This is a genomic window from Marinobacter sp. AC-23 (assembly GCF_001858325.1).
Lineage (GTDB): Bacteria > Pseudomonadota > Gammaproteobacteria > Pseudomonadales > Oleiphilaceae > Marinobacter.
In genome coordinates this window covers 115,343-166,941 of sequence record NZ_MBPP01000006.1, presented here as the reverse complement: position 1 = coordinate 166,941, position 51,599 = coordinate 115,343, and the positions used below count along the sequence as shown (strand labels likewise).

The 51,599-nt window shown below is 53.9% G+C and carries 45 protein-coding genes, 3 tRNA genes and 7 pseudogenes (1 of these 55 cut by a window edge); 11 read left to right on the top strand and 44 right to left on the bottom strand.

Going from position 1 to position 51,599, the window contains the following annotated elements:
• Positions 1-175: 175 nt before the first annotated feature.
• The 10 genes from acnD to BCA33_RS04265 form a co-directional block, all read right to left on the bottom strand.
• Positions 176-2,788, bottom strand: coding sequence for a Fe/S-dependent 2-methylisocitrate dehydratase AcnD (acnD, locus tag BCA33_RS04305; protein ID WP_071263673.1), 2,613 nt, complete (start codon positions 2,786-2,788; stop codon positions 176-178).
• 80 nt (positions 2,789-2,868) lie between these two features.
• Positions 2,869-3,999, bottom strand: a complete 1,131-nt coding sequence (prpC, locus tag BCA33_RS04300) for a 2-methylcitrate synthase (RefSeq protein ID WP_071263671.1) — start codon at positions 3,997-3,999, stop codon at positions 2,869-2,871.
• Positions 4,000-4,085: 86 nt separating this feature from the next.
• Positions 4,086-4,976 carry a methylisocitrate lyase gene (gene prpB / locus BCA33_RS04295; RefSeq protein ID WP_071263669.1) on the bottom strand — a complete coding sequence of 297 codons (891 nt, stop codon included), beginning with the start codon at positions 4,974-4,976 and terminating at the stop codon, positions 4,086-4,088.
• Positions 4,977-4,992: 16 nt separating this feature from the next.
• Entirely contained in the window at positions 4,993-5,673 is a 681-nt protein-coding gene (locus BCA33_RS04290) for a GntR family transcriptional regulator (RefSeq protein ID WP_071263667.1), read from the bottom strand.
• Positions 5,674-5,792: 119 nt separating this feature from the next.
• On the bottom strand, positions 5,793-7,379 hold the full coding sequence (locus tag BCA33_RS04285; RefSeq protein ID WP_083394627.1) for a glucan biosynthesis protein: 1,587 nt from the start codon (positions 7,377-7,379) through the stop codon (positions 5,793-5,795).
• A gap of 69 nt (positions 7,380-7,448) precedes the next feature.
• Entirely contained in the window at positions 7,449-8,297 is an 849-nt protein-coding gene (locus tag BCA33_RS21305) for a hypothetical protein (protein WP_254774173.1), read from the bottom strand.
• Positions 8,242-9,552: a glucans biosynthesis glucosyltransferase MdoH gene (gene mdoH, locus BCA33_RS21300; RefSeq protein WP_254774172.1), complete on the bottom strand. Its 1,311-nt coding sequence runs from the start codon at positions 9,550-9,552 to the stop codon at positions 8,242-8,244. The genes BCA33_RS21305 and mdoH overlap by 56 nt, the downstream gene beginning before the upstream one ends.
• Positions 9,545-9,859: a hypothetical protein gene (locus BCA33_RS20170; RefSeq protein WP_071263666.1), complete on the bottom strand. Its 315-nt coding sequence runs from the start codon at positions 9,857-9,859 to the stop codon at positions 9,545-9,547. Before BCA33_RS20170 ends, mdoH begins: the two co-directional genes overlap by 8 nt.
• 48 nt (positions 9,860-9,907) lie before the next feature.
• A complete protein-coding gene (locus tag BCA33_RS04270) occupies positions 9,908-11,461 on the bottom strand; it encodes a glucan biosynthesis protein G (RefSeq protein WP_254774171.1) in 1,554 nt (517 codons plus the stop codon).
• A gap of 87 nt (positions 11,462-11,548) precedes the next feature.
• A complete protein-coding gene (locus BCA33_RS04265; RefSeq protein WP_071263664.1) occupies positions 11,549-12,703 on the bottom strand; it encodes a ShlB/FhaC/HecB family hemolysin secretion/activation protein in 1,155 nt (384 codons plus the stop codon).
• A 344-nt stretch (positions 12,704-13,047) separates the two neighbouring features.
• Between BCA33_RS04265 and galU the strand changes: the two genes are divergently transcribed.
• The 7 genes from galU to BCA33_RS04235 all read left to right on the top strand — a co-directional run bounded on the left by galU (position 13,048) and on the right by BCA33_RS04235 (position 17,801).
• Complete coding sequence (gene galU, locus BCA33_RS04260) at positions 13,048-13,887, top strand: UTP--glucose-1-phosphate uridylyltransferase GalU (RefSeq protein ID WP_071263662.1); 840 nt, start codon at positions 13,048-13,050, stop codon at positions 13,885-13,887.
• Positions 13,888-13,974: 87 nt separating this feature from the next.
• Positions 13,975-14,763, top strand: a complete 789-nt coding sequence (locus tag BCA33_RS04255) for a hypothetical protein (RefSeq protein WP_071263660.1) — start codon at positions 13,975-13,977, stop codon at positions 14,761-14,763.
• A 37-nt stretch (positions 14,764-14,800) separates the two neighbouring features.
• On the top strand, positions 14,801-15,640 hold the full coding sequence (locus tag BCA33_RS04250) for a hypothetical protein (RefSeq protein ID WP_254774170.1): 840 nt from the start codon (positions 14,801-14,803) through the stop codon (positions 15,638-15,640).
• Positions 15,641-15,656: 16 nt separating this feature from the next.
• A complete protein-coding gene (locus BCA33_RS21295; protein ID WP_254774169.1) occupies positions 15,657-15,887 on the top strand; it encodes a hypothetical protein in 231 nt (76 codons plus the stop codon).
• A gap of 148 nt (positions 15,888-16,035) precedes the next feature.
• Entirely contained in the window at positions 16,036-16,965 is a 930-nt protein-coding gene (locus BCA33_RS04245; RefSeq protein ID WP_071263659.1) for a DMT family transporter, read from the top strand.
• 74 nt (positions 16,966-17,039) lie between these two features.
• Positions 17,040-17,116: transfer RNA gene (locus BCA33_RS04240), tRNA-Val, on the top strand.
• Between the two features lie 220 nt (positions 17,117-17,336).
• On the top strand, positions 17,337-17,801 hold the full coding sequence (locus BCA33_RS04235) for a cytochrome c (protein ID WP_071263658.1): 465 nt from the start codon (positions 17,337-17,339) through the stop codon (positions 17,799-17,801).
• A 27-nt stretch (positions 17,802-17,828) separates the two neighbouring features.
• Here BCA33_RS04235 and BCA33_RS04230 read toward each other — a convergent pair whose 3' ends face one another.
• Entirely contained in the window at positions 17,829-18,512 is a 684-nt protein-coding gene (locus BCA33_RS04230; RefSeq protein WP_071263656.1) for a cytochrome b/b6 domain-containing protein, read from the bottom strand.
• A 121-nt stretch (positions 18,513-18,633) separates the two neighbouring features.
• Here BCA33_RS04230 and BCA33_RS04225 point away from each other — a divergent pair, with 121 nt between their 5' ends.
• Entirely contained in the window at positions 18,634-19,029 is a 396-nt protein-coding gene (locus tag BCA33_RS04225; protein ID WP_071263655.1) for a glutaredoxin domain-containing protein, read from the top strand.
• A gap of 122 nt (positions 19,030-19,151) precedes the next feature.
• Here the strand turns inward: BCA33_RS04225 and BCA33_RS04220 are convergent, their stop codons facing one another.
• The 7 genes and pseudogenes from BCA33_RS04220 to BCA33_RS04190 all read right to left on the bottom strand — a co-directional run bounded on the left by BCA33_RS04220 (position 19,152) and on the right by BCA33_RS04190 (position 25,167).
• Positions 19,152-20,159 carry an NAD-dependent epimerase gene (locus tag BCA33_RS04220; protein ID WP_071263654.1) on the bottom strand — a complete coding sequence of 336 codons (1,008 nt, stop codon included), beginning with the start codon at positions 20,157-20,159 and terminating at the stop codon, positions 19,152-19,154.
• Between the two features lie 27 nt (positions 20,160-20,186).
• Entirely contained in the window at positions 20,187-20,921 is a 735-nt protein-coding gene (locus BCA33_RS04215; protein ID WP_071263652.1) for a TIGR04219 family outer membrane beta-barrel protein, read from the bottom strand.
• A gap of 45 nt (positions 20,922-20,966) precedes the next feature.
• The gene (gene purC, locus BCA33_RS04210) at positions 20,967-21,680 is read right to left on the bottom strand and encodes a phosphoribosylaminoimidazolesuccinocarboxamide synthase (RefSeq protein WP_071263649.1); all 714 of its coding nucleotides are present in this window, start codon (positions 21,678-21,680) and stop codon (positions 20,967-20,969) included.
• A 46-nt stretch (positions 21,681-21,726) separates the two neighbouring features.
• Positions 21,727-22,854: an outer membrane protein assembly factor BamC gene (gene bamC / locus BCA33_RS04205; protein WP_071263643.1), complete on the bottom strand. Its 1,128-nt coding sequence runs from the start codon at positions 22,852-22,854 to the stop codon at positions 21,727-21,729.
• 47 nt (positions 22,855-22,901) lie between these two features.
• The gene (gene dapA / locus BCA33_RS04200; protein ID WP_071263640.1) at positions 22,902-23,780 is read right to left on the bottom strand and encodes a 4-hydroxy-tetrahydrodipicolinate synthase; all 879 of its coding nucleotides are present in this window, start codon (positions 23,778-23,780) and stop codon (positions 22,902-22,904) included.
• 65 nt (positions 23,781-23,845) lie between these two features.
• Positions 23,846-24,924, bottom strand: a pseudogene (locus BCA33_RS04195) (AI-2E family transporter).
• 15 nt (positions 24,925-24,939) lie between these two features.
• Positions 24,940-25,167, bottom strand: coding sequence for a sulfurtransferase TusA family protein (locus BCA33_RS04190; protein ID WP_071263637.1), 228 nt, complete (start codon positions 25,165-25,167; stop codon positions 24,940-24,942).
• Positions 25,168-25,388: 221 nt separating this feature from the next.
• Here BCA33_RS04190 and BCA33_RS04185 point away from each other — a divergent pair.
• Positions 25,389-26,812 (top strand): annotated as a pseudogene (locus BCA33_RS04185) (M48 family metalloprotease).
• A 2-nt stretch (positions 26,813-26,814) separates the two neighbouring features.
• On the opposite strand, the gene nadA reads toward BCA33_RS04185, so the two are convergent.
• The 15 genes and pseudogenes from nadA to aspS all read right to left on the bottom strand — a co-directional run bounded on the left by nadA (position 26,815) and on the right by aspS (position 38,053).
• On the bottom strand, positions 26,815-27,876 hold the full coding sequence (gene nadA / locus BCA33_RS04180; RefSeq protein ID WP_071263633.1) for a quinolinate synthase NadA: 1,062 nt from the start codon (positions 27,874-27,876) through the stop codon (positions 26,815-26,817).
• 227 nt (positions 27,877-28,103) lie between these two features.
• Positions 28,104-28,179: transfer RNA gene (locus BCA33_RS04175), tRNA-Lys, on the bottom strand.
• Positions 28,180-28,251: 72 nt separating this feature from the next.
• Positions 28,252-28,327: transfer RNA gene (locus BCA33_RS04170), tRNA-Lys, on the bottom strand.
• Positions 28,328-28,411: 84 nt separating this feature from the next.
• Positions 28,412-29,182: a tol-pal system protein YbgF gene (gene ybgF / locus BCA33_RS04165; protein WP_071263630.1), complete on the bottom strand. Its 771-nt coding sequence runs from the start codon at positions 29,180-29,182 to the stop codon at positions 28,412-28,414.
• A gap of 27 nt (positions 29,183-29,209) precedes the next feature.
• A pseudogene (gene pal / locus BCA33_RS04160) lies at positions 29,210-29,778 on the bottom strand (peptidoglycan-associated lipoprotein Pal).
• A gap of 67 nt (positions 29,779-29,845) precedes the next feature.
• Positions 29,846-31,126 (bottom strand): Tol-Pal system beta propeller repeat protein TolB, encoded by a 1,281-nt coding sequence (tolB, locus tag BCA33_RS04155; RefSeq protein ID WP_254774176.1) that lies wholly within the window; start codon positions 31,124-31,126, stop codon positions 29,846-29,848.
• Between the two features lie 49 nt (positions 31,127-31,175).
• Entirely contained in the window at positions 31,176-31,958 is a 783-nt protein-coding gene (gene tolA, locus BCA33_RS04150) for a cell envelope integrity protein TolA (RefSeq protein ID WP_368087214.1), read from the bottom strand.
• A 56-nt stretch (positions 31,959-32,014) separates the two neighbouring features.
• Positions 32,015-32,227, bottom strand: coding sequence for a hypothetical protein (locus BCA33_RS22670; protein ID WP_368087213.1), 213 nt, complete (start codon positions 32,225-32,227; stop codon positions 32,015-32,017).
• Between the two features lie 22 nt (positions 32,228-32,249).
• Positions 32,250-32,696, bottom strand: coding sequence for a protein TolR (tolR, locus tag BCA33_RS04145; protein ID WP_071263625.1), 447 nt, complete (start codon positions 32,694-32,696; stop codon positions 32,250-32,252).
• Positions 32,697-32,730: 34 nt separating this feature from the next.
• Positions 32,731-33,420 carry a protein TolQ gene (tolQ, locus tag BCA33_RS04140; RefSeq protein ID WP_071263624.1) on the bottom strand — a complete coding sequence of 230 codons (690 nt, stop codon included), beginning with the start codon at positions 33,418-33,420 and terminating at the stop codon, positions 32,731-32,733.
• A 3-nt stretch (positions 33,421-33,423) separates the two neighbouring features.
• Positions 33,424-33,903: a tol-pal system-associated acyl-CoA thioesterase gene (gene ybgC, locus BCA33_RS04135; RefSeq protein WP_071263623.1), complete on the bottom strand. Its 480-nt coding sequence runs from the start codon at positions 33,901-33,903 to the stop codon at positions 33,424-33,426.
• Positions 33,878-34,909 (bottom strand): Holliday junction branch migration DNA helicase RuvB, encoded by a 1,032-nt coding sequence (ruvB, locus tag BCA33_RS04130; protein WP_071263622.1) that lies wholly within the window; start codon positions 34,907-34,909, stop codon positions 33,878-33,880. Before ruvB ends, ybgC begins: the two co-directional genes overlap by 26 nt.
• Positions 34,910-35,048: 139 nt before the next feature.
• Positions 35,049-35,677, bottom strand: a pseudogene (ruvA, locus tag BCA33_RS04125) (Holliday junction branch migration protein RuvA).
• A 30-nt stretch (positions 35,678-35,707) separates the two neighbouring features.
• Positions 35,708-36,235, bottom strand: coding sequence for a crossover junction endodeoxyribonuclease RuvC (ruvC, locus tag BCA33_RS04120; RefSeq protein WP_071263621.1), 528 nt, complete (start codon positions 36,233-36,235; stop codon positions 35,708-35,710).
• Positions 36,236-36,247: 12 nt separating this feature from the next.
• Positions 36,248-38,053, bottom strand: coding sequence for an aspartate--tRNA ligase (gene aspS / locus BCA33_RS04115; RefSeq protein WP_071263620.1), 1,806 nt, complete (start codon positions 38,051-38,053; stop codon positions 36,248-36,250).
• 206 nt (positions 38,054-38,259) lie between these two features.
• Here aspS and fabR point away from each other — a divergent pair, with 206 nt between their 5' ends.
• Positions 38,260-38,883 (top strand): HTH-type transcriptional repressor FabR, encoded by a 624-nt coding sequence (fabR, locus tag BCA33_RS04110; protein ID WP_071263696.1) that lies wholly within the window; start codon positions 38,260-38,262, stop codon positions 38,881-38,883.
• Positions 38,884-38,897: 14 nt separating this feature from the next.
• Here fabR and BCA33_RS04105 read toward each other — a convergent pair whose 3' ends face one another.
• The 11 genes and pseudogenes from BCA33_RS04105 to guaB form a co-directional block, all read right to left on the bottom strand.
• On the bottom strand, positions 38,898-39,338 hold the full coding sequence (locus BCA33_RS04105) for an HIT domain-containing protein (protein ID WP_071263619.1): 441 nt from the start codon (positions 39,336-39,338) through the stop codon (positions 38,898-38,900).
• Between the two features lie 21 nt (positions 39,339-39,359).
• Positions 39,360-40,699 (bottom strand): annotated as a pseudogene (locus BCA33_RS04100) (UDP-glucose/GDP-mannose dehydrogenase family protein).
• 34 nt (positions 40,700-40,733) lie between these two features.
• Complete coding sequence (galE, locus tag BCA33_RS04095; protein ID WP_071263617.1) at positions 40,734-41,732, bottom strand: UDP-glucose 4-epimerase GalE; 999 nt, start codon at positions 41,730-41,732, stop codon at positions 40,734-40,736.
• A 6-nt stretch (positions 41,733-41,738) separates the two neighbouring features.
• Positions 41,739-42,242 (bottom strand): tRNA adenosine(34) deaminase TadA, encoded by a 504-nt coding sequence (gene tadA, locus BCA33_RS04090; protein WP_071263695.1) that lies wholly within the window; start codon positions 42,240-42,242, stop codon positions 41,739-41,741.
• 174 nt (positions 42,243-42,416) lie between these two features.
• Entirely contained in the window at positions 42,417-42,980 is a 564-nt protein-coding gene (locus BCA33_RS04085) for a hypothetical protein (RefSeq protein WP_139172892.1), read from the bottom strand.
• 37 nt (positions 42,981-43,017) lie between these two features.
• A complete protein-coding gene (locus BCA33_RS04080; RefSeq protein WP_217632606.1) occupies positions 43,018-44,106 on the bottom strand; it encodes a nucleotidyl transferase AbiEii/AbiGii toxin family protein in 1,089 nt (362 codons plus the stop codon).
• Complete coding sequence (locus BCA33_RS04075; protein ID WP_217632605.1) at positions 44,103-44,735, bottom strand: DUF6088 family protein; 633 nt, start codon at positions 44,733-44,735, stop codon at positions 44,103-44,105. Before BCA33_RS04075 ends, BCA33_RS04080 begins: the two co-directional genes overlap by 4 nt.
• A gap of 195 nt (positions 44,736-44,930) precedes the next feature.
• Positions 44,931-45,286, bottom strand: a pseudogene (locus BCA33_RS22665) (TetR/AcrR family transcriptional regulator); the annotation flags it as partial.
• A gap of 98 nt (positions 45,287-45,384) precedes the next feature.
• Positions 45,385-46,953 carry a phospholipase D family protein gene (locus BCA33_RS04060; RefSeq protein ID WP_071263610.1) on the bottom strand — a complete coding sequence of 523 codons (1,569 nt, stop codon included), beginning with the start codon at positions 46,951-46,953 and terminating at the stop codon, positions 45,385-45,387.
• Positions 46,913-48,490 (bottom strand): glutamine-hydrolyzing GMP synthase, encoded by a 1,578-nt coding sequence (gene guaA, locus BCA33_RS04055; protein ID WP_071263608.1) that lies wholly within the window; start codon positions 48,488-48,490, stop codon positions 46,913-46,915. The genes BCA33_RS04060 and guaA overlap by 41 nt, the downstream gene beginning before the upstream one ends.
• Before the next feature lie 61 nt (positions 48,491-48,551).
• A complete protein-coding gene (gene guaB / locus BCA33_RS04050) occupies positions 48,552-50,015 on the bottom strand; it encodes an IMP dehydrogenase (RefSeq protein ID WP_071263606.1) in 1,464 nt (487 codons plus the stop codon).
• Positions 50,016-50,248: 233 nt separating this feature from the next.
• Here guaB and xseA point away from each other — a divergent pair.
• Positions 50,249-51,599: pseudogene (gene xseA / locus BCA33_RS04045) on the top strand (exodeoxyribonuclease VII large subunit); it runs 25 nt beyond the window's last position.

Here is a 51,599-nt window from a genome sequence, read left to right as displayed (position 1 = left end):
CCCCTGCCCCTCTCCCGCGAGGGGAGAGGGGAGCTAAAGGATGACACTGGTGCAACCCCTCACCCGTTGGAGTTGGGCGGGGTAGCACTATGTATCCCTCTCTCCCTGCAGGGTAGCACTATGTATCCCCTCTCCCCCTGCGGGAGAGGGCTAGGGAGAGGGGCAGTCCTTTTCCCTAAACAGCACCTTCCGACTGAAGAAAGTCCTCAGCAAACCGCTGCAGCACGCCGCCAGCGGAGTAGATAGACAACTCCTCTGCAGTATCCAACCGGCAAATAACCGGCACTCGCTCAGAGCTTCCACTTTTACGATGCATGACCAATGTCAGCTTGGCGCCGGGCGCAGCCGTACCTTCCACATCAAAGGTTTCAGTGCCGTCGATTTTCAGGGTTTTCCGCGTGGCGCCTTCTTCAAATTGCAGCGGCATAACACCCATACCTACCAGGTTGGTGCGGTGAATGCGCTCAAAGCCTTCAGCTGCAATGGCTTCAACACCCGCCAGCGCGACGCCTTTTGCCGCCCAGTCACGGGACGAGCCCTGACCGTAATCAGCGCCGGCAATAATGATCAACGGCTGCTTGCGCTCCATATAGGTTTCGATGGCTTCCCACATGCGGGTAACCTTGCCCTCTGGCTCAATACGGGCCAGGGAACCTTGCTTCACTTTGCCGTTCTCATCCAACACCATTTCATTGAACAGCTTGGGGTTGGCAAAGGTAGCACGCTGAGCGGTCAGGTGATCGCCACGGTGGGTTGCATAGGAGTTGAAATCCACCTCTGGCACGCCCATTTTGTGCAGGTATTCACCGGCGGCGCTGTCCATCATGATGGCGTTGGATGGCGACAGGTGATCAGTGGTGATGTTGTCTGGCAGCACCGCCAGCGGGCGCATCCCTTTGAGCTGTTTCTCGCCAACCATGCCACCTTCCCAGTATGGCGGGCGGCGGATATAGGTGCTCATTTCGCGCCAGTCATACAACGGGTTGGTGTTGGCCTGGGCATCGCGAGTGATGTCGAACATCGGAATGTAGACGCTGCGGAACTGTTCCGGCTTCACCGATTTTTTCACGATGGCATCGATTTCTGCGTCATCCGGCCAGATGTCTTTCAGGGTGACCAGGTTACCGTCTTTGTCGGAGCCCAACGCATCTTTTTCGATATCGAAGCGGATGGTTCCAGCAATTGCGTAAGCGACTACCAAAGGCGGTGAGGCAAGGAATGCCTGTTTGGCGTATGGATGAATCCGGCCATCGAAGTTACGGTTACCGGAAAGCACCGCCGTTGCGTATAAATCACGCTCAACAACTTCTTTCTCGATGACGGGATCCAGCGCACCGCTCATGCCGTTACATGTGGTGCATGCGAAGCCCACCACACCAAAGCCTAGATCTTCCAACTCGGGCAGCAGCTCGGCGTCTTCCAGGTACATTTGCACGGTTTTTGAACCCGGTGCCAGAGACGACTTCACCCAGGGCTTGCGGGTGAGGCCCAGTTTGTTGGCGTTCCGTGCAATCAGGCCTGCAGCCACCATGTTGCGGGGGTTGCTGGTGTTGGTACAGCTGGTGATGGCGGCGATGATAACCGCGCCGTCTGGCATTTTGCCTTCTTCCTGAACCCATTCACCCGCTATACCACGCTCAGTCAACTCAGATGTTGGCAGGTGTGCGTGGGGGTTAGACGGGCCCGCAAGTGTGCGGTGAACTGAGGACAAGTCGAACTTCAGAACACGCTCGTATTCGGCAGTTTTGAGATCCTCTGCCCACAGGCCGGTGTGCTTGGCGAAGGTCTCTACCAGTGCCACCTGCTCGTCTTCACGGCCGGTAAGCTTTAAATAGTCGATGGTTTGGCCATCAATGTAGAACATGGCTGCGGTAGCGCCGTATTCCGGTGTCATATTAGAGATAGTGGCACGGTCGCCTACGGTCAGGCTGTCTGCGCCTTCGCCGTAGAACTCCAGGTAGGCACCCACTACACGCTCTTTACGCAAAAACTCAGTCAGGGCAAGCACCATATCTGTGCTGGTAATGCCTGGCTGCAGCTTGCCGGTGAGTTCCACACCTACGATATCAGGCAGGCGCATCATGGAGGCACGGCCAAGCATCACGCTCTCGGCCTCCAGGCCGCCGACACCTACTGAAATAACGCCCAGAGCATCCACCATGGGCGTGTGGCTGTCTGTGCCTACACAGGTGTCCGGGAAAGCAACGCGCTTGCCTTCACCATCGGCACGGGCCTGCACCACCGGAGACATTTTCTCCAGGTTGATCTGGTGCATGATGCCGTTGCCTGGCGGGATAACGTCCACGTTCTTGAACGCGGTTTTGGTCCAATTGATGAAGTGGAAGCGGTCGTCGTTGCGGCGGTCTTCAATGGCGCGGTTTTTCTCGAATGCCTCTTTATCAAAGCCTGCGTGCTCAACGGCCAGGGAGTGATCCACGATTAATTGCGTGGGAACCACCGGGTTTACTTTGGCGGGGTCACCGCCCTTCTCGGCAATGGCGTCACGCAGGCCAGCAAGATCTACCAAAGCGGTTTGGCCCAGAATGTCGTGGCACACCACACGAGCCGGGTACCAAGGGAAATCGAGATCCCGTTTGCGCTCTATGAGCTGTTTCAGGGAATCTGTCAGCGCCTCCGGGGCGCAGCGGCGAACAAGCTGCTCAGCCAATATTCTGGAGGTGTACGGAAGTTTGTCGTAAGCGCCGGCCTGGATGTCTTCCACGGCCTGGCGGGTATCGAAATAGTCCAGATCGGTGCCGGGTAGGGGTTTGCGATAGTTGGTGTTCATCAGGGGTACTCTTATTCAGTTTCCCCTCTCCTTGCGGGAGAGGGTTAGGGAGAGGGGGCAAAAGCAGGCTCTGAAATCGATTATGCCCGCTTATCAATCGGCAGCCACTCAGCAGCCTCAGGGCCGGTGTAATCCGCACTCGGGCGAATAATCCGGTTGTTGGCACGCTGCTCTTTCACGTGGGCTGTCCAGCCCGATACCCGAGACATCACAAAAATCGGCGTGAACAGTTCAGTGGGAATGCCCATGAAGTGATACGTGGAGGCATGGAAGAAGTCTGCGTTACAGAATAGCTTTTTCTCGCGCCACATGACTTCTTCACAGCGTACAGATACTGGGTACAGAACCGTGTCGCCCGCTTCTTTGGATAGCTTTTCAGACCATTTCTTGATGATCACGTTGCGGGGATCAGACTCGGTATAGACCGCATGGCCAAAGCCCATGATCTTTTCCTTGCGAGCCAGCATGCCCATCAAGCCTTCTTCTGCTTCATCCGCACTCTTGAACTTCTGAATCAGCTCCATAGCGGCTTCGTTGGCGCCACCGTGCAGTGGGCCGCGCAGGGTGCCGATGGCACCGGTCACGCAGCTGTGAATATCAGACAAGGTAGACGCACACACGCGCGCAGTGAAGGTGGAGGCGTTGAACTCATGCTCAGCGTACAGAATCAGGGATACGTTCATCACCCGTTCGTGCAATTCACTGGGCTTTTTGCCGTGGAGCAGTTCGAGAAAGTGGCCACCAATAGAGTCCACATCGCTGTCGGTTTCAATACGCACGCCTTCGTGGGCGAAGCGATACCAGTATGTGATGATGGACGGGAACAGAGCCAGCATGCGATCAATTTTATCGTCCTGCTGGCTGAAGTCCTGCTCGGTTTCCAGGTTACCCAGCATGGAGGCGCCGGTTCGCATGACGTCCATGGGGTGGGCGTTTTTCGGAATTTGCTCAAGAACTGTCTTCAGGGCCGCGGGCAACCCTCGCAGGCTCTGGAGCTTTTTCTTGTAGGCGTCGAGTTCCTGCCGGTTTGGCAGCTTGCCGCGCAGCAACAGGTACGCCACCTCTTCAAATTGGGCGTTGTCTGCCAGATCGCTTACGTCGTAACCGCGATAAGCCAGGCCGGTTCCGGTTTTACCAACGGTGCACAGTGCGGTTTCACCAGCTACTTGGCCGCGCAGACCTGCGCCACCTGATTTTTTTGCTTCAGCCATGGGAGCTCTCCCTCTCTATTTAATGATTGACCGGGTTTGGTTAGAAAAACCCGGTGGTCAAAACAATGTGTTATCAGGCTCAATAATCAGCCTTTAGACTGCTGGAACAACTGATCCAGCTTCTGCTCGAAGTCGTGGTAGTTGAGATAATCGTAGAGTTCCATACGGGTCTGCATCAGATCAACCACGTCTTTCTGGTCGCCCTTCTCCAGAATATTCTGGTAAACGGTAACGGCCGCTTTGTTCATGGCGCGGAAGGCGCTCAGCGGGTACAGCACCATGGCAGCTCCGGCGTCACCTAGCTCTTTGCGATTATAAAGCGGCGTCGCGCCAAATTCGGTGATGTTGGCCAGAATGGGCACGTCGCCAAGCGCTTTAGAAAACGCCTCATAGTGTTCCAGCTCGGTAACCGCTTCTGCAAAAATACCATCGGCACCGGCTTCGATGCAGGCTTTGGCGCGATCGATAGCCGCCTCCAGCCCTTCTTTCTGAAACGAATCTGTACGGGCCATAATGAAGAAGTCTTTGTCTACCCGTGCGTCTACCGCTGCTTTAATGCGATCGACCATCTCCTCTTTGGACACAATTTCCTTGTTCGGGCGATGTCCGCAACGCTTTTGGGCAACTTGATCTTCAATGTGGACAGCGGCCGCACCAGCGCGTTCCATTTCACGAATAGTGCGAGCAATGTTAAACGCCCCACCCCAGCCGGTATCTATATCCACAAGCAACGGCAAGTCGGTTGCTGCAGTGATGCGGCGCACGTCTTCAACCACATCGTTCATGCTGGTCATACCCAGATCCGGCAGGCCATAAGAAGCGTTCGCCACGCCACCACCGGAGAGGTAGATAGCCTGGTGCCCTACTTTCTCTGCCATCATGGCGGCGTAGGCGTTGACCGTTCCTACAATTTGCAGGGGCTTGTTGTCTTTCAGGGCCTTGCGGAAGCGCGCGCCCGGGGAGAGCTTGTTCGTCATGCTAATTCCTCTCTTGTCAGATAGTTAAAACGCCTTCCTGAATTTTCTTCTCGATGTTTTTACGAGCGGCGTTGATATGTCTTTTCATCAGAAATTCGGCAAGTTCACCATCGCGCTGAGCAATGGCTTCAACAATACGGCGGTGTTCACCGAGGGCACGATGGGGGCGCCCCGCAGAGGTGCTTAGCCGATAACGGTACATGCGCACCATGTAATACAGATCGCCCAAGAGCATCTGGGCCAGCTTTGTATTCCGGCTGCCAGTCGCGATGCGATGGTGGAAATCGTAATCCCCTTCAGCCTGATAGTAGGCCTGCCCACGGGCTTCGTCGATCATGGTTTCGTGGGTATCGAGAGTGGCTTGAAGGTCGGCGATTTCCTGATCGGTCATACGTTCTGCAGCTTGGCGTGCTGCAAGACCTTCCATGACTTCCCGTATGCGATACAGCTCCACTAGCTCCGAGGCGCTCACAGAGACAACCTTTACACCTGCGTGGGGCCGACGAACCAGAAGTCCCCTGGATTCAAGGCGCCCGAGAGCCTCCCGGAGGGGGCCACGAGTCAGCTCGAAGCGCGAACAGAGTTCCAATTCACCGATTTTGTCACCCGGTGCAAGATCTCCTTTCACGATTGCCGTTTGCAGACAATCAAAGGCTTCATCGGCTCGCGTGTAGGTTTGAGAAGTGATATCCAGCATAGTTTGTCGACAATGTAGACTTGATACTGTCGAAATCTACGCCGGATGCCAGGTATTGTCAACAATCCACGATTTATATTGTCAACAATCCGGCAAAACGAACACCTGGCTTCTAGCCTTCAGTAAAGCTTTCGCTCTGAAACCGGTGGCGGCGTGTACTGGTATACCCAGGTTTCCGTGATTGATTCATCGCCCAAACGCAAATACATACGAATGTTGATGGGCTCTTCAGATTCCCCCGGAACCAAATCAAACATCGCCCGGTACCCATCGATTGCAGACAATGGCCGCGCCGATGTTATTTCCACCTCGCCTCGGCTCACGGTAATAATCGGCTCCACCTCTGCGTTGTCCCCTAGCATGCTCAGTACACCTCCGGCAAAATCCACTGCGAAGCGCCAGGAGAAATACTCACGCTTCTGACCGATGACGCCGCCAAGCCCCGTGCGAGTTGCCTGCACAGTTGCAAGCTCTTGCGGACTAACTGGCGCATGCTCACCCCAATATAAGCGATAAGCAAACAAGTACTCCTGGCCTGGCTCAAGCGGCATCTCTGGGTGCCAGAACGCCACGATGTTATCGAAGGTTTCATCTACCGTAGGGATTTCGACCAGATCGATACTGCCCTTACCCCACTGGCCTTTCGGCTGCACCCATACACTGGGGCGGCGCTCATAGAACACGCCATCGTCCTGATAGTGGTCGAAGTTTCGATCACGCTGCAACAGGCCGAACCCCTGGGGGTTGTTATCACTGAAGCTGTTGAAACGCAGATTGGCCGGGTTTTCAAGCGGTCGCCACAGCCATTCGCCACTCCCGGAAAACATAGCCAGGCCGTCGGAATCGTGAATTTCCTGACGCCAGTCGTAATCCATACGCCGGTTGTTCTCTCCGACCTGATACATGCTGGTCAGGGGCGCAATGCCGGCTCTTTTCATTTCGGTCCGCGGATACAATGCAACGTCGACGTCCATCACCATATTGCTGCCGGGGTCCAGAACAAAAGCATAAGCTCCGGTGGTGCTGGGTGAGTCCAGCAAACCCCACACCCGCATTACCTGGCTCCCCGGTTGCGGTTTTTCCAGCCAATAGGCACTAAACCGCGGAAACTCTTCTTCGCCATTTACTGCAGTATCAATGGCAAGACCGCGGGCGGACATGCCGTACTGCATGTCTGAGCCTACTGCGCGGAAATAGCTGGCACCAAGAAACGCCGCAAGGTCGCGGGAAAAGTCGGTTTGATAATGAAGGCGGAAACCTGCGTAGCCGAGGTCACCAGGCAGGTCTCCGAGCGGCTGCTTGCCTTCGTAATCAAAAAACTCAGGGTTGTAGCGAAGCACAGTGGCCTTACCGTCAACCACTTCGTGAAGGGTAACCGGAGATTGAAAATACAGCCCCAGATGAAACAGCTGTGCCTGAAAGGCGGAGTCGCTGTCGGCCCAAAGCGCATGATCCTTGCGAAACCCGATGGCCTGGTAATCATCCCAGGATAGCTGTTTAAGGGTCTCAGGCAGTTCGCCCTCATGGGAGACGTATGGATGCCCGGCCAGCTCACGGGCGTAGCCTTTTAACCACGCGTAGCTGAACGGCTTCTCACTGTTATCACTAGCAAACTCCGGCTCTTGCGCCCACACCAGAGGTGCCAGTGGCAGCGCGCTAGCGCCAAGCCCTGCTATCAGGGTCTTCATAAGCGTACGTCGGTCCATAGCTTCTCTCCTCCTGTCTACCTCCGCCAGACTCTGCACCAGAAGCTGGCAAGTTCAGTGTATAAAACACTACGTGTCTTTCGTTTGTGCGCTCAGCCGAGCTATGGAACGACCCCAGAAGCTGTCCGGGGGGGCTCGCCAGGCCCCTTCGTGCATCGCACACAGGGACTGCCGATCTCTGGCAATCTGACTCATCTCCGAACGTGAAAGCGCACCTGGCCCCTGGTCAAGACATCGTGCCACGCACGATTCCAGCTCTGCCTTGCGCGAACCATGTCGATGATCCCATGCCAATGCTAGGTGCAGGCGGTTGTGATCAAGCCGCAACACAGCTTGCTCAAGTGGTGTAAGGGTTGAATTAGATGGCTCACGGGAACGATACCAAACGGCGTCTTCGAGTAAGGCCATGGTCTTGCTCTCTTCAGGTATTAGCAAAAGACGACGTTTCCTGAGAGCCTGCCCCAGTGAATTGCGGCTGAGGTAGACGGCGGTAGGCGCAGCCAGAATCAGCGGCAATGCAACGGGCAAAGACCAAAGGAAGAACATGGTATCCAGGCTCCAGGCAAAGGTGGACCATGCCCCCCCAACGAGCATACCGGGCAGCTGAGTGACCAGGGCTTCCTGCCAGCCCGTTTCCTCGGTGCGGTTTTGCCCCGCCCACAGCAGTGAAACATTCAACAACGCAGAGACCACATAGCGACTGTGTGCCCACATACGAAGCGGCGCCAATAGAACCGAAATGACGATTTCCAGCATTACGCTACAGAACAGACGAAACGACCCACCAAAGTCTTTGGTGAATCGGTGAATAACGGCGTCGATAATCGCCAGAAACTTGGGAAAAAACAGCAGCCCCAAGGTACTAAGAGCCAGCCCAAGAGCCCATTCCGGCCGCCATTCGGGCCACAGTGGAAACATCCCTTGATGCCCATCGGGAAAGTATTCGATAGGCATCAAGGTCATATTGGCTGCGGCAATGGTGGTAAGAATCAGAAAACCGAGCCACAAAGGCGAGCAACGTAGGCCATGATGCCGTTGAGAAAAGCCATTCGGTGAGCGAAGCGCAGGCCTGGCTCACGCAACATGACCCACAGGTGCTGCAGGTTGCCTTTCGCCCAGCGGCTGTCACGGGCCAGTTCGTCGGCAAGGGTTGGGGGCGATTCTTCGTAGCTACCTCCCAATCCAGCTCCAGCCAGACTTCATAACCGGCACGCCCCATGAAGGCTGCCTCAACAAAGTCGTGGCTCATAATGGGCCCGCCAAAAATCCCGATGCCTGGCAGCTTGCGCAACCCGCAATGCCTCATGAACGGTTCGATGCGAAGGATGGCATTATGACCCCAGAATGCCGCATCCCCCATCTGGATAGCCGCCAGCCCGCTGGCAAACAGTGTGGAATAAAAACGGTTAGCAAACTGCTGAATCCGGGCAAATAAAGACTGGCCGTTTATGATATTCGGGTTGGTCTGAAGAATACCTACGCCTGGCTCACGCTGCATAAGCCGCACCATGCGGACAATAGTGCTACCGGTCATCAGGCTGTCTGCATCCAGTACCACCATATACTTGCAGCGCTTACCCCAGCGGCGGAGAAAGTCGGCTACGTTGCCGCTTTTGTAGTTGAGGTTCACCGGCCGCCGGCGGTAAAAGACTCTTCCCTCACCCCCAAGTTCTTTCGCCAGTTTGTTCCATGCAACCTGCTCTTCCAGCCAGACGTCGGGGTCCCGGCTATCGGAGAGTATGTAAAACTCAAAGTGTTCGATCTGGCCGGTGCGTTCAATATCTCGGTATACCGCCTTAAACCCGCTAAGCGTCCAGTGCACAGGCTCATGATAGATGGGCAGCAAAACGGCGGTTTTCGCCAAGGGGGTTTTCAGTAATTCTGCATCCGTGTGGCGCTTGAGTATGGAGTGTCGATCACCCCCGAATAGCCTGATCACAAACCCAAACACCGCCGTCCAGAACCCGATGGCTATCCATGCATAAAGAATGGCGAATAGCACCAGCATGCCGATTTCCAGAACCGTGCCACCATGGTATGGCAGCACCCAGAGCAGGTAATAACTCGCAACAGCGGTCTGGCCAAAAACCAACAGCATCAACACAGCGCGTCGCAGGTTGGCCACCATCCGCCACCGGTGCTTCACTGGGCTTTGCGTTGCAGCATTATCCACGGCGACTGTATCCGATACTGCCTCTGCACAGAGAAGGAGCCGATGCGGGAATGCTTGCTTCAGGGAGAGCGAAGTACTCCGGCAGCTTGTCCATGGCATTAGCCAGCAAGCGGTGACCGGCTAATGGTCGGGAGCCTGACGGCTGACCAGAACCAGCATTTCGATCAGCGCTCTCGCCAACCTCAGCCACAGCGTCGTCAATCAGCTGAAGCAACTGCCGGCAGCGATCACTGGTCATTTCAACACCGGCTTCGCACAGATAGTTATACACTCGGCTGAATACTTGCTGGAAGGAAATATCCTCCATGTTGGTCTCCCTGCCCGTTGATGACTGCCTGTTCTCGTTAACAACGTCCTATTGCGGATTTCCACGGAGATCTGTTTTAGGCCCCAACAAGTATGTCCACGTTTCTGTAACGGGTTTGCCATCCTTATTAAGGAAACCTCTCAGCGTGAGCGGCTGCTCTGCCGGAGGCTTTGCGAGAATCGACAGCCGCCACACATCGCTGGCTTCAATGTACTCAACAAAATGCTCGACCACTTCTACGCCCTCGCCACCGCTAACCTGGCTGACAACCGCCGCATCCGGGCGAAGCCCTGCGAGCTCCCCACCCTTAAAGTCAACAATCAGGCGTAAGGCTCCGCTGGATTTATCACCCGCATTGCCTTTACCCACAAACGTCCGCACAGCACGGGCATATGGCTGCCCAGTGATGTCTGGTCCACCAAAGGTTACTGAGTATTTGAAGCGGCGGCTCTCACCCGCTTTCACCGATTGAGCTGGCTTGAAGAACGCAACAATGTTGTCGTTAGACTCGGCACCCGAAGGGATTTCAACGAGCACAACCTCACCCTGCCCCCAGCCTTCATCATTTTCGCCCTCAGGCTCCACCCACATGCTCGGCCGACGATCATAACGAGCTTCGTTGTCCTGAAAGTCATTAAACATTTGGTCCCGCTGAATCAGGCCGAAACCATCAAGACCTTGCACATGATGATAGCTCAACTGCAGTTCCGCCGGATTTACGAGCGGGCGCCACAGCCATTCACCAGCTTTGTCGTCGTGGATCAGCAGGCCATCTGAATCGTGCACCTGCGGGCGCCACTCCCCACGCGGGCGCAAGGTATTGTCCCCGTAGAAAAACATGGATGTAAGCGGTGCCTGCCCCAACTGCTCGATATCGTTTCGGAAAAACATCTGCGCCGTAACGTCCATTTTCGTGCTTTTACCGGGATGAATTTCAAAGCGGTACGCCCCCGTAAGGCTTGCACCATCAAGCAGGCCATACACCACCATGACATCGCTGTTTGCCTTCGGGCGTTCCATCCAGAATTCCGTGAATGCCGGGAATTCTTCACCGGATGGCAGACCGGTATTTACTGCTATGCCCCGTCCAGAAAGCCCAAAGCTCTGATTAGCTCCCACTCCACGAAAATAACTTGCGCCACCAAACACCAGGAATTGGTTCTGGACGCCTTTTCCGGATAACGGATAGGTTAACTTGAACCCCCCATACCCAAGATCGGCAGGAATCCGTTTCGCCAGTTCAGGGTTGGGATAATCGAACTGAGTTTTATCAAAGCCGATCGGGTGCACGCCTTCGCTATCGACAACATGAAGTTGAACCGCCTGGGAGTAAAAGCTGCCCTGCGGAATCATCATTACTTGAAACCGGGATTTTCCAGAGCGCCAAAGGCTATTTTCAGGCTTGAAACGGATCGACTGGTACTCTGCGTAACCAAGATTTCTCAGGAAGTCGGGCGCCTGTGCTGGCTTTTGAAAGGTTTCGCTGGCAAGAGCTTTAGCTTTGTCGGACACATCTTTTAAGCCGAAAGCCTGCGTGTAGCCGGGGATCGTCATCGTAATAATAAAAAGATAAAAAACCGCGGGCAGCCGTGACCCAGTCATCGCAACACTCCATGAAAACCTAACCTCACATGTAACACCCGCGGCACGGGTTGTCTCAAGTGACATATTGGTAAGGAGAATCGGCGACTAAATACCAACCGTAATAGAAAAAGAAAGATCGGGATGAGTAGGCATGAGAAGTGCCGTATTGGAGGCATTAAGCATCTGCCCAAGGCTCATGTCGGCACGAAAGTCTTTGGAGTATAGCTGAAGAGAAATTTCGCCAGTGCTGGTGGTGCCAAAGCGATCAGACTGGGCGGCCGAGTATGGCGCCCAGCCCTGCAGCAAAGAAAACGTAATGGAAGAATTGAGCTCAGATGCAAATGGCCAGTGATAGCCGGGGCTGCGCGCATTCATCCGCAACCAGCCACCTTCAGCCACACGCACAGACTGGCCGTTAAAACCCCGCATCATACCAGGCCCGGCAATGACCAAATGCTCCGACGATGGCAAATCTCCCGGAGCGAACTGATATCGCCCGTTAAGCCCGAGGTTCCAGCTCAGCACTTCCCGGCTGAGAGAAGCTGCGATAGCCAGTTTTTGAAAGCCATCAGCATCATTGCTGTAACCGGAAGCGCTGAAGACCTCTTCAGAATCGAGCCCGCCAACGACGGTTAGCGAAGTGGCTGCGTAAAACCCACCAACCAGCTTTCGCGACGCCTTGCCTTCGAGCCCGAAGCTGGATAACTGATGAGCAGAATTCTCAACCCATACGGCGTCTTCAAAAGCGGTGCTGGTGCCGCTGGTATGAGAAAACACACTGTCTATTTCCATGCCCTGCCATGACCATAAAGACCGGTTGCCCGTCACTCTAAGGTTACGACGCTCCCCACGCGTGTCGTAACGCTGCCCCGAACCGCTTACAGCACCAGAATAATCCCTGTTTTCAAGATCAACCCGGATATCACTGCCCGCCAGTGGAAAAGAGTAACGCAGTGCAAGCGAGGTCGATTCGGCGCTGCCTTCACGGGCTACAGAGTCGCTGAAATCGAGGCCCAGTACGTGCTGGGCCCCAAGCAGATTATTGCTAGTGAGATGGATTCGTCCGTCTGCTCTGTTATTGGTTTGGCTGGAGTTGCCGGAAAACTCAACATGAGAAGCAACGTAACGGGTAACCGACTGAAGAAGGTCCGCAGGATACAAATCCCAAAAAGCGGACTCGGCAGGAGATCGCCCACTGTTCGCTGACACTTGGCCGGCAAGCGTGCCAAAAATCAGAGCTGCGAGCAAAATGCGCCCCACAGAAAGGCCTCTTTGAAGTGAAAAACAGGAATTACGGTTCATTTAAAAACGGCCAAGGGATTCTAAGAAAACACAGCGCCAGAATCTAGTGGCATTTTCTAAAAATTACAATTTTAACATAACTGAAAACAGTAGGTTATAGCGACATTTAAACGTGCTGTATGAGATATAACAGGCATCTTGTCATAACAAGCGTGCCAAAACGAGCGGTTACAAAGCGTAATGAATCCAGACAGCCCTCTCCACTTAAGCGGATAACTTGGTAAACTCGCGAAATTCTATGGAAACTGCCGGCCTGAAGAATCAGCCGTTCGGCTACGAATCCCGACCAAAGGACGAATGCGATGATCAAAAAATGCCTGTTCCCAGTTGCCGGTTACGGCACCCGCTTCCTGCCAGCGACAAAGGCGATGCCGAAAGAAATCCTGCCCGTTGTTAACAAGCCATTGGTGCAATACGGCGTTGAAGAAGCGGCCGAAGCCGGGATTCATGAGTTTGGCTTTGTAACCGGGCGCGGCAAGCGGGCGATTGAGGATCATTTTGACATCAGCTACGAACTTGAGCACCAGATTGCAGGATCAGGCAAAGAGGGCCTACTAACTTCCATTCGCGATCTGATCGACAACAACACCTTTGCATTTACTCGTCAGGTAGAGATGAAAGGGCTTGGCCATGCCATCCTGAGCGGCCGTAACCTGATGGGTGACAACCCGTTTGCCGTGGTATTGGCAGATGACTTTTGTGTTGGGCCAGGCGAAGGCGAAGACGGTGTTCTTGCGCAGATGGTTAAGCTGTATAACCAGTTCCGATGCTCCATCGTTGCCATTGAAGAAGTGCCGGCAGACGAAACTCACAAGTACGGCGTCATAGCCGGCGAGTCCATGAAAGACGGCTTGTACCGCATTACTGACATGGTTGAAAAGCCGGCACCGGAAGATGCTCCGAGCAATATGGCAATCATTGGCCGTTATATTCTCACACCCGATATTTTCGATATTCTTGAGCGTACACCGGCGGGTAAAAATGGAGAGATTCAGATTACCGATGCGCTGCTGGAACAGGCCAAAAATGGTTGCGTGCTTGCATATCAGTTCAAAGGCCGACGCTTTGACTGCGGCAGTATTGACGGGTTTGTAGAAGCTACGAACTACGTGTACGAAAACATTTATAAAAAAGCGAAATAACAGGTAGTCATAGCCACTTGGTGCTCAGGCACCAAGAATCTGCAAAATCATGCGCAGTCGGCTCGTTATCCACCATGGTCCATTCCATTGACTGATGCCCAGGCAGAAGGGTATCGCGGCAATCACTACGAGCCCGTTACCCTACCCCTCAACAACAACGGTCAGTTCACCGTCACTCTTGAAAAGTTTCGCTTTACCCGCGGTGAGGACATACTTGTGGCAGTCTCACTGCAAGGGCCTCAGGTGATGGGCAGATCGCTTCAGGCGACTCTTGAGCGCGCTGAATCACGGGATTCTGTCACCCGCTCAACTCTGGAGCAGGCTGGCGAGGCAGGCTACTACCAAGGCAGCCTGAGCACCGACGAGGATCCTGGTGAATACCGGCTTATCGTGGAGGCAACTATTGATGGAAAGCCCGTGCGACACGCCTCCAGCCTAACAATCGAGCCTTACCTGGGAGACTTCGAAGGCGTTGAAGATGTATACGTCAGCAACAACAACTTGGTTATTCCGGTCGGCTTTTCGCCAGAAACCCCAGGCTTCTATGCATTGTCTGCTCAGCTTTATAACGGGCCGCAACCCGTTGCTCAACTTCTAGCCGAGAAGCGACTTGATGGCACATCAGACACCATGTTGTTAAGAGCTCATGGGACGGTGCTCGCCAACACATCGGTCCATGGCACCTTCCAGCTTCGCAATCTGCAGATACGACAGCTTCCAGCCCAGCCGGGCGACCGCACCCATTACGCTTTCGGCCCTGATGATGGCTACGCCTTTACGCCACCGGATCTTGATGATCTCCATGACACGCCGGCGGCGAATCCCGAATCGGAACAACGTGCAGCTTTGCTGAAACAGATTGCTGACAAGTTCTGATGCAGTACAACAATAATCAAGCAAAGACGGAGCAATCATGACAACAACAAAAACCCGAAATGCCTGTAAAATCGCGCTGGCAACAGCGCTTGCCAGTAGCATGATGGCAGGAACCGCCCAGGCTCAGCTTGCCGGGCACAATGTAATACTCGTTCACGGCTTTCAGCAGGACGATCTTGCAACTCCTCCCGCCAACCTGCAGGCGATTAAAGACGCCGGTGAGGATTATTGGCAGGCATTCTGGCTCTCCCGCTCAGAAGCTCGTATTGACTGGCCAAGCGATGGCCGGGTTGAGGGCACTATTGCGCAGAGGGCGTATGAGCAGGTTCGTGAAATCAGTCAACAAGGGCTATGCAATAACTTTTGTATAGTCGTGTCGCACTCAACCGGCGACTTGGTAACACGATATTTGCTGGAAAATCAGGCGCGCTGGTTGCAGAACGAAGGCCTACCGCCACTGAAAATTCTAGCATCTATCGACTACTCCGGCGCCGGTGGTGGAACTGAGCTCGCTAACCTAGCCATGTCTCTTGCCTACAACCCGACTTGGTATAACTGGGGTTTGCGTGCAGCTGTTCAGGCATTCACCGGTATAGAGCCAAAGCCGAGCAAATTGGGTGTTGTAAACGACCTTCAAACCAACGTGGCCAGAAACCTGGCCCTTAGCCCCAACTCTGTTCCACGACTAAGGTTCGTTGCGGGTGGCTCTTCATATGGCGGCATCACCAAACCGTTCATTTCCGGCACCGACGATGGCGTTGTACCACCACTCAGCCTGCGGTGCCACATCCGCCCAAGGCATAGATTCATGCTCTGGCAGCCTCAGCCTGGCTGGCAAAGTAACCAGCCAGAACGGCCCCGCTGGTCTTTATTATAACCACTACCCGATCTTGATGAATGAGGGCGCAACACACAGCGGTGTGCTGGGCTCAGAAACCGGCAATCTCTCCGTGCCGGTTGTAAATAATACAACCTTGAACGGCCTGCAAGTCGACTTTGCAAGCCGGAGCTACAGTCAGCGCCCTTGGTGGAAGCTCTGGGGCTCTGGAGACCAGTATATTGAAGTACCTGGCTCAGATCAGACTGACATGTCGTCGCTGGTGTACTCTACGCTTAACAACTGACACACCCTGATTTCTTTGCAGTAGGTTTTGCGTAGAAATTCCTTAAAAATACCTCTGGCTCATGGAAGAGCCGCCTTTCTTTTTTAGTTCGCTAACTATACATTGTGGGGTTACCGCCTTTTTTAACCTCTGGTGAAGCCCTTAGCCAATGTCTGACGCCCACAAATCTGATTTGCTTCTTGTTACGGTAACCCTGCTGGCAGCCATTAGCTGGATGTTTTCGAAAGAAGCTGTTTTGCTAATGCCTCCCTTGTTATTTATGGCGGTGCGGTTTCTGATAGCAGGCGGCTTTCTGGCCATAGTCGCCTGGCGTCCTTTGTCACGCCTGAGCCGGGATCAACTAAAACGCAGCGTAGGCGTTGGGCTAGTCTTCGGTGTTGCCATGAGCTTTTGGGTTATGGGGTTGTTTCATGGCACCAGCATGGGCGAAGGCGCCTTTCTTACCAGCCTTGGCGTGCTTATTGTGCCAGTTATCGCTCGCCTGGCTTTCAAAGAGATTCAGCCCGCCAGTACCTGGCTTGCCATTCCAGTGGCCGTAGCTGGGTTGGCCCTGCTCTCCCTCCGCCATGGTTTTCAGCCAGAGCCTGGCCAGATATTTTTCGTAGCAGCCGCTACTATTTTTGCCCTGTACTTTACCTTGAACACCCGGGCCGCCAACCAGCGCACGGCGGTGGATCGTCAGGGCAAAACCATCGAAAAGCCTCGCATTCCTGCGCTACCGTTAACGGCTATCGCGCTGGTTACCGTCGGGCTGGTCACCTTAGTTGAATCTCTGATATTGGAGCCCTGGCAACCAACATTCAGCAGCCCCCCACCACTCTTGATCTGGTGGGTTCTCGCCAGCGCTATCGTGGGAACAGCCGGGCGTTTTCTTGTACAAACCTACGCTCAAAGCCTCGCTACCCACAGCCACGGTGCCGTTATTCTGGTACTTGAACCGGTTTGGGTATCGTTGTTTGCAGCTGGCTGGTTTGGTGAAACCATGACCCCCGTGCAGCTAGCTGGCTGCGGGCTAATATTCACGGCATTGATCGTAAACCGTTGGGGCGCCCTGAGCAAAGCCTCAGAGCATCACTAAGGAAACGACAAACCGGATAAAAGAGGTTGACCAAAAACTCTGGAATCAGTATATTTCGCCCCGTTGCAGAACATAGGACCATAGCTCAGTTGGTTAGAGCGCTACCTTGACATGGTAGAGGTCCCCAGTTCGAATCTGGGTGGTCCTACCACTTCTGCCTGAAAAGTCAGTGACTTACGAGGATCGTGAGAGCTGGCTTTTTTTGTGCCTGCTTTTGTGTCTCAAGCCCTCACCTAGTTCCCGCCAATAACGCCTCAAGGTTTACCGGATCTTTACAGGTTTTCGATGTAAACACGGCCTCAATTATGAAATCATTGGCTTAGGCTTATCGCTTTAGTTGTTTTCATAGATGAGAGAGGAATAAAAAAACCATGTGTAAATCAGGACTTTTTATGGCTTTGGCGTTGAGTGCTGCTGTAGCTACTCCGGCCTTAGCCCAAATGGATGTGGAAGATCAGATTGAAACCCGTCAGAGCGCGTTTACATTTGCTTCATGGAACATGGGGAAAATTAAAGCACAAGCCGTTGATGGTGATGTTGCTTTCAACCAGCAGCAAATGCTGGCTGCAGCCAATTCTATTGCAGCCGTAGCGAACTCGGGATTAGGCGGGCTGTTTGGCCCAGGTACTGCTCTAGACAAGAACGAGAACACCCGGCTTAAACCAGAATTTTTCGACAAACCTGAAAAGGCTCGCGAAGTAGCCATTGGCTTTGCAAAAGCCGCGAACAAACTCCAGGAAGTTGCCAGCACCGGAGACAAAGCCGCATTGGCAGCTCAGTTCAGCGAGGTTGGTAAATCTTGTAAGGCTTGCCACGACGCTTTCCGCGCCGAGTAAGCCTTACACAACCTGCACCTTCGCTGCTCACCAACCCAGATCAGGTGGTGGCGGCGGCGGAGGTGGCAAAACCCCGCCGCTAGCCAGCCAAACTGCAATTCCCGCGACAGCCAACCCAACGACCAGCGCAATCCAACCACCACCTTCACGTTGGTAAGGCGCTGGCTCGCTCACCGCTTTACGCCCGGTAATCATTGGTGCGATGAGGTTGTCTTTTTTCACGAAGGTGTAGAAAACCACCGATGCAGTATGTAGCCCGATCAAACCGTAAATAAACCATTCCGTTAGCTTATGCCAAGATGTAATGGTGTCGTTCCAGCTAGATGAAACCGCGCGGTAAAGCGGCCCGTCAAAGGCGATGGCATCTGTGGCAAACAGCCCGGTAACCGCCTGGAACCCCAATAGTCCAAGCATAGCAATCACCGACAATGCGCCTAGCGGATTGTGCCCTAACCCCTGCCATTCGCCTTTGAGGTAAGCTGCAATAGAAGCGGGCGTTGGCACAAACTCAAAGAACCGGGCGTGTGTAGAACCAACCACACCCCATACCACTCGAAAACTGAGCAGACCTATAACAGTAAGCCCAAATCGTTCATGCCAAACCATCCAGGTACCACCAAGGTTTACGCTAACCAGTGAGCCGGTCACACTAAGTACTAGCAACCAATGAAACAACCGTGTGGGCAAATCCCAAAGGGAAATGGACGTCATCTAAAAGGGCCTCGTTTAATAGTCACTTGCAATCCATCGCGGCAGAATACCCGAACCATACCCGTTTTGCTTTATACTACCGCCCCTCTCTAATGCACCAACCTTAAAAAAGGCCTAGTTAATGCGACTGGTTATTCGTTATTTTTTCCGGACGTTACGTCTTATTTTGACGCCCTTTGTACTGCTGAGCGAGAAGCTTGGCGGCGGCAAGCCACTGGAGCGGAGTGCCGAAGAGCAACAAAAGGTCGACGCAGCCTGCGATCAACTGGCGCTTTATCAGTTCAAGACCTGCCCGTTTTGCGTCAAGGTGCGCAAACAAATAGCACGGCTTAACCTGACCATTGAAAAGCGCGATGCCCAGCACAACGAGACACACCGTGCTGATTTAGAGCAAGGCGGCGGCAACATTAAGGTACCTTGCTTGCGAATTAAAAATGAAGATGGCAGCGAACAATGGATGTACGAATCCGGCGAAATCAATGCTTGGCTGGAACAGCGCTTTGGTAGAGCTGGCTGAACCAATACTTTACAGAGGCCGGGTCGCCTGATGAACCAGCACCTCAAGATGGTAGATCAGTTCGATTGATTACTCGGAGTTATATTGAGGGGCTTGTTATATCTGGGCACATGATTGCAGAGTCAGACTTGGTAAAACTCGCGGTACCAATCCACAAAGTTGGCCATGCCCTGCTCCACAGAAGTTTCAGGTTTATAACCCACATCGTTAATCAAGCCATCAATGTTGGCGTAAGTTGCCTGTACATCACCTGGCTGCATTGGTAGCAGGTTTTTTTGGGCTTTTTTACCCGTTCGTTCTTCAATAACTTCGATAAACCGGGACAACTCTACGGGGTTATTGCTGCCAATGTTGTATATACGATACGGAGCCTTGCTGATGCTTGGGTCGGGGGCTTCCCCACTCCACTCGCTGTTGGCAACAGCTACCTGATCGAGGGTACGGACAACACCTTCTACAATATCGTCGATATAAGTGAAATCCCGTTTGTGCTGGCCATGATTGAACACGTCAATCGGTTCGCCGGCAAGAATCTTTTTGGTGAAAATAAACGGCGCCATATCGGGGCGGCCCCAAGGGCCATAGACCGTAAAAAACCGCAGGCCAGTGGTGGGCAAGTCGTAAAGATGACTGTAAGTGTGCGCCATCAACTCATTGGCTTTTTTAGAGGCCGCATACAAGCTAAGAGGGTGATCGACGTTGTCGTGAACAGAAAATGGCATGGCCTCGTTAGCACCATAAACAGAGCTGCTTGAAGCGTATACCAGATGCTTCACCGTATTGTGGCGGCACCCCTCCAAGATATTCACAAAGCCAACTATATTAGCGTCTACATAAGCGTTGGGGTTTTCTATTGAATACCGTACACCTGCTTGGGCAGCGAGGTGTACGACACGCTCGGGGCGATGCTTTGCAAAGATATCAGCCATCACAGATCGATCTGCAATGTCTTGGCGCACCTCGGTAAAATTGGAGTGGCCGATCAAGCGCGCAAGCCGAGCTTCCTTGAGACTGACATCGTAATAATCGTTAACATTGTCAACGCCGATGACTTCGTCTCCCCGCTCAAGTAGCCGGTGCGCCAGCTGCGCACCGATGAACCCGGCAGTGCCCGTTACCAGAATCTTCAAGTCTTTCGCTCCTTGTTAAAGCGTTATTTAAAAAACAACACCCGCACTGACAAACGGCCCATCGATTTTTACGTCAAACGCGTCGCTGCCATCCTCGTAATCAATAGCCAGCTGTCGATAGCCGGCGCGCACCTGCAGCAAAGAGATACTGTACTGACCATACACATTGAAATCCCGCATGGAGTCACCGTCAAAGGCAATATAGTTACCTTCGGCGCCTACGGCTACACCTGTCAGCGGCAGATCGAAGCGGGCTGCGAGATAGCCCATAGGCAATACACCGTCTGCCTCGGTGCGGCTTACCTGGGAGGCGTTTGCAACGTTCTGCACCAGCAACTCACCCGAGAAGTCCCGCACGGTCACGCCCAGATCAAGATTTACCCAGTTGTCGAGAATCTCGTAGTACAAAGTGAGATCCAGTTGCTCCAGATCCAGATCTGACTGCACTGATGCACCCTCATCAATGTCGATATAGGAGTTGGTAAGCGTCCCTCTACCACTTTCCTGTATCAGCGTATAAGCCAGACGTACATTAGGCAGTATTGGTACCGGGTGCTCCAGATAAATGCTGGCATTTGCGTTGCCGTCATTTTTCATGTTCAACTCATTGTCTACACCAACCAGGCTGTTGCCAGACGATGCGGTCCCGGATGAATCTGAATCCCAATAGCTCACGCTGGCCCCGAGGCCAACAATATCGGCTTGAGCAAAAGGAGCGGCGAGAATTAAAGAGCTGCCTAAGGCAAGTGTCAGTTTACGCATAATCTACCTATATCGTTATTGTCTGTTTGGATTTATCGCTATTCATCAGTGGAAGTTGATGCCAAGGCGGCGGCCAACTTCCTCATAGGTTTCGATAACGTCGCCCAGCCCTTGGCGGAAGCGATCCTTGTCCATTTTTTTACGGGTTTCCTTATCCCATATACGACAGCCGTCCGGGCTAAATTCATCGCCCAATACTATCTCTGAGCCGCTACGCCCGAATTCCAGTTTGTAATCCACCAGTAGCATTCCGGCTTCATCAAACAGGGTTTTCAGTACGTCGTTCACCTTGTAGGTTAACTCTTTCATGCGCGCAAGTTCGGCTTCGTTCGCCCAGTTAAAACTTACCGCCAGAGATTCGTTAACCATGGGGTCGTGCAACGCGTCGTCTTTCAAAAATAACTCATAGGTTGGCGGAGTAAGTTCTTGCCCTTCTTCCACACCAAGACGGCGGCACAAGCTGCCAGCTGACACGTTTCGCACGACACACTCTACTGGAATCATATCCAGTTTCTTGACGAGTGATTCGGTATCAGACAAAACGCCTTCGAAGTGTGTTGGTACGCCCGCAGCTTCCAGCTTTTCCATGATGAACCCGTTAAAAAGGTTGTTCACCATTCCCTTACGATTCAGCTGTTCTTTCTTTTCGCCATCAAACGCCGAGGTATCATCCCGGAAGACAAGAACAAAGCGTTCCGGATCGTCCGTGTAGAACACGGATTTTGCTTTGCCAGCGTAAAGTTCTTCGCGTTTTTCCATTATAGTCTCCGAAACGGAGGCCCGCTTCGCGGGCACCCCTTCTGAATCAGTATAGGTAATCGAATAGCTGTGTCAGCAGATCCGCAGCACGCCTGTCACCGCTGTAGCCTTCGGCCTCTTCAGCAGTAACCTGCACCTGGCCGTCGCGCTCAACCAGGTTAATCGTGTGAGTGTGGCGAGCCTTCTCTTTATCGCTGAACCAACTGAACCAACCTGGGTCGCGCTCATCCACGGTGCGGAAATCGACAAAGAACCAACCTTCGCTGCGGTTCAAGTCAACTACCTCAATCTTCGATTCAAGGAGCGACCGGTTAACCTCCGCCCATGAGCGACCGTAATCGAGATCCATACGAATGGCCTGGGCCTCATCATTCTCGGTCACAAGCTTAACCAGCGGCTTGGCCACTATAACGGACGCAGCACGGGAGACCGACTTGCTCTCCTCACTCGCTTTCAGGAAATCGCCAAGATTGGCAAGAAGGCGCTTTTGTAACGCCAGTTGCTCGGCTGACGGCTCTGAAATGCCACGCCATGGAATCAACTCACTCGGCCACGGCGCGCTGTCATCCGCTGTGTTCTCCGACGTAAGCTTGCGAACTTGGATTTCGGTTGTTTTACGGCGAACACCGGGGGCAATACGAACCTGTAGTACAGCTTTAGGCTCGGCAGCGGTGGCTTCGGCGGGCGCACTTGGAAGCTCAAGAAGCTCGCGGGCGCGCATACTGAAGTTAGCCAACTCACTTTGCAGAAGCCCCAGTTGCGGGTTGTCGTGGGCAACACCCAAGCTCTGTTCGTTCATGTAGGCCGTTACGGCAGGCCAAATACGACCAGGTACATCATTTACCAGCAACCAGACTCGGCCATCGAGCTCTTCAACCACGTAGTTCTCTTCGAGAATTTCCGAGGTCATATCCGGTGGCTGGGGTATATCAGAGGGATACATTTTGCTGGCATCTGCCGAATTTATCTGGCGGATGGGCATTACCTGAGAAAACCGGGAATCATTTGCCGTTTCCGGCAGCTCCAGAGGGCTCCCCTCTTTGGCGTTCACATAACGCTCGGAGCGATCTTCAACCAGGCTGCACCCAGACATCACGGCCGCGATCACTAACCCGGATGCAATAGCCCGGTGGCGGAATGCAAAAAACTTACGGGTTCCTGTAAGAACCGGCATCGGCCTACTCTCTGTATGGGACTGTTTCGGGGTTGGTGTCAGCAAACTCAGAGTACACCCGAGACTTTCATTGCTTCTTCAACCTCGGCGTGGAACTTCTCACTGAACGGAGTCAGTGGCAGCCTTATACCTCCGCCTATCATATCCATACGCTGAAGCGCCCACTTAACCGGAATGGGATTAGCTTCAAGGAACAGCTTGCGGTTCAAAGGCATCAGAAGCTCATTCAATCGTTCTGTCTCTTCCCGATTGCCCGCAATGGCTGCGGCGCATAAGTCGGACATGCCCTTGGGTGCCACGTTCGCCGTAACGGAAACGTTGCCCTGCCCGCCCGCGAGCATCAGCTCAGCGGCAGTGGCGTCATCTCCGGAATAGACCGCAAGGCGACCGTCTAATGCTTGTATCAGCTCTGCACCCCGGGGAATATTGCCGGTGGCATCCTTGATGGCCACAATGTTCGGAATATCAGCCAGGCGCAGAACTGTGTCGTTGAGCATGTCGCAGGCTGTGCGCCCAGGCACGTTATAGAGCATCTGGCTTATGCCGGGCACCGCTTCAGCAATTGTTTTGAAGTGCTGATATAGGCCTTCCTGGGTTGGCTTGTTGTAATAAGGCACAACCAATAGACAAGCGTCTGCACCGAGCTTGTGTGCTTCGGTTGTCAGATGGATGGCTTCACGTGTGCTGTTACCACCCGTGCCGGCAATAACAGGGATGCGACCATTCACGCGTTTGATAATGTAACCAATTACCCGGCAGTGCTCTTTCTGATCGAGCGTTGCGGATTCACCGGTGGTTCCCACTGCAACGATACCGTTTGTACCGTTTTCCAAATGAAAGTCTACCAGTTTGTCCAGATCCTCCCAGTGAATGTCACCGTTTGGATGCATGGGCGTGACCAGTGCGACAAGGCTACCCGTAATCATAAAAGCTCCATCCGAATAAAATGGTAATGGTAATGTTGGTCACGAACTGACACAAGGGAATTAAATTACACTTGGCCTGAAGTCGTTGACGGTAGAGGCCCCTTCACCGGCCAGGCGGAGAACACGGCTTTCAGCATAGTAGCTAACGGGATGGCAAAGAAAACGCCCCACAGCCCCCAAATACCGCCAAAAAACAGCACAGAGATAATGATAACAACCGGGTGCAGGTTATTCACTTCTGAGAACAGCACGGGAACCAGCACGTTGCCATCAAGGGCCTGAATAACGCCGTATATCACCATTACCCAAATGAAGTGGCTACCCCAGCCGAAGGCAAACAGCGCAATCACCGCAACCGGTATAGTAACCACGGCGGCGCCAATGTATGGAATAACAACACTCAGACCAATCAACAGCGAAAGCAATGCTGCATAAGGCACACCCAGAAGTTTGAACGCGACATAAGTTGTGCCGCCAACGATCAGGATTTCCAGAGCCTTCCCCCGCACATAATTGGCACACTGCAGATTCACTTCATGCCAGATTTGCAGCATCATCGGGCGCTGAGGAGGCAGTAACCTGGAGATGGCGCCCAGCAGAACTTCCCGGTCCTTCAGGAAAAAGAACACAAGAATCGGCACAAGCACCATATAAATCAACAGCGCAACCAAATCGGGAATACTGGATAGTGAGAACGACACCAGCCATTGAGTGATATGCCCTACTTCCGTGTTCACCTGCTCGTAAAGACTGCTAACCGCCTGCACAGAAATAAGGTGCGGGTACTCATCGGGCAACAGCTCAAGGTAGGATTGCAGCTCGCCAATGATACGGGGCGCTTCGCCTGCAAGGTTGCTAACTTGGGTCCAGATGAGCGGCAGCAGCCCAAAAATGAACCTACGAGCACACCGAGAAACACCAGGAACACGCTTACGATGGCCAGGCCCTCAGGCACGCCCAGAGTGTTAAGCCGGGTAACCAGACCCTGTAGAATAAACGCTACAATGAGTGAGGCTATGGCCGGCGCAAGCATGGCGCCGAACCAGATGACGAAAACTGTACCGATCACCAGTATCAGAAAAAGGATGACCGCTTCGTCGTCTGAAAAGTATTTGTGCGCAAGTCCGCGTAAAATTCTAACCATTAAGAACTCCGGAAATTAACCGCCGCACTCTATCACAAACCAATACTGGCCATCAGTTTCCGACGAGTTCACCAAGCGGTGGCGGGACAACTCCAGAAAGGCCGGGATATCGCGAGCGGAGCCCGCGTCAGTGGCAATCACCTCAAGCTTTTCACCGGGCGCCATGCCATTGAGTTCCAGTTTTGTTTTCAACAGGGGCATTGGACAACGAAGCCCAGACGTATCCAGTGTACGATCAGCCATAAAAAAGATGCACCATTACAAGACATGGAATTCGCAAGGCGGCATTATGCCTCAGTGATACTGTATTGCATCACAATACCTGTTAATCAGCAGTTCCGGGTGTTCCACCGGAATTTCAACAGAAAACCGCTGTTGCAGGCGCGGTTCAAATCAGGAGCACACCACTTTACATGATTAACGTTCTTACAGAGTTTCGCGGTTACCGTAAGCTGTCAATCGCTATGGTATTTGCACTCTCATTTACGTCAAGCCCTGTCTCGACAGCACAAGACTCTCGGCTACCAAATATTGGAGGAGCCGGGGGCGGCCTTATTTCAGACCAACAAGAAAGCGATATTGGTCAGCAGGTTATGGTATCGATCCGGCGCTCTGCACCGCGCATAACGGATCCTCTCGTTTACGATTATCTGAGCTCCGCTATTTATCGACTGGTACCCTCTGCTCCGTTGGAGAATCGTGATCTTACACTTGCACTGATTGACAGCCCTGCCATCAACGCTTTCGCGGTGCCCGGTGGCATCGTCGGTGTTAACGGGGGCCTGTTTCTCAACGCCGCTACGGAGCAACAGTTTGCTTCTGTGCTTGCCCACGAGCTTGCCCACCTTAGCCAACGACACTTTGCACGCCGGCTTGAACAACAGGAAACCAGCGCGCCCCTCACCATTGCTGGGATGATTGCGGGCATTGTGCTTTCTGCAGTTACGCAATCTGATATAGGCATTGCAGCCATTGCAGGCACCCAAGCCTTGGCCATTCAGAACATGTTGCTTACAGCCGCTCCCACGAACAGGAAGCCGACCGGGTGGGGCTTGATATTCTGGCGTCCGCCGGAATGGACCCACAGGGAATGCCTGAAATGTTCGAAATCATGATGCGGCAAAACCGGTTACAGGGAAACAATATGCCGGAGTATCTCTCAACTCACCCCCTTACCCAGAGCCGGGTGGCTGATACCCGCAACCGTGCAGAGCAGTATCCCAAAAAATCGATCCAGGACGCACAGGAATACCACCTGATGCGCAGCCGCCTGCAAGTACACTACGCGGTCTCACCCGAGGTAGCAGTAAACACATTCGAAAACTATCTGAAGAAACCGGACGCGCAAAGCAATGAGGCGATTCGTTACGGGCTGGCAACTGCATACCTGAGTAACAACCAGTTTGAAAAGGCGACCAATGTTATTAACGAGCTGTTGGCCAGCAATCCGGGGCGGATAACGTTTCAGGTAACACTGGCAGAAATACGGATTCAACAGAAAAAACTCGACGAGGCGCGCGCACTGCTGAAAGACGCCCTTAGTCGAAACCCGGGCAACTACCCTATTACCTCCACCCTCGCAGATGTGGAAATTGCAGCCAGCAATGGCCCGCAAGCCGCTGAATATCTGGGGCAGCTGACCCGCAGAATGCCCCAACAGGAGCAGCTGTGGCTTCGCTTGGCAGAAGCAGAAGGCATGGCCAGGAACATCGTGGGGGTTCACCGTGCCCGAGCGGAATACGATGCACTGATGGGGGACCTGGAGTCGGCCCAGAGGCAGCTGAGGCAGGCTCAGGAGAAGTTGCCGGCAGGTTCAGCCCAGCGCCAGGTGGTAAGCGAGCGGCTGAGCGAAATCACCAGCCGCCTTCAAATGCACAAAAACAACTAAGTTCAGGCGTTACCAGCAGCTTTAAGGTTCATCCCTGCGGTGAAGTCCAACATGCGCCGCAGGGGCTTTAGGGCAGCCTCTCGCGTTTGTGCATCCACAAGTACTTCCTGGTCGCCATTTTCAATTACCTGAAGCAGGTTCTCCAAACCGTTCATGGCCATCCACGGACACTGGGCACAGCTCCGGCATGTGGCACCGTTGCCTGCCGTTGGTGCTTCAATGAGCGTTTTATTGGGCGCAAGCTGCTGCATTTTATAGAAAATTCCGTTATCCGTAGCAACAATAAATTGCTGGTTCGGTAACGTCTGCACTGCGTGAATCAGCTGCGATGTGGAACCGACCACATCTGCCATTTCAACCACCGCATCTGGAGACTCTGGGTGAACCAGAACGGCGGCATCCGGGTATAGGGCCTGAAGATCCCCCAAGCCGCGGTGCTTAAACTCTTCATGCACGATGCACGAACCATCCCATAGCAGCATGTCTGCGCCGGTGGTCTTTTGTACATAGTGGCCAAGATGTTTGTCTGGAGCCCAGAGGATCTTCTCTCCCCGGGAATCCAGATCTTCTACGATAGCCTGAGCGCAACTGGACGTTACAACCCAATCCGCGCGAGCTTTTACAGCAGCGGAGGTATTGGCATACACCACAACGGTACGGTCGCTGTGCTCATCGCAGAATGCTTGAAATTCATCTGCCGGGCACCCTACATCCAAAGAGCAGGTGGCCTCCAGAGTAGGCATCAAAACACGCTTTTCAGGGTTCAGTATCTTGGCGGTTTCCCCCATGAAACGAACGCCGGCCACAACCACAGTTGAGGCGGGATGCTGATTACCAAAACGGGCCATTTCCAGTGAGTCTGCCACACAGCCACCAGTTTCTTCCGCGAGGCGCTGGATGTCCGGATCTGTGTAATAGTGCGCCACAAGCACGGCGTCTTTTTCCTTGAGGGCAGCCTTGATACGGGCTTCAAGCCGCGCCTTCTCATCAGCGCTGAGCGGCTTAGGCTCCGCTGCATGGGCCAAGTGCTCCTGAACAAGGATTCGGTCTTCAGCTTTAGTCATGTACGGATACTCTCAATTACTTTGCCGTTACTTAGCACCAGTTACTTTCCACCAAATACGTCCCAAGTCTGAGTATATCATTTCAAACACGGGTAGCACTGTACGGACTATACCGAGTCTCACAACACCCCCCCTTGGTCGTAGGCCCAATCAACACATAAAAAAAAAGGACTGCATCTCTGCAGCCCTTTAACTTTCAATTCACTAACCGTTCAAAACGCTAAATATGGTGGGTCGTGATGGATTCGAACCATCGACCAATTGGTTAAAAGCCAACTGCTCTACCAACTGAGCTAACGACCCAAAACTTGTGACCAGTGCTTGGACCCTGATCGATTCCGTGGCGGCTCAGCAACTGCCCCGAAATATCGAATATGGTGGGTCGTGATGGATTCGAACCATCGACCAATTGGTTAAAAGCCAACTGCTCTACCAACTGAGCTAACGACCCAAGCGAGGCGCATATAGTAATGATTTTTCCCCGACGATCAACCCTTTCGCGCCATGTTTTTAATTATTTTTCTAATTCCCGGTTTTAGCCCTGACCTGAACCCAGATATTTTTTGGCCAGCCGGGCAGCTTCGCTCTTGGGATAATCATTTACGACCTGCTCCATCTGCCGGCGAGCTTCGGATTTCTCATCGAGCCGATCCAGCGTCACACCCAGCTTGTAGACCGCATCTGGCGCCTTGCGATGATCCGCGTAACGGGTTGCCACAATGGAGAACGCCTGGCGCGCCTGCTCAAGCTGAGGCTTTACAAGATACACTTCACCTAGCCAGTAATAGGCATTTACTGTCAGGTCCCCTTCGGGGTACTTGTCGATAAATTCATAAAGCTGGCCAATGGCTTGATCGTATTTTTTCTGATTATGGATAAGATCCTGAATGGCCTTGTATGCCTTGCGCTCTTCAGCCTCAGGTTGCCGATACTCTCGTACTTCGGCCGAGCTCTTATCCTCACCAGAGTCTCCACCTGCAACGTCGGAAGCCTTGGGTTGAGCCGACACCTTCTCTGAAAGATCAAGAATGCGCTGATCCAGATCGATGTAACGATCTCTGCCCTGGCTCTGCAACCGCTCTATGAGGTGTCGTTGCTCTTCAGTTTCGCCCTTAAGCCGCCTGACCTCGCCCTGAAGCTGCTGAATCATATAGAAGAGCTCAGACGTAGCCTGGTTAGTATTGGCCTTGCGCTGAACGTCTGAGGCACCGCCTTGGTATGCGGACGTAGATGACTGCGCCAGCGCAATTCCCGCCTGCCCGAGGGCAAGCGGAAAAATCACTGCCGCCATGAGCTGTTTTCTCATGGGTTTAACCTGATGTTGTGTGTGCGTTTACTCGAAAACGAGTTCCACACGGCGATTTTGTGCCCATGCACTCTCTGATGAGCCATAACCGCCGGCTTCTCTTCACCATAGCTTACGGTTTCCATCTGGCCCCGTGAAGCACCATTCACAACCAGGAAGCGCTGAACAGCATTTGCACGACGCTCACCTATGGCCAGGTTGTATTCCTTGGAGCCGCGCTCATCGCCGTGGCCTTCAAGACGCACATTCTGGCTTGGGTTGCTGGATAGATAACGGGCGTGGGCCATCAGTACGTCGCGAGCTTCCGGCTTGATTTCCGAGGTGTCGAAATCAAAATAGAATGTGGTGATTTCGCGCAGGGCTTCCAGTTCAGCCTGCTGCTGAATTTCCATGCGCTCTTCCTCAGTCATCGAAGAAGAAGAGATACCACCTTGATCGCTACCGCCATAAACAGTAGAGCCTTGATCCTGGTCGATGGGAGCAACGTCTGAGTCATAACCTCCGTCGTCCATGCTTTCACCGGTAGTACTACAGCCTGCGAAAAGGCCTACAGAGAACAAAAGGGCAATAACTTTGGTTTGAGCTGACAACTTCATGATTCATTCCTTTCCGTTGATTGACTTAATTTTTTACCTTTCAGGTGAATGCTTTTGCACCCACCCATTACCGAACAATAGGCCCCCAGGCCGGGTCACGGACGTCTCCCTCCGAGGCAGGAAGGCTATACGCAGCACCTCCGTCAGCCGAGATAACCGTCAGTACGCTTTTACCGCTTTGTTTGGTGGCATAGATCAGCATGCGGCCGTTTGGCGACACACTGGGGGACTCATCGGATTCTGTACGAGTGAGAACGGTTTCCTCATCGTTTTTAAGATTGGTGCGTGCAATGAGAAACGCACCATCGCGCTGATGTACGTAATACACATAATCACCTTTGCTGTCTGGGCGCGGGCGAGCGTTATAACGGCTACCAAATGTGATGCGTCGCGGCTCAGCACCGGGCTTTGCCATGTAGTAAATCTGTGGGCCGCCCGAACGATCTGATGTAAAGAATATGCCGTCATCGTTACTATCCCAGGCAGCCTCTGTATCAATCGCCCAGTGATTGGTAAGTTTTGTCACTTTCCGGGACTGAAGATTCATCTGATAGATCTCAGCGTTGCCATCTTTTGACAGAGTCATGAGTAGGGACTGCCCGTCGGACGACCAAGTCGGTGCTGAGTTCAGGCCCGGAAAGTCAGCCACTTTTGTGCGCTGCCCGGAATTCAGCTCATGAATGAATATGGCAGGCTTGCCGGATTCAAACGATACGTAAGCCAGTTTCTTGCCATCCGGCGACCATGCCGGGGAAAGAATAGGCTCTTTGCTCTCAAGACGAACCCTGGCGCGCTTGCCATCTATATCACTCACCTGCAACCGATAACGGGGTTGCCCGCTTGTCCTATCAAGGGTTACGTACGCAAGCTTGGTGGAGAAGGCTCCAGGAACGCCCGTGATAGCTTCGTACACTTTATCGCTGACGTGATGGGCCAGTGAACGTATATTCGATGCTGGCGCCGCGGCCGTTTCACCAAGAATTCGCTCTTCGCGGTTAACATCAAACAGCTCGTAACGCGCTTGTACCCTGTCGCCGTTGCGGGTTAGCTCACCCACCAGCACATAACGTTGCCCAAGCAGGCGCCAGTCCCGGAAATATACATCTGAGCGCTTTGATGGAAGGCTTAGCATTTTCTCCGGAGGCAATGGGCGAAACTCGCCGCTCATGGCCAGATCCGCCTGAACAATGCTGCTCAATTTATCCCCTGCTGGCATATTACCGCTTTCTGAAAATGGCACCACAGATACCGGAATAGCAGAGTCTGCCCCTTCGGTAATACGAATCAGCAATTCGGCCTGTACGCTGGTAGCGGCTACAAGCATTAAGGCGGCCGCCGCGAAAACCATTTTTGATAGCGTGAACGAAATTCTCTGTATCATGGAATTACCCGCTTCCTTATCTCAATCTGCGAGGATTGAATTCAATCGTAAACTGGCGGAAATAGGTTTCAAACGTGTCCCGCTCAGACGGCACCGGGTACCGGCTTAATGACTTGACGGCGCCCAGTGCAGAGTTATCAAATGCTGTATTGCCACTGCTTGCGACCAGTTTAACCCCGGCCAGTTCACCGGTTGGCAGCAATGTAATTTGCAACCGAGCAGTCATTTCTTCCGTGGCTGAAGAAGGCGGATACCAGGCCTGACTGAGGCGCTCACGGATCAACGCTTGATACTTCTGGCTCTCCGACAGCATTTGGGATTCTCGAGCTTTGGCAGCAGCGGCTTGTTTTCTGCGCTGCGCCTCTTCTGCGCGGGCCTTTCTGGCCTGATCGGCTTGAGCCTCCAGCTGCTTTTCCTGAAGCTTGCGCTCAGCATCTAGCCGCTTACGCTCAGCTTCCTTACGTGCCTGTTCTTCCTGCTTTTTACGCTCGGCTTCTTCGCGCTTACGCTGTTCTTCCTGGCGCCGCTTTTCCTCTTCCGCCTTACGTTTGGCTTCTTCCTGCTTTTTTTCCGCTTCAGCTTTGCGGCGCTCTCGCTCCTTAGCTTCCGCTTCTGCTTTCTGGCGCGCGGCTTCTTCTTTTCGAGTCTTTTCAACCTTACGTTCTTCCGCCTTGGCCTGCTCGCGCTTTTGCTCTTCAGCTTTTTGCTTGGCGTCTTCGCGCTTCTTCTGCTCTGCCGCCTTACGCGCCTCTTCTTCTTTCTGGCGCTTCTGCGCTTGCGCCTGCTTTTGCTTCTCCAGCTCCTTTTGCTCTTCCTCTCGATCCGGCTGATCTACCGGCTGATCTACCGGCTGATCTACGGCTCAACTACAGGGCTTGGCTCGGGTTTTTGCTGGGTGATAAGGCGAGCAGACACGCTGTTGGGCGGCGGCTCCTGGATAGCCGACGACCACGACCAGCCTGCAAGGGCGACACCGGCGATAAGCAGGTGTAAAGCAAGCGACAGCGCGAATGGCGACTTCCAAGCCGGCACGCCGGTACTGGTAAATTCCCGTTCCTGACCTGTCACAACAATTCCGCCTGCTCTTTTCTCACGTTTCGTCCGGGAGCGTATCGGTAATCAGACCAATGCTAGTTGCCCCCGCTCCCTGAAGCGCTGCCATCAACCTAACCACAGTGCCGTACTCCACATTCTCGTCACCGCGCACAAGTATGTCTCTGGATGTTCTCTGTGACAGGATTTTGGCCACCTGTGCACGAACCTCCGCAAGAGGCATAGGGTCGCTGCCCTTGTCGCCAACCTCAACATAATAAGCACCGTTGGAATCCACCGATACAATGATGGATTCCACATTTTTATCGGCCTGAATAGGATTAGATGCGGTCTCTGGGAGATCTACTTTTACACCCTGAGTAAGCATGGGTGCCGTGACCATGAAAATAACCAACAGCACCAGCATCACGTCGATGTATGGAACGACGTTAATTTCCGCCATCGGCTTGCGCCGATTTTCGGGCATCATCCCCATACCTTTCATAGCGCTGTACTCCGGCTGTTAACGGGAAACGTCATTACGCTGCGCCCTTGTCGGCACTGTGAACACGACGATGCAGAATGCTGGAGAACTCATCAGCAAAGGTTTCGTAATTCTTCAGAAGCGCATCCGACTTTGAGGAGAACCGGTTGTATGCGATGACCGCAGGGATAGCAGCAAACAGGCCCATAGCGGTCGCAATCAGCGCTTCTGAAATACCGGGCGCCACCGTGGCCAGCGTGGCCTGCTGAACCTGCGCCAGACCACGAAACGAATTCATGATGCCCCACACGGTACCGAACAGGCCGACATACGGACTGGTTGAGCCCACTGTGGCAAGAAACGGCAGATGAGCCTCAAGGCGCTCTTGCTCCCGGGAAAATGCAACTCGCATGGCTCGCTGAGTTCCGTCCATAACGGCATCTGCATCACGGCTTTGCTGGCGCAGCCGAGAAAACTCTTTGAAGCCGGCACGAAATAGCGATTCCATTCCTGAGAACGGCGTTGGCTCAGCGTTCACTTCACGATAGAGCTGACCCAGATCCATGCCGGACCAAAACCGCTCTTCAAACGCGAGCTGCGCCTGTCGAGCCTTGCGAAATACCTGAAAGCGCTGAAAAATAAGCGCCCAAGACATGACCGATGCGGCGGCAAGTAGCAACATAACCAGTTGCACCAACACACCGGCATTTGAAATCAGACTCCAGACCGACAGTTCCGAATCCACCACTTACTCCTGGATTATTTCGTGTTTTGTTTCAGGATATTGCTTGCTCTGCTCGAGCAGCTCCCGCATGTTTTCCGGCAAACGCCTTGGCCGCCCGCTATCGAGGGCTACGCAGGCAACTCTCACTTCTGCTTCACACAACTGCTTTCTATCTCGCACCCGCACGACCCGCTGCCGAAACGTCATCCACACCCGGCCAAATGCTATTGGCTCTGCGGTTACAGTGAGCTCATCATCAAGCACTGCAGGCACGGCATAGTGAATCGACAGGCGCTGCACAACGTAGCTTATGTTGTCAGCCAGCCCGGCCCGCAGCCCCACTCCACAGCTGCGCACCCACTCTGTACGGGCGCGCTCCATGTAATGGAGATACCGGGCATGAAATACAATGCCTCCGGCGTCTGTATCTTCAATGTATACCCGCACAGGCCATGCGAACGTTGCCGGGCTTTGGCCATCACTCAAGGGAGCCTCCTGCAGTATCCGGGTTCACCCTTGCAATACCGAAGTGCTGATACGCATGGGATGTCACCATACGGCCTCTAGGCGTACGCAACATAAAACCTTGCTGAATGAGAAAGGGCTCCAGCACATCCTCAATCGTACCCCGCTCTTCGCTGATCGCGGCGGCAAGGCTTTCAACGCCGACCGGGCCGCCATCAAACTTTTCAATCATCGCCAACAGTAAGCGCCGATCCATATGATCGAAGCCTTGCCCATCAACCTTCAACATATTCAAGGCTTGGTCTGCAATTCCTGCATTAATGTGGCCGTCTGCCCGCACTTCCGCGTAATCCCTAACCCGTCGCAACAGCCGATTGGCTATTCGAGGCGTCCCCCGGGAACGGCGAGCTATTTCGTGGGCACCTTCTTCATCAATATCAACGCCTGAAAGGCGCGCGGAACGCATAATAATATGCGTAAGATCCGCCGTATTGTAGAACTCCAAGCGCTGCACAATGCCGAAACGATCCCGCAGAGGCGATGTCAGTAGTCCGGCCCGGGTGGTTGCGCCAACCAAAGTAAACGGCGGCAAATCCAGCTTGATCGAACGTGCTGCAGGGCCTTCGCCGATCATAATATCCAGCTGATAGTCTTCCATCGCGGGATACAGGATTTCTTCCACCACAGCGCTCAGTCGGTGTATTTCATCAATAAAGAGAACGTCGCCCTCTTCAAGATTAGTCAGCATTGCTGCCAAATCCCCGGCTTTCTCAAGCACCGGCCCGGAGGTGGTTTTTATAGCCACCCCCATCTCATTAGCAATAATGTTGGCAAGTGTGGTTTTGCCCAACCCTGGAGGGCCGAAAATCAGGACATGATCCAGCGCTTCCTGGCGGCCGCGAGCCGCAGAAATAAAGATGTCCATCTGTTCCCGCACAACGGGCTGTCCCACATACTCCGAAAGCAACGTGGGTCGGATAGCGCGATCCTGCACCTCTTCGTTGTCACCGGCCCGGGCTGAGATCAGTCGGTCGGATTCAATCATGTACTTATCCGCTTATCGGGAATCAATAGACTGCCACTTGAAACCAAAAGTGACCCAATTGTACAAACAGCCACCTGCGTGTCACGTTACGCTCTCTACAGGTTTGGCGCCACACAGGCGACATATTAAAGTCACGTCATCAAGCAGGGATCATATTGCGCAGAGCCAAGCGAATCAGGGTTTCGCTGGACATGCCCTCTTCCGACACCCTGGTAATAGCCCGTGCAGCCTCCTGAGGTTTGTACCCAAGGGCGATGAGCGCAGCTTCTGCTTCGTCGACGGGTTTGTGTGAGTGCGCCGAAGCCTGGCGGGCTTTTATTCCAGAAACCTCTGAGTGCGCAGACCCAGGCACAAACTGCCCTTCCAGCTGTTTGATGCGGTCTGTCATCTCGATTAACAGGCGCTCCGCTGTTTTCTTACCAACCCCCGGAAGCTTAACCAGTGAGTTGATATCTCGCCCCTCCACACAGCGAATAAACTGTTGAGCGTCCAGACCAGACAGTATGCCGGTGGCCATTTTTGGGCCCACGCCGTTAACCTTGATCAGTAACCGAAACAAGTCACGATCAAGCCGTGACGCAAACCCAAACAGGCTCTGAGCGTCTTCGCGTACCGCAAAGTGTGTATGAAGGGTAACCTCCTGCCGGTTTCTGGCAGATGAAAGAAGGTGGTGTAAGGAATATCAACTTCGTAACCCAGGCCGCTGCATTCAACAAGCGCCTGCCCAGGTGTTTTTTCAACCAAAATACCTCGGATACGACCTATCAAGGATTGCCTCCTGCCGCTCTGCAGAGCAGTTTATTGTTGTCGCACGCGCCCGCTGCGGGCTTTACCCGCACCGCCTGCCACTTTCAAAATGCTTTGATTCATGTGCGCATGACACAGGGCGATAGCCAAGGCATCGGCTGCATCTTCTTGGGGTTTGCGAGAAAGTGACAGCAACACTTGCACCATATGCTGTACCTGGGATTTATCGGCGCCACCCTTGCCCACCACGGCCTGCTTTACCTGCCGAGCCGAGTATTCATGCACCGCCAGCCCACTGGTGGCAGCACCGACAATAGCGGCGCCACGGGCTTGCCCAAGCTTGAGTGCGGAATCTGGGTTGCGGGCCATGAACACCTGCTCAATGGCAAATTCCTGCGGCCGGTATTCAGTAATCAAACTCACCAGGCTTTGAAAAATGATTTTCAGGCGCTCCGGCATGGGCTTTTCACCCATGCGGATACAGCCGCTGTCGATGTATTCTATGTGCCGGCCATCAACCCGGATAATCCCGTAACCGGTGATCCTTGAGCCGGGGTCGACACCCAGAATAATCGCCACATCAGTGCCTGCTTATGTTTCTTCGGTTTCGGAAGCCTGGTTGTCAGCCACTTTTGCCGGTTTTTTGCGCAGGCGAATGTTCAGCTCACGTAGTTGCTTTTCGTCTACCTCACCCGGTGCCTGGGTCATCAGACAGGTTGCACTCTGGGTTTTCGGGAACGCAATTACATCACGGATAGAGCTGGCGCCTGTGAGCAGCATGATCAAGCGATCCAGGCCCAAGGCTAAGCCACCGTGAGGTGGGCACCCGTACTTGAGGGCGTCGAGCAGGAAGCCGAACTTGGCGCGGGATTCTTCCTCGCCAATGCCCAGAATGCGGAACACTTCCTGTTGCATCTGCTCGCTGTGGATACGCATAGATCCGCCACCCAACTCGGTGCCATTAAGAACCATGTCGTAAGCACGGGACAAAGCCGTTGCAGGGTTTGCCGCCAGCTCTTCCGAGCTGCAGCTAGGCGCTGTAAAGGGGTGGTGAATAGCCGTAAACCCGCCATCTGGCAGCTCTTCGAACATGGGGAAATCCACAACCCACATGGGCGCCCATTCAGAGGTCAACAAGTTAAGATCGTGACCAACGCGAATACGCAACGCGCCCAAAGCTTCGTTTACAACCGTGGTCTTGTCGGCGCCGAAGAACACGATGTCGCCGTCCTCAGCTCCCGTGCGCTCGATCACAGCCATGGCAACGTCATCACCAAGGAACTTGACGATGGGTGACTGCAGGCCTTCCACGCCCTTGGCCAGATCGTTCACCTTGATGTAAGCCAAACCTTTGGCGCCGTATATGCCAACAAATTTGGTGTATTCATCGATCTTCTTGCGGCTCAGCTCGCCACCTTTAGGGACACGCAGAGCGGCTACACGGCCCTTCGGGTCCTTGGCAGGGCCAGCAAATACTTTAAAATCGACACCAGCAACCAGATCACCCACATCTTGAAGCTCAAGTGGAATACGCAGATCCGGCTTATCACTGCCGAATCGATCCATAGCTTCGGAGTATGGCATGCGCGGGAATGCCGGCAGTTCAACGTTCATCACATCTTTAAACAGAGCGCGGATCATGCCCTCGTTCAGGTTCATCAAGTCTTCTTCGTCTACAAACGACGCTTCGATATCCACCTGGGTAAACTCAGGCTGGCGATCCGCACGCAAATCTTCATCGCGGAAGCATTTTGCGATCTGGTAATAACGATCTACGCCAGACACCATCAGCATTTGCTTGAACAGCTGGGGCGACTGCGGCAACGCAAAGAACGAGCCTTCATGGGTACGGCTAGGCACCAGATAATCGCGTGCGCCTTCAGGCGTAGCGCGGGTCAGGATGGGGGTTTCCACATCCATAAATCCGTTGCTGTCGAGGTGGTTGCGGATATAGCTGGTTACCCGTGAGCGAAAGCGCAAACGATTGAGCATTTCCGGGCGACGCAGATCAATGAAGCGATAGCGCAGGCGCACATCCTCACCTACGTCTACATGCTCATCCAGTGGGAAAGGTGGCGTTGCTGCGGCGTTCAGGATAGTGACTTCCTTGCCCAGCACTTCAACCTGGCCCGTAGGCATGTTGCTGTTCTCAGTGCCTGCCGGACGACGACGCACAAGACCTTTGATCTTAACCACGTATTCGCTGCGCACCTTTTCGGTAAGCGCAAAGCTTTCAGCAGTATCCGGGTCTACTACAACCTGAGATATGCCATCCCGATCTCGCAGATCCAGGAAGATAACCCCACCATGGTCACGGCGGCGGTGTACCCATCCGCAGAGTGTAACTTCCTGATCGATGTGGGATTCGTTGATCCCACCGCAATAATGACTGCGCATACCGGTTCCCGTAGTGTCTGGTGTCTGAGATTAATGTTGATGTCTGGCCCGCCAAATCAGGCAGAAACCATACTGGAAAAGCCCATCATTATAAACATAATGGCGCGGGAAATCAGGCGTGTTTACCCCCAAATGAAAGGGTTCGAGTGACTCCCGGTAGGCAGGTCGCTAGAATGCAGCGTCAATACGTCATTGGAGCCGCTATCTTGTCTACCAGAGCTGAGCAGAAACTTCTCACCCGGCGCTCCCTTATGGACTCCGCCCTCGCCCAATTAAGCGCGGATCGCGGATTTGGGAGCCTGAGCCTGCGAGAAGTCGCCCGGGAGGCCGGTATCGCGCCAACGTCTTTCTACCGACATTTTGCGGATCTTGATGAGCTGGGGTTAGTGTTGGTAGATGAAGGGGGCGTGGCCTTACGGCAGCTTATGCGCCAGGCCCGCAAGCGAATCGCCCGAAATGGCAGTGCTATTTCTACCTCTGTAGAAACCTTTATGGAATACCTCGGCAACAACGCCAACCTGTTCCGGTTGATGCTCCGGGAGCGCACTGGTGGCTCCAAACCCTTCCGAACAGCGATTAAAGCCGAAATTGATCACTTCGTTACAGAGCTTGCGGACGATTTACGGCGTTTTGCGGAAGAGCAGCGGAAACCGCTTTCTGATGCACGGCTCGTTGCGGAGGCGATGGTCACTCTGGTGTTCAATCAAGGGGCAGACGCGCTGGATGCAACGCCGAAAGAGCGGGAAGAGCTGAAGATCAAGCTGAAAACAGAACTGAGGATGATCCTGATCGGCTCTCAGCGACTAGCCAAGCATTCGGCTCTCCGATAGCCAGCAATAGCAGATTACGCCGCTGAATCGTCGCCCAACCGGGACAATATCGGCGCGAGGGATCGTTTAACTTCCTCCAATTGCTCTTCATCGTAAGGAATCGGCGGCTGCTTTCCCCACACAGGGCCAGGCCAAGCCGGATCACCCTCAAAGCGGACAATGTGATGCAGATGCAACTGGGGAACCATGTTTCCCAGCGCAGCCACATTCATCTTGTCGCCACCAAATGCTTCCATCATGCCTCGACTGAGCGCCGAGGATTCCTGAATCAACAGGTGCTGTTGCTGCGGGCTTAACTCGTAGATTTCACGAATGCCGGCAAGTGCCGGCACCAGCAGAACCCAGGGCCAGGTCTGATCGTTCATCAGCCGGACGTCACATAAACGGCTATGGCCAAGACTGATGGTATCTGCCGCCAGCCGTTCGTGAAGACAGTATTCCTTGCCCTGCGTCATGGTCACACCTTGTTTTATTGATCAGGTATCGAACTGGTTACGGCCGCGCCCAATAGCGTAATAAATCAGGCCGTGACGTTTCAGCATGTCCGGCTCATAAAGATTTCTGCCATCAAACACCACGGGCTCACGCAAAGACGATGCAATCGCGGCAAAATCCGGTGAGCGGAACTCTTTCCATTCGGTACAGATGGTTAGCACATCTGCGCCGCGAAGCGTCTGCTCTTTGGTGCCGCAAAGCGTTAAGCCATCGTGGTCACCATAGATGCGCTGGGTTTCTTCCATGGCCTCTGGGTCAAACGCCTGCACCTTCGCGCCAGCCTTCCATAGGTTTTCCATGAGTGTGCGGGCAGAAGCTTCGCGCATGTCGTCGGTATTCGGCTTAAAGGCCAGCCCCCAGATAGCAACCACTTTACCTTTCAGATCCCCACCGAAATAGTGACTGATCTTATCGAACAGCACGTGCTTCTGAGCGTAGTTAACCGCCTCAACGGCATTCAGCAAGCGCGCATCATAGCCACAATCTGCCGCTGTGCGTGCCAGCGCCTGCACATCCTTGGGAAAGCAGGAACCGCCGTAACCACAACCAGGGTAAATAAAGTGATAACCGATTCGTGGATCTGAGCCAATGCCACGACGTACCGCTTCAATATCGGCACCCAGCGTTCAGCCAGGTTAGCAATCTCATTCATGAAGCTGATCTTGGTGGCCAGCATGGAGTTGGCTGCGTACTTGGTCAGCTCCGCAGACCGGATGTCCATGAAGATCATGCGGTCGTGGTTGCGGTTAAACGGGTAATACACTTCCCGAAGTACATCTGCCGCTTTATCGCTGTCTGTGCCGATAATGATGCGATCCGGCTTCATGAAATCGTTGATCGCCGCGCCTTCCTTCAGGAACTCGGGGTTGGAGACCACATCAAACTCAAGCTCCAGGCCACGGCTATCGAGCTGGGCACGAACCGCTGTTTTGACCTTGTCTCCGGTACCTACAGGCACTGTGGACTTGTCCACAATAACCTTATAGTCGTCCATGTACTGGCCGATAGATTTAGCGACAGCTGTTACATACTGCAGATCTGCCGAGCCGTCTTCGTCTGGTGGCGTACCAACCGCGATAAACTGGAGGGTGCCGTGCTGAACGGCCGCCTTCACATCCGTGGTAAACGCCAGGCGCCCAGCTTCCACGGTGTGCTTTACGATGTTTTCAAGACCCGGCTCAAAGATGGGAATTTGCCCGTTCTTCAGCTTTTCAATTTTTGCCTGGTCAACATCCATGCAGAGTACATCATGGCCGACGTCGGCCAGACAAGCTCCGGTAACAAGCCCGACGTAACCGGTACCAAAAATCGTTATTTTCATCCGTTAAATCCCGACATTTTAATTTAAAAACAGTTTATTGCTGGCCAGCCGCATCTTTCTTCTTCTGCCAGACAGCTTCCCAGGCCAACGCAGTACCAACAATCGTTTCCAGATTGTCATAGGCAGGTTGCCAGCCGAGGGTCTTTTTAATCAGTGTATTATCTGCCATCAACGCAGCTGGATCGCCGGCCCTGCGGCCGGCCTCAGTTACCGGGAAATCGACACCGGATTGCTTGCGCACCACATCAATGACTTCACGCACGGTAAACCCACGGCCATAGCCGCAGTTCATAACCTTCGACTCGCCACCACCGGCCATATAATCCAAAGCCATCACATGGGCACTGGCGAGATCTTCCACGTGAATATAATCGCGCACGCAGGTGCCATCGCTGGTGTCATAGTCGGTGCCAAACACACTCATGCCATCACGCTGCCCGGTTACACACTCACAAGCCACCTTGATCAGGTGAGTGGCTTCCGGTGTCGCCTGGCCCAGCAAGCCGTCAGGGTTAGCACCGGCCACGTTAAAGTAACGCAGGACAACGTAATTAAGATCGGAAGCAGCTGCGAGATCCATGATCATCCGCTCGCTCATCATTTTGGATGCGCCATAGGGATTGATTGGATCAAGAGGGAGATCCTCCGCAAGCACCGTCTGCTCGGGCATACCATAAACCGCAGCCGTTGAGGAAAACACCATGTATGGCACTGTGTACTTATCGACGGCCTTGAGCAGGTTCAACGTATTACGGGTGTTATTGCTGTAATACTTCAGGGGATTGGCAACAGATTCTGGCACGACTATGTTGGCGGCAAAGTGCAAAACTGCGTCAAACCGGTGATTGGAGAACACCTGATCGATTTCGGCTTCGTTCGCCAGGTCTCCCTCCACCAACTCGCCAGCCGTCACGGCCCAACGGTAACCTGTGGAGAGATTGTCGAAAACGACAATGTCATGCCCTGCTTCAGCCAATTGACGAACAACATGGCTACCGATATATCCGGCGCCGCCGGTTACCAATACTTTCATGCAGAATTACTCCTTCCCTGAATCTTGTTTGCGCCGCTGCCGGATTTCGGCGCGCCGGCGGCTGAAAAAGTCGCTGATAATCTGGCTGCAATCATCTTTCAGGATGCCACCTACCGTTTCCACTTGCCAGTTCAGGTGGGGCTCATCCAAGGTGCGTCGAGCGGATTCAACCGCCCCTGCCTTCGGCTCAGAAGCACCATAAACAAGGCGACTGATTCGACTGTGGACAATGGCGCCAACGCACATAGTGCAGGGTTCCAGGGTGACATAAAGCGTTGCCCCGGTCAGACGATAATTCCCTTCCCGTGCCGCAGCATCGCGCAATGCGCAGACCTCCGCGTGGGCAGTGGGGTCGCAGCCGGTAATCGGTGTATTGAAGCCCGTGCCGAGTTCTTTGCCATCACGAACGACAACAGCACCGACGGGCACCTCGCCCACGGAAGCCCCGCGGGTTGCCAAGGTAAGCGCACGGGCCATCCAGTACTCGTCAGTGTTCTGTATATCCGGCATAAACGCAGCTCTGCTGATAGCGCCCTGTACAAATATGATACTGGCTAGCCCAAGAAGCGCCACGAAAATACCATTATTCGGTTTTTTTACCAAGCGATCCGCATGGACGGCTTCAGTGGAAACTCCCCACGAGCTCAGTCCTACGCTTTAACCTTCATTAGCTTCCGGTCATTCTCAAGAGGCAATCTGGAAAAGCTCATCAACATCGATCCAGCCGCTCTTGTCTGGATCGTGCGCGCTCAGCGTCGTCTCGAGTATCCGATGTATAAGAACCCTCGTGCTGAGCATCATCCTTAATCTGAACATGACGGTAAGCGCGACAGACCGCCACTCAGGTGCAACATCTCTGTTTTTGTCTTCGCGCTGTTGCTGATGATCACCCATCGCGATCTTTGCGAATTTCTCTTCAAGGGGTTCCGTCGAAAGAGCTGGAGGAATAGGCAGCAGCTGCCGAACCAGCTGTTCATCGAAGGGGATTGGTCGCGCTGTTATAACGATCCTGGCACTGCGCAGATGGGTTCCGATGCCCTTTATCAAACGTTTGAGCGCGCGCTCAAACGAGCCACGACTTAACTTCAGCTCATCAATCGAATCTAGAAAAAATGCAGGCTCGCCTTCCTCCCATGTCGTTCCTCGCGACCATCCCAGGCCGGCGAAAAGGGAATGCTGATCCGCTTCACCAACCTTTCCGTCTGGAATGTTTTGGAAGGTTCGTTCAATCATTTTTAGTGCATCCATTGTATTTCAAGCAGAAATAAACCTGGCCTCAGTCTTCTTAGATATGCTCGTGACCGTCAGACTCTGAAAAGTTCTCTGCCGGCTGTGCGTTCAGGGATTTCTCAAGCCGGGCTATGTCCTCAATAATCGCATCGAACGCGGGAGCTTCGCCGAAAATCATTCCCGACATGGCGCGATAATCGCGCCGAAGGTCGTCGAGCATTTTTCCTTCTGGACGAATAGAAAACGTAGGCGCTACTGCTGTCGCGAGGTCGAAAGGGGGGCGATTGAAGAACATGCGGGCATGTAAAATGCAGTCGGCACCAAGCTCGCGATCCTGCAACGCCTTTTTTCCGACTACCGACGCCAACAACTGACAGGCATCGTAATAGTGACGGGACACGCGCTGGCCATTTCCTTTGAGCTCGCCGCGGTTATCGAACCAGCGCCGAAGTCCATGCAAGATCACGATTTTGTCCCAGAAGGTCCGTTGCGCATCCACCGTTGTGACATTGCCGACACCAAGGTCGATGCCGGGTACATCGTGCTCGAGATAAGGCCGGATGGTCCGGTCGGTGTTGGGGTCAAGTGCTGATTTGGCCCCCGACTCTATTTTCACCGCCTTGGTGACATACGTGTCGACAGGCGTCGCAGTCGGGTAACGTAGATAAAGCGCTTGGCTGTCTTCAGGATCTGGCTCGACGAAAAACTGGCCAGCATCGAACCCGTTACGACTCGCAGTCTCGCTAACGATCGCTGAGAGCCCGGCTAAACACGAACCATTGATGTAAGTCTCACAGGCTGCCTTGATGTCATCCAGAGCCTTGCTGCGCTTCTTGCCGCTGAGTGCTTTTAGTTCTTCGTATGAAGCCGCTTCTCCCAGATCGTCACGAAATACGGTGACGTCGATATCCTCCGAGAATCGTCTGATCAGACCAAACCCTTTGGAGAGCGACGTACCGCCCTTAAAAAGCAGTCGTGGTCTGTCTGACAGTCCGTTGAAAAGCGCATCGAGAGTCCAACAAACCCAGAAATCCTTTTCGACATTCTGGGGAGTGGTTCCCAAGCGCTGAGCCGTTGTCGTAAAAAGGCCCAACCTCGTCTCGTGATCCGCCGCCATAATCTGATCGAATGCAGGATTCATCATGAGCCCACCTCTTCTTTGAGCATCGGTCGCAGCAAATTCTGCATCCACGTTGGCAGTGTCGGTAGGCCCTCAAAAAGATCCTCTCGGAGGATTCGCCCATCGGCCGGATTATGAAGAATTGCGTTCAAACGACGGATCAGAATCTGAGCTTCATCGCCTTGGCCCATCGTATCCCGCAACCAATGCAGCGCCTGAACGATGCGCATGGCTGGCCGTCCTGCCCAATAGAGCTTGCTTGCAGCCGTTGGCTTGAAGATGATTTCCATTTGGCCAAGCGGGATTGATTTAAGCCGTGCATCAGCATGCACAACGATCTTCGCAGGAACCGCATTCGTCAATCCGAGATCATTTGCTGCGGTCATGCCATCGACAAGTACGCGTATTTGATCCCTACGGGCAATCGCATCAATAACGTGTCTTGGATCGGGGGGGCTGCATTTTTGTGTCAGACTATTGATAGATGGCTTGTCATAAAGGCCACGATCAATCCGCCGCAAATTCCCGGCGCGCACCAGTCTCTGCAGCGTTTTGTCCACGGCACCTCGCATGCCAAGGTCGAGGAAATCTTGTGGTGTCCAGACACCTCGTTGCGCGCCATTGCCGATTCGCGCCAAGATCCTGGATTTCAAGTCTAAAGTAGCATCCTTCATGTCCGAAATTTGTAGCATTATTTCGGACATTCTTCAAGCAATGCACACTTAATCTGACTAAGATTGAGCTGGATCCAGCCAACAATACAGACCAGACGCTCACAACCAACCAGAGAGTCGCATGGATCTTCAGAACAACGCTGGGCTGGCGCTGGAGCATTCAACTCCAAAATCTTACCAGAACAAGAACAACGGAAGTTTTGCGCAGGCAATTCCGCGCCGGTATATGGCAAACACGCTTGGCGCATCCCTACGCATTTGCTCCATCTCACCCGAAATCAGCGATTGCATGATCAAACCCTGAATGGTGCCAATAAATAGGATGGCCGCCGCATGGTTATCCAGGTTCGGGGTCAACTCTCCGCGTAATGCTTGAGCAACTCGTGCGCCAGGCGTTTTGCCGGCGTCGATTTGGCGCCCTGAAGTTCGCCGAATAACATGCGCGGGGCCCCGGGGTGTTCTGAGACAAAGTTGATATGGACCAGAAACATGGTCTGCATCGCTTCAAGTGGTGAGTCAATGCCTTCCGCGCAAGGTTGAGGAAGTAACACTTGGCATTCCTGTGCTGATGCGGGTGCTCGAAAGTGGCGGCGAAGGCAGGACTTGCTACGAAAACGACTATTCGAAGTTACAGATACTTCTCCATGGGCAGCAAGCTGAACAGGCCGGATTTAAAACGCCGCCAGAATCCCGTGGCCGGTTCGTGCGCCCAGGATTGCCCCTCATCCGCCGACCAGAGTAGCTGTCCATCCGCGTCACGGGTCACTCGCCAACTGTTCCCCGGCACCATTGCCGCTTCAATGTCCTGCGCAAGCTGCACTGCCAGTTGGGGGCTGTGGATCACCAGCACCGTTTCAGAATTCAGGTAGATCGAACGCAGATTGATGTTGAACGAGCCGATGTACAAGGTTTTGCGATCGAACACCGCCGACTTTGCATGCAGGCCCACCGCACCCTGACCGCAGAAACCCGGCATCTCAATCCAATTCGCACAGCCTGCTGCGTCGGGCCGCAGTTCATACAGTTCCAGCCCGCTGGCAAGCATCGCACCGCGACGACGTGCGTAGCCGGCATGATTGGTGGTGAGGTCATTAGAGGCCAGTGAATTGGTCAGGGCCAAGACACGGACACCCCGCGCCCTGGTCTTTTTCAGTATATCGAGCTGATCGTCTCCGAGAATGAGATAAGCGGATTCCACCAGAATTTCTTTGTCGGCCTGCTCAACAAGTTTGTGCAGTGCTTGGGCACTGCGCTGAGGGCGATCGGTAGCTGCCTGGCTATTCACCAACGGTGAATCGAACACCAGCTCTCCCTCAGCCCAGATCAGTACCGATAGCGTCTGTGTCATGTACTCAAGCGCCGCGGTCGCGTTTTGCGGCGGCACCCGGGTGAGACCGGTGGTATCGGATGCTGCCAAACGGACCTGATCCAACTGTGCGTTCAGACCCTGCCCCTGCGCAGCGTCAGGCTCCAACTGGTTAATGGGATAGCTTGACGCGCTGTTCCAAAACGCATCGAAATTGGCAGACAGATCAGCAACGATCGGGCCTGCTATCAGGACATCGCGGTCGCGGAAATTCACCTGTGGGTGTAGATCGAAATACTCGTCTCCGATATTGCGGCCACCCATGATGCCTAGCGCGCCATCGGCCACGAAGGTCTTGTTGTGCATACGCTGATTGAGACGCTGAAAGTCGGTGAGAAAGCCCAGCCATTTACCGATACCCCGGCGAACCGCGAAGGGATTGTAGATGGCGATCTCGATATTGGGATGCCGATCCAGCGCGACGAGCATCGTATCGCCGCCATCTACGTTGATATCATCGAGCAACAACCTCACACGCACACCGCGGTCGGCGGCCACCAGCAGACGTCGCGCCAGATACGTTCCCGACACATCGCCGTTCCAGATGTAGTACTGCGCGTCAATACTTTGTTCGGCAGCCTCAATCAGCGCGGCGCGCTGAAGAAAAGCCTGCAGGCCGGTGTCCTGAATGTAAAACCCGGAATCACCCGGTTGGCCCTGCAGATGAGGCTGAATCTCGCGGCCCAGGCGCGTTTCCTCCGGGCGATCAAACGCGTACGACAGCGACGATGCATTTAGCGGGGGCAGTTGGGCACAACCCTGTATAAACAGAGCCGCGACCAGAAGATAGCTACTCCCACTCAATCGTAGCGGGCGGCTTGGAAGACACATCATAGGTCACCCGTGATACACCGCTGATCTCATTGATGATGCGGTTAGACACAGTTTCCAGCAGCTCATAAGGCAGATGCGCCCAGCGAGCTGTCATGAAATCGATGGTTTCAACGGCCCGCAGTGCGATTACCCACTCGTAGCGTCGGGCGTCGCCCACCACACCCACAGATTTCACCGGCAGGAATACCGCAAAGGCCTGGCTGGTTTTGTGGTAAAAATCAGCGCGGTGCAATTCTTCCAGGAAGATGGCATCGGCGCGGCGCAGGATGTCGGCGTAGTCTTTCTTCACCTCCCCCAGAATGCGCACACCTAAACCCGGGCCCGGGAATGGGTGGCGATAAACCATGTCGTACGGCAGGCCTAGCTCCAAACCAATGCGCCGAACTTCGTCTTTAAACAACTCACGCAACGGCTCTACCAGCTTCATCTTCATGGTTTCCGGCAGGCCACCCACATTGTGATGCGATTTGATCACATGGGACTTGCCGGTTTTTGAAGCCGCCGATTCAATCACGTCTGGATAAATCGTACCCTGAGCCAGCCAGTTCACATCTTTAATGCGTGTGGCTTCTTCATCGAACACGTCAATGAAGGTATTGCCAATCACTTTGCGCTTCTGCTCAGGATCGCTAACGCCCTTGAGGTTGGTCAGGAAGCGCTCTTCCGCATCGGCGCGAATCACTTTTACGCCCATGCTGCTACCGAACATGTCCATTACCTGATCGCCTTCGTTCAGGCGCAGCAGGCCGTTATCTACAAACACACAGGTAAGCTGGTCGCCAATCGCCTTGTGCAGAAGTGCTGCGGTAACCGACGAATCCACGCCGCCAGACAGGCCCAACAGCACTTTATCGGTACCAACCTGCTCACGGATCTTGTTTACAGCGTCATCAACAATTTTGGCCGGTGTCCACAAGGCTTCGCAGCCGCAGATTGTCATTACAAAGTGCTCAAGAATGCGCTTGCCTTGTAGAGTGTGAGTCACTTCCGGATGAAACTGCAGGCCGTAAAGATTGCGAGACATATCCTGCATAGCTGCTATAGGCGCACTTTCGGTAGAAGCCAGCAGTTCAAACCCCTCGGGCATGGCCACAACTTTGTCACCATGGCTCATCCACACGTCTAACAGAGATTCGCCAGTCGCAGTCAGGTGATCCGTGATGTCTTCCAGCAGCGGGCCTTTGGCTCGCACTTTCACTTGGGCATAACCAAATTCACGCTTCTCTGAGCTGGCAACCCGGCCGCCCAATTGTTCGGCCATGGTTTGCATGCCGTAACAGATACCCAGCACCGGAATGCCACGCTCAAATAACCCTTCTGGCGCGCGAGGACAATCCAACTCTGTAACCGACTCCGGTCCACCGGCCAGCAGAATGCCTTTGGGGTTGAAATCTTCCAGTTCTTCGTCGGTGATATCGAACGCGCGAACTTCGCAGTACACGCCAATGTCACGCACCCGACGTGCAATTAGCTGGGTGTACTGAGAACCAAAATCCAGAATCAGGATACGGTGGTCGTGAATGTTGTGGGCCATAGAATCCTCGAAAAAATAAACTGTGCGGCTCTGACATGAGCCGCACTCAGGCTGCCTGTTCTCAGCTAGCGCGGTAATTTGGCGCTTCTTTGGTGATGGTTACGTCGTGCACATGGCTCTCACGCATGCCGGCGCCAGTAATGCGCACAAACTGCGGCTTGGTGCGCATGTCGGTCATGGTTGCACTTCCGGTGTAACCCATGGATGCGCGCAGGCCACCGATCAACTGATGGATGATATTGCGCATTGGCCCTTTACAGGCAACGCGACCTTCAATGCCTTCCGGCACCAACTTATCAATCCCTTTACTGGCATCCTGGAAATAGCGGTCACTTGACCCCTGCCCCATGGCGCCTATTGATCCCATGCCACGATAGGCCTTGTAGCTGCGACCCTGATAGAGTTCGATTTCGCCGGGCGCTTCATCGGTGCCCGCCAACAGGCTGCCAATCATCACGCAGTGGGCGCCAGCAACGATAGCTTTGGAAATGTCGCCAGAGAAGCGCACGCCACCATCAGCAATTAGCGGAATGTCACGATCTTTCAGCGCTTCAGCAACGCTGGATACGGCAGAAATCTGCGGCACGCCCACGCCAGCCACAATGCGGGTGGTGCAGATAGAGCCTGGGCCAATACCCACTTTCACGGCATCTACACCGGCATCAGCCAACGCTATAGCCGCTTCACCGGTGGCAATGTTGCCGCCGATCACCTGAAGGTCCGGATAGTGCTTTTTAATCCAGCGCACTCTCTCGATGACTCCGCGCGAGTGGCCGTGGGCAGTGTCCACAACAATGACATCCACGCCGGCATCGGCCAGTGCAATAATCCGAGCATCGGTATCACCGCCAGTACTCACCGCCGCGCCCACACGCAAGCGCCCCTGGCTGTCTTTACAGGCCAGCGGGTAATCTTTGGATTTTTGAATATCTTTAGCGGTAATCAGACCGCGAAGCTGAAAATCAGCATTTACCACCAGTACTTTTTCAATGCGATGGCGGTGCAGCAATTCTTTAACCTCATCCAGGCTAGCGCCTTCTTGCACAGTCACCAGTTTCTCTTTCGGTGTCATGATCTGGTGCACCGGTGTATCCATGCTGCTCTCAAAACGGATGTCCCGACCGGTAACAATGCCAACCAGCTCGGTTCCGTCAACCACCGGCAAACCGGAGATATTGTTGGCCATGGTGATTTCCATCAGCTCGCGCACGGTGTTTTTCGGGCTGACAGTAATCGGGTCTTTTACCACGCCACTTTCGAATTTTTTCACCCTACGCACTTCAGCGGCCTGCTGATCCGGGTTCATGTTTTTATGCATAATGCCAATACCGCCTTCCTGGGCCATGGCAATTGCCAGCTCTGCGTCGGTTACCGTATCCATGGCCGCAGACACCAGCGGTATGTTCAACGTAATCGTCCGGGTTAGCCTGGTGCGCAGGTCTACTTGGTGTGGCAGAACCTCGGAATAACCGGGTACCAACAGTACGTCATCAAATGTGAGAGCTTCTTCGGCAATTCGCAGCATTGGGATCGGCCTTTTGAACGTGCTAAATTTAAACCTTCCGCGCGGCACCTGTTGTAGATATGAAGGTGCAACCGCAAAGTAAAATGCGTAATCGAACCATTATAAAGAGGTGTCGCAGGTCAGTAAACTGCGCAATTTCCTCTCAATTACCGCATGCGTTTGAAATTCCAGCAATTTACACTCATATTTCTCGGCATTTGCGTATATGCACATAGGCCGGCCAGGAGCTTTTGGTGAACGACGTGTTTCAGGATACCCGGCCCAGAACGCTGTCTGTCAGCGAACTGAACCACCAGGCCAGGCACCTGCTGGAATCCAGCTTCATGCAGGTATGGGTTGAAGGCGAGCTCTCGGGCTTCTCGCGCCCTTCATCCGGCCACTGGTATTTTTCCCTGAAGGATCAAAAATGCCAGATTCGTTGTGCCATGTTCCGGGGGATGAACCAGCGCATTCGCAGCATTCCAAAAGAAGGTGACAAGGTTCGCATTCGCGGCAAGGTGACCCTGTACGAAAACCGAGGCGATTTTCAGATTATTGCTGAGCACATTGAGCCCGCAGGCTTGGGTGCGTTGCAGCAGGCTTTCGAGGAGCTGAAACGTAAACTTCAGGCAGAAGGCCTGTTTGAGGCAGGCAGAAAGAAGCCGATTCCCACCCTGCCTACGCACATCGGCGTGGTTACCTCCCCAACCGGCGCCGCTATACACGATATCCTCACGGTTCTGGCCCGGCGTTGCCCAGGCATCCCGGTCACGCTTTACCCCACAACGGTCCAGGGCCAGCCCGCGACCGCAGAAATAGTAAGGGCTATTGGGCTGGCACAAGCGCACGGGGTTGCCGACGTACTGATTGTCGGGCGTGGTGGCGGCTCACTGGAGGATCTTTGGTGCTTTAATGAAGAAGCCGTGGCCAGAGCATCGCGGCCTGCGCTATTCCCACGGTGAGCGCCGTTGGCCATGAGACCGACGTTACGATTGCCGACTTTGTGGCAGACCTGCGAGCGCCAACACCCTCTGCGGCGGCGGAGAAAGTATCGCCCGACCAAAGAGACATACTCCGGCAGATAAACGATCGCGAATTCCGGCTCGCAAACGCCGCTAAAAGAGCGCTTCAGCGACTTAGTACAAAACTGGAGCATCTCTCCGCGCGCCTTCGGGATCCCCGTCGCGAACTGCTGGAAAAGGCCCAACGCCTGGATGGCCTGGAACTGCGGCTTGGCAAAGCCATGGAGCAGCACCTGAATCGCTCCCAGGTGCGTAGCAGTCACTTAACGCAGCGGCTTGTTATGCAATCCCCTCGAAAGCAGCTTACTGGCAGTCGTGAAGCCCTTGAGCGCTCAGCCTATCAGCTGGACAAGGCGGTACAGGGGATACTGACAAAACTTCAGGATAGGCTGGAGCATACGGCTGGCGCCCTCAACGTGGTAAGCCCACTGGCCACGCTGGGACGCGGGTATGCCATTGTTCGCGATGAACAGGGCAACATCATCCGCAACGCCCCTGACGTTGCCGCAGGCGACTGGATTTCTGCCCACGTGGCAAACGGCATGTTCACGGCTGAGATCAAATCCGTAAATCCAGGCGACAG

Coding starts and splice junctions, on each gene's coding strand:
- BCA33_RS04235 (WP_071263658.1), top strand. CDS start 17,337: ATGTGTAAATCAGGACTTTTTATGGCTTTGGCGTTGAGTGCTGCTGTA.
- ruvB (WP_071263622.1), bottom strand. CDS start 34,909: ATGATTGAATCCGACCGACTGATCTCAGCCCGGGCCGGTGACAACGAA.
- nadA (WP_071263633.1), bottom strand. CDS start 27,876: ATGACTAAAGCTGAAGACCGAATCCTTGTTCAGGAGCACTTGGCCCAT.
- tadA (WP_071263695.1), bottom strand. CDS start 42,242: ATGCCGGATATACAGAACACTGACGAGTACTGGATGGCCCGTGCGCTT.
- galE (WP_071263617.1), bottom strand. CDS start 41,732: ATGAAAGTATTGGTAACCGGCGGCGCCGGATATATCGGTAGCCATGTT.
- guaA (WP_071263608.1), bottom strand. CDS start 48,490: ATGGCCCACAACATTCACGACCACCGTATCCTGATTCTGGATTTTGGT.
- bamC (WP_071263643.1), bottom strand. CDS start 22,854: ATGCCGGTTCTTACAGGAACCCGTAAGTTTTTTGCATTCCGCCACCGG.
- BCA33_RS04060 (WP_071263610.1), bottom strand. CDS start 46,953: ATGTGTCTTCCAAGCCGCCCGCTACGATTGAGTGGGAGTAGCTATCTT.
- BCA33_RS04215 (WP_071263652.1), bottom strand. CDS start 20,921: ATGCGTAAACTGACACTTGCCTTAGGCAGCTCTTTAATTCTCGCCGCT.
- guaB (WP_071263606.1), bottom strand. CDS start 50,015: ATGCTGCGAATTGCCGAAGAAGCTCTCACATTTGATGACGTACTGTTG.
- BCA33_RS04270 (WP_254774171.1), bottom strand. CDS start 11,461: ATGACTGGGTCACGGCTGCCCGCGGTTTTTTATCTTTTTATTATTACG.
- BCA33_RS20170 (WP_071263666.1), bottom strand. CDS start 9,859: ATGGAGGATATTTCCTTCCAGCAAGTATTCAGCCGAGTGTATAACTAT.
- BCA33_RS21295 (WP_254774169.1), top strand. CDS start 15,657: ATGAATGAGGGCGCAACACACAGCGGTGTGCTGGGCTCAGAAACCGGC.
- BCA33_RS04245 (WP_071263659.1), top strand. CDS start 16,036: ATGTCTGACGCCCACAAATCTGATTTGCTTCTTGTTACGGTAACCCTG.
- BCA33_RS04230 (WP_071263656.1), bottom strand. CDS start 18,512: ATGACGTCCATTTCCCTTTGGGATTTGCCCACACGGTTGTTTCATTGG.
- BCA33_RS04225 (WP_071263655.1), top strand. CDS start 18,634: ATGCGACTGGTTATTCGTTATTTTTTCCGGACGTTACGTCTTATTTTG.
- ybgF (WP_071263630.1), bottom strand. CDS start 29,182: ATGAGAAAACAGCTCATGGCGGCAGTGATTTTTCCGCTTGCCCTCGGG.
- tolR (WP_071263625.1), bottom strand. CDS start 32,696: ATGAAAGGTATGGGGATGATGCCCGAAAATCGGCGCAAGCCGATGGCG.
- BCA33_RS04190 (WP_071263637.1), bottom strand. CDS start 25,167: ATGGCTGATCGTACACTGGATACGTCTGGGCTTCGTTGTCCAATGCCC.
- galU (WP_071263662.1), top strand. CDS start 13,048: ATGATCAAAAAATGCCTGTTCCCAGTTGCCGGTTACGGCACCCGCTTC.
- acnD (WP_071263673.1), bottom strand. CDS start 2,788: ATGAACACCAACTATCGCAAACCCCTACCCGGCACCGATCTGGACTAT.
- BCA33_RS04285 (WP_083394627.1), bottom strand. CDS start 7,379: ATGGACCGACGTACGCTTATGAAGACCCTGATAGCAGGGCTTGGCGCT.
- BCA33_RS04085 (WP_139172892.1), bottom strand. CDS start 42,980: ATGGATGCACTAAAAATGATTGAACGAACCTTCCAAAACATTCCAGAC.
- BCA33_RS04105 (WP_071263619.1), bottom strand. CDS start 39,338: ATGACGCAGGGCAAGGAATACTGTCTTCACGAACGGCTGGCGGCAGAT.
- BCA33_RS21305 (WP_254774173.1), bottom strand. CDS start 8,297: ATGTTTCCACTGTGGCCCGAATGGCGGCCGGAATGGGCTCTTGGGCTG.
- purC (WP_071263649.1), bottom strand. CDS start 21,680: ATGGAAAAACGCGAAGAACTTTACGCTGGCAAAGCAAAATCCGTGTTC.
- tolB (WP_254774176.1), bottom strand. CDS start 31,126: ATGGTTTTCGCGGCGGCCGCCTTAATGCTTGTAGCCGCTACCAGCGTA.
- prpC (WP_071263671.1), bottom strand. CDS start 3,999: ATGGCTGAAGCAAAAAAATCAGGTGGCGCAGGTCTGCGCGGCCAAGTA.
- dapA (WP_071263640.1), bottom strand. CDS start 23,780: ATGATTACGGGTAGCCTTGTCGCACTGGTCACGCCCATGCATCCAAAC.
- BCA33_RS04080 (WP_217632606.1), bottom strand. CDS start 44,106: ATGATGAATCCTGCATTCGATCAGATTATGGCGGCGGATCACGAGACG.
- BCA33_RS04290 (WP_071263667.1), bottom strand. CDS start 5,673: ATGCTGGATATCACTTCTCAAACCTACACGCGAGCCGATGAAGCCTTT.
- prpB (WP_071263669.1), bottom strand. CDS start 4,976: ATGACGAACAAGCTCTCCCCGGGCGCGCGCTTCCGCAAGGCCCTGAAA.
- BCA33_RS04250 (WP_254774170.1), top strand. CDS start 14,801: ATGACAACAACAAAAACCCGAAATGCCTGTAAAATCGCGCTGGCAACA.
- aspS (WP_071263620.1), bottom strand. CDS start 38,053: ATGCGCAGTCATTATTGCGGTGGGATCAACGAATCCCACATCGATCAG.